The following is a 55595-nucleotide window of genomic DNA, read 5'->3' as shown; positions in this document are numbered from 1 at the left end:
ATTCGCGAGATCCTCGGCGCACTGGAAGCCGTCGGCGAAACCAAGTGTATTTGCCGTAATGAATATGCGGTTCATGAACAGGTCGGGACCTTTACCAATCAGCACCTTAACGGCCACGCTGGGCTGGTGCTCAATCCTCGCGCGCTGGATTTGCGCCTGTTTCTAAACCAGTGGGCAAGCGTATTTCACATCAGCGAAGCCACAGCGCGCGGCGAAAAACAGAGTATTCAATTCTTCGACCATCAGGGCGATGCGCTGCTGAAGGTCTACGCGACCGACAATACCGACCTTTCTGGCTGGGGCGAGGTGCTGACGCGCTTTATCATCGCCGATAATTCACCGCTGGAACTGAAAGCCGCAGAAGCCGTCACAAATGCGGACGCCGCCGATGCCGTGACGGTGGACAAAGAGTGGCGGGCCATGACCGATGTGCATCAGTTCTTTAGCCTGCTGAAACGCCACAACCTGAGCCGCCAGCAGGCATTCAGCCTGGTGGGCGATGACCTGGCCTGCAAGGTAGATAATAGTGCGCTGGCGCAGTTGCTGACGACCGCGCGTCAGGATGGCAACGAGATAATGGTTTTCGTGGGCAACCGCGGCTGTGTGCAGATTTTTACCGGCGTCATTGAAAAACTGGTTCCGATGAAGGGCTGGCTGAATATCTTCAATCCAACCTTTACCCTGCATCTGCTGGAAGAGACGGTTGCTGAAACCTGGGTCACGCGTAAACCAACGGCCGAGGGTCACGTTACCAGTCTTGAGCTCTTTGCGGCCGACGGGACACAGATTGCCCAACTGTACGGTCAGCGTACCGAAGGCGAACCCGAGCAGACGCAGTGGCGCGCGCAGATTGATGCCCTGACGCCAAAAGGGCTGGCCGCATGAGAACACTGCTTGCCCTGATTGCCGCATTGCCATTGGCTACCTTTGCTGCGCCGCAAGAAAAAATTGTGTCGTTGGGCGGTGACGTGACCGAGATAGTCTATGCCCTGGGCGCAGAATCGTCTCTGGTCGCCCGCGATAGCACTAGCCTCTGGCCACAACAGGTCTCTGCGCTGCCGGACGTAGGTTATTTACGCCAGCTCAACGCTGAAGGGATCCTGGCGATGCGTCCGACGCTGGTGCTGGCGAGTGCGCAAGCGCAGCCTTCGCTGGCGCTCAAACAGGTCGAGCAAAGCAACATCAAGGTGGTGACCGTTCCTGGCAGCCACGATCTCAGGGCGATCGACGAGAAGGTGCGCATCGTCGCGCTGGCAACCCATCGCGTGGAACAAGGTGAAACGTTGCGCACCGTCTTGCGTCAGGAAATAGCGAAGCTGCCTTCGCCGCCGCTGAACAAGCGTGTGTTGTTCATTCTTAGCCACGGCGGAATGAACGCAATGGCGGCTGGCCAGCAAACCGCGGCGGATGTCGCGATTCATGCAGCCGGATTGCAAAATGCGATGCAAGGCTTTTCGCGTTACCAGCCGCTGTCCCAGGAGGGCGTTATTGCCAGCCAGCCGGATCTGGTGGTGATTTCTCACGCTGGCGTAAAGGCGATGGGAGGAGAAGCAAACCTGTGGAAATTACCGGGGCTGGCGCAAACGCCAGCAGGTCGTCATCAGCAGGTACTCCTGATTGATGATATGGCCTTACTCGGTTTCAGTATTCGCACACCTCAGGCTATTCAGCAGTTGCGTGAGAAAGCGGAGCAACTCCCCTGATGTCCCGTCGCATCACCCTTTCGTTGTGGATGCTGGCATTGCTGCTGGCGCTGATGACGCTTCTGGCTACCGGTTTTGGCGCACTGCGTCTGCCGGTCAGCCTGCTGTGGAATCACAGCGATGGAGCACTACGGCAAATTTGGCTCACCATTCGGCTGCCGCGCGTGCTGCTGGCCCTGGTCATTGGCGGCTCGCTGGCGCTGGCGGGCTGCGTGATGCAGGGCCTTTTTCGCAATCCACTCGCCGATCCCGGTTTGCTTGGGATCAGCAGCGGGGCAGCGTGTGCCGTTGCGCTTTGGGTGGTGTTGCCGGTGTCGTTACCGGCGCTGTTGATGCTATACGCACCTATGCTGGCGGCCTTTCTCGGCGCTCTCGCCGCCACGGTGGTCATTTTTTTGCTCAGCCAGCAACGGAACGGGTCGTTGTCGCGCCTGCTTTTAGTCGGCATTGCAATTAATGCGCTATGTGGTGCGGCGGTGGGCGTTATGTCGTGGATCAGCAACGATGCCCAGCTCCGGCAGCTGTCGCTGTGGGGCATGGGCAGCCTGGGATCGGCACAGTGGTCAACGCTGCTGGCGGTCACTTCACTGATGATCCCAACGGTGTTGATTATCTGGCGTTTAGCCGCAGCGCTTAACCTGATGCAGCTAGGTGACGAAGAAGCCCATTATCTTGGCGTGGACGTTCGCGTGGTTCAACGCATTTTATTAGTGTGCAGCGCGCTGCTGGTCGCATCCGCCGTGGCCGTGAGCGGCGTCATCGGTTTTATTGGCCTGGTGGTACCGCATCTGATGCGCATGTGGCTGGGCTCGGATCATCGCGCGGCGATCCCCGGCTCGGTTCTGGCGGGCGCTTTTTTGCTGTTGATTGCCGACACAATTGCGCGGACGGTGGTCGCCCCCGCCGAAATGCCAGTGGGTCTGTTGACCAGTCTTCTTGGCGTACCGTGGTTCCTGTGGCTTATTTTCCGACAAGGTGGGCAACGTGGCTGAACAATTTTTCGCACAGGATCTGACGTATCACGCAGCTGGCAGAGCGGTAATTTGTGATGTGTCGCTGACTCTGTCAAAAGGGGAGCTGGTGGCGTTGATTGGCCCCAACGGTGCCGGTAAATCCACATTATTGCGGCTATTAACCGGCTTCCTTAAACCTGATTCTGGACGCTGTACGCTTGAGGGCAAACCTCTAGATAACTGGAACACGCAGACACTTTCGCGTCATCGCGCGGTTATGCGTCAGCAAACGCAGCTCGGTTTCGACTGGCAGGTTGAGGCCGTTATCGGCATGGGCCGTTCACCCTGGACTCAGCGGCCAGAATCATCGGTTATTTATCAGCTCATGCAGATGACGGGTTGCCTGCCGCTGGCAGGACGGCAATACGCCGCGCTTTCAGGCGGTGAACAGCAGCGCGTGCAGCTTGCCCGCGCCCTGGCGCAACTGTGGTGCGACGGCGGTCCGCGCGGCTGGCTTTTCCTGGATGAACCCACATCGGCGCTGGATCTCTACCACCAGCAGCATTTGCTACGATTGTTGAAATCCTTAACCTCGCAGGGAAATCTCCACGTTTGCGTAGTGCTGCACGATTTAAATCTGGCCGCGCTGTGGGCCGATCGAATCGTGCTGCTCCATGAAGGTTGCATTGTTTCGCAAGGTGCGCCGGAGAAAGTGTTACAGGCCGATGACCTGGCACGCTGGTACGGTGCTCAGGTTCACGTCGGCCTGCATCCTGCGCATCACACTCCGCAGGTTTTCCTTGCCCCTTAACTCGAACAACTCACCTCAAGCCGCTTACCCCAGTCCGGCGGACGGCTGACGTAGTCATCGTTGCGATCGGCAAAGGGCGTTATCAGCGCGGCATGCAGGCGATGCAGTTCAGCGTAATTGCCCTGCTCTGCCTCGCTAATCGCCCGCTGGGCCAGCCAGTTACGCAGCACCATTGCCGGATTAACCGCATTCATCTGCTCCTGGCGCGCGGCATCATCAATGCCTTCTTTCTGCAAACGTTCACGATAGGTCGCAAACCAGTTATCAAAGGCCTGTCTGTCGATAAACTCATCGCGCAGCGGCGAAGACGACATGTGTTGTTCAGTTTGGCCCAGCATACGGAAGGTGCGGGTATAGTCGCTACCCTCACCAGCCATCAGCGAGAATAGCCCATTCAGAATATCGTTATCGCCCTTCTCCTGCGTCACCAGACCAAGCTTACGACGCATCAGCTTGCCGTACGCTTGCAGCAGAACATCCTGATATAAATCTAACGCATCATTGAGCGCTTCTACGTCGATAAACGGCGATAAAGACTGTGCCAGACGCTGAAGATTCCACAGCCCCACGGCAGGCTGATTTTCGAAGCTATAACGCCCCTGGTAGTCCGAGTGGTTACAGATGTAACCCGGCTGAAAATCATCCAGAAAACCGTAAGGACCGTAATCCATGGTCAGCCCGAGAATGGACATGTTGTCAGTATTCATCACGCCATGAGCAAAGCCGACCGTTTGCCAACTGGCGATTAAGGACGCAGTACGCGTGACAACGTCACGGAACCAGAGGATGTACTTATCGGCATCGTCTTTCCACTGCGCCCAGTGGTGATTGATCACAAAGTCCGCCAGCTGGCGCACCTTATCCGGTTCGCGACGATAGTAGAAATGTTCAAAATGGCCAAAGCGTACGTGGCTTTGCGCAATGCGCATGAGCATTGCCCCCTGCTCCAGGGTTTCGCGCGCCACCTGCGTATCGCTGGTCACAATGGATAATGCGCGCGTGGTGGGGATCCCCAGCGCATGCATCGCTTCGGATGCCAGCGCTTCACGGATTGTCGAGCGTAAGACGGCGCGACCGTCACCCATACGCGAGTAGGGTGTCAGACCCGCGCCTTTCAGATGCCAGTCGACGGTTTGCCCGTTCGCGAGACGTTGTTCGCCCAGCAGGATCCCTCGACCATCGCCAAGTTGCCCGGCCCACGAGCCGAACTGATGCCCGCTGTAAACCTGTGCCAGCGGCTGCATACAGGGTAATAAGGCTTCGCCGCCCCATACGCCAGCGCCGCTGGACGGCTGGAACAATGTCGAAGGCACGCCTAGCTCATCCGCCAGGCCATTGTTTTGCCAGATTAAACGGGCATTGATTAGCGGTGTTGGGTTGAGCTCAGTATAAAAACCGGGTAGTTCATCATGCCAGTGGGCAGTAAAAGACAGGGTCATAAGTCCTCCTGTCTATAGTGTAGAGGGTTTACCCGTCGTTAAACACGGGTGAATACAAGGGTTATCCCTGAACCAGAGAAGTGACGCGTTCAGCCGTGACGGCGGACCACAGATTCCCCTGCATGGCACCAAAGTTGAAGAGTGAAACACGCTGTAAGATGTCTTCATCATCCACCCCGGCCACCATCACTGACAGGCAGTAAGGCGAGATTTGCGAAAGGATGGCGCGCATAAAGGGTTCAAATGAAAATTCGGTGACGCGCTGATGGATAAAGCCTTTGTCCATCATGACACGTTTGAACAGCCCATCGAAAATGGCTTTATTGGATGCCCCACCCGCACCGTAGTTGGCCAATACCATCGGGAACTGGATGGTCATCCTCGCCAACAACGGATCGTCTTTACCGTTATTTAAACCGGGAAAATTCTCATTAACAGTAAACTCAAGAAATGGATACCGATCTAATATTGAAACAACGTTCCCATCGGTTAATAGGAACTCTACTATTACCGGGGAAATATTTATCCAGGCGATAAGCTGATGCTGAATGAAGAAAAGTTTGCAGGCATCCAGCAATACCAGTTTTTCCTGGAACAGGGTTAACTCATCTTGCGTGGAAAGATGCGGAGTGACCAGTTCCGTGGGAATGCGGACGTCCGCGCCCACACTAACAAAGTTAGCTAAAATTTCTAAACCTTTTAACTCCCCAACACTATTTCTGGTAGGGAGTAATAACAGTTCAGATTGATAAGGATTATTCAGGCTGACAATCATAGCGCCCGCCCCACATTAATGATGATGTTTTGCATCCTGGAGCAATTGCTAAAACAATTCAACTTTATTGATTTTAATAAGATTAATTTCATTCTTTCCTTTTTAATTTTCAGATTTATCCATCAATCTAAAATAATCTTATCCTGGTTATTCAATAATAGCCAGTTTTAGCGAAAACAGGCACTTACATTACAAATTTATATACGGCGAGCCTGCCAGAAATTTTTTCGCCAGTAGACGTTATCCAGCGATGAACGCATCACGCCACGACTCGTAGAAGCGTGAATAAACTGATTATCGGTGTCATAAATGCCGACATGCAGACCGCTTTCACCCGATCCTGTTTTGAAAAACACTAAATCGCCGGGGAGTAAATCGTCTTTATCTATTTCGGTACCGAGTTCTGCCTGCTTACGTGTTTCACGCGGAAGTTGCAGATCGAACTTGTCGCGGAACGTCATCAGCACAAAGCCGGAACAATCCACACCGCCACGGCTCATACCACCATAGCGATACGGCGTACCGCGCCAGTTCCGCAACTGATCGTTGAGGTTAGCAATAACGGTAATTGAATCAGATAGCCGTGAGTTTGGCGGCGGCGCTCGATGGCTGCTGCATCCTGCAAGAGTAAGCATGCCCACCAGTATTAACCAGAATCGCATTTCAGACGAATCCTCTGCTTTTTATATCCTTTCCGTAATTTAGCCTGTGATTACGCAAGCTTGCAAGAAACGGTTATTCCTGAGCAGTAGAAATCAACATTCTATGACCTTCGATGTCCAGTCGGCGAAAGGCCATTCCATAGGCGCAGGCGAGATTGGGTGGCGTCAGCACGTCATCGCGCGGACCGCTCGCGAGTAGTTTCCCCCGCGCTAAAAGCCAGACTCGATGAGCATGACGAAGCGTGTGGTTTAAATCATGGCTACTCATCACCACGGCAATGCCTTTGCGGGAGAGGTCGCTCAGAATTTTATCCAGAGCGGCTTGCTGGGCAACATCCAGGCCGCTGGTTGGCTCGTCCAGCAGCAACAGACGTCCATGAGGATTACCGACAGGATGAATTTGTAAAATGACCGCGGCGAGCCGCACGCGCTGCCACTCGCCACCAGAGAGCTGGTTCGCACCGCGCGCCAGTTTATCGTCCAGACCTAGCGCGCCAGTGACATCCTCAAGCAAAGAAGACTGCCCTTTATCATGCTGATGCAACGTCAGATAATGCCAGACCGGCATGGCAAACGGCGGGACTTGCTGCTGAACCAGATAACTGCGCCGGTGTGCAAGCGATACAGAAGGCCACTCATAAAGCGAGCGCCCCTCCAGCAGGATTTCACCCTCGCCTGTCGTCAACCCCGCCATACGGGCCAACAACGTGCTTTTACCCGCACCGTTAGGCCCTACCAGATGAAGAATCTCACCTGTGTTCACCTGCGCAGAAATGGCTTCCAGTCGGCCTTTATCAGCAACCGCTGTCAGTTGCATCAGCATGGTCATTACTTCGCCAGCGCCAGCTTAATGGCTTCCATGACGATCGGGTCTTCTGGAGTCATGTCTGGAGAAAAGCGTTGTACGACCTGACCATCACGACCAATCAGGAATTTTTCGAAATTCCACAGGATATCGTCTGGATAGAGCGGCGCGCGACCTTTGCTGGCCAAGCGTTCATAAAAACCACTGCTCTCAGGGGCAACCGCAGTGGGTGCAGCAGCGATCAGTTTTTTATAAAGCGGGTGACGGTTCTCGCCGTTCACATCAATTTTACTGAACAGGGGGAATGTCACACCATAGGTGGTGCTACAGAAGGTTTTAATCTCCTCTTCGCTACCCGGCTCCTGACCCAGGAACTGATTGCACGGGAATCCCAGCACAACCAGTCCATCATTCTCCCAGGCCTTCTGAATGTTTTCCAACTGCTCATATTGTGACGTCAGCCCGCACTTGGATGCCACGTTAACCACCAGCAGGACCTTACCTTCGTAGCCTTCCAGCGTAGTTTGCTTACCGTCGATGGTTGTCACTTCAGTTTTCAGGATTTCGGATTGCATAGCTTCCCCTTAGTTTGTCTTACGGTTGAGCGGATCTTAATGTCCGGCCTTTAATAGTAGCCAGATAAAGACTGGCGCGCCGAGCGTTGCGGTAACTACGCCGATAGGCAGTTCAGCGGCGGTGAGCGCCAGGCGAGCAATAATATCGGCAATGAGCAAGGTCGCTGCTCCGGCAATTGCCGATGCAGGTAATAATGTACGATGGTCAGTTATGCCGCACAGTCGCAACATATGCGGAATCACAAGCCCGATAAAACCGATTGCACCCGCCAGCGCGACGCTCACGCCCACCATCCAGCCAATCGCCATCACCAGGACGTTGCGCCAAAAGGCGATGGATAAGCCCAACTGGCGAGCGGAAGTTTCGCCTAAGGCCAGCATGTTTAATGGTTTAGCCTGTAGGCAAGCCCATAGGATCGTCGGAATGAGCAACACCATCAACCAGCCTTGTCGCCAGTCGACGCCACCAAAACCGCCCATCATCCAGTACATCAACTGGCGCAGATCGAAAGACGTTGAGAAGTAAACTGCCCACGTCATGAGCGCGCTACAGATAATCCCCAACGCGACGCCAGCCAGCAGCAACCGGCTGGTCGATAAATGTCGGCGGGCAAAACGAAGCAATATAACGGTGATCAACAATGCGCCAGCGATGGCACTGATGCTAACACCTAAAACCGACAGTTCGCCCTGCCCCAACATCACTGCCGCGATAAGACCCACGCCTGCGCCGTTAGAGACGCCGAGAAGCCCAGGCTCGGCGAGTGGGTTTTCAAACAACGCCTGCATCATGGTGCCGCACAGAGCCAATGCAGCTCCGACCAGCACCACGGCCATCGTGCGCGGCAGTCGAATTTGCCACACGAACAGTTTGCCTTGTTCACTCAACCAATTTTCGGGACCAATCCACCGATCGCCCGCGCAAAGGCTCACCGCAACGGCGGCGAAAAGTGACAACAGGAGTAACAGCATCCAGCGCAGCTCGGAACGATGTTGATGACGGGAAAAATCAGGCATGGTCTTCGTTTTCGGATGAGAGATGTAGTTGATTTTACGGTGGGTATGCCAGAGCGCAAAGAAAAAAGGCCGCGATTGCGGCCTTTTTAGTTAGTTCAGATTACTCTGGTTTGGGCGTTGCGTTTTCGACACGGCTTTTTAACTTCTGACCGGGTCTGAAGGTCACCACGCGGCGTGCTGTAATGGGAATATCTTCCCCCGTCTTCGGGTTACGGCCCGGACGTTGGTTTTTGTCACGCAAATCAAAATTACCAAAACCGGAGAGTTTTACCTGTTCACCGTTTTCCAGAGCACGACGGATCTCTTCGAAAAACAGCTCTACCAGCTCTTTGGCATCCCGTTTGCTAAGCCCAAGCTTATCAAACAGATATTCTGACATTTCAGCTTTTGTAAGCGCCATAGGTTCAATCCCTCAATGATGCCTGGAATCGCTCTTTTAATGCCTCTACACATTTGGCGACGGTAGCGGCAATCTCCTCTTCTTCGAGTGTACGGCTGGTATCCTGAAGGATAAGGCTAATAGCGAGGCTCTTAGAACCTTCTGCTACGCCCTTGCCGCGGTACACGTCAAATAAGTTTACGCCAACTACCTGATTTACGCCAACTTTCTTACATTCGGCCAAAATATCCCCTGCTGGCACGTTTTCTGCCACCACAACAGCGATATCGCGACGGTTCGCCGGGAAGCGAGAAACGTCCTGAGCCTGAGGCACCACGCGGTCTGCGACCCCGTTCCACTCCAGCTCAAACACCATGGTGCGGCCATTGAGGTCGAATTTGCGTTCCAGTTCTGGATGAACAACGCCAATGAAACCAACGCGTTTACCGTGTAAATAAATGGCAGCACTTTGGCCCGGATGCAAGGCAGGAATCGCTTCGGCACGAAATTCGATTTCAGATAATTTACCGGTCAGATCGAGAATTGACTCCAGATCGCCTTTCATATCGTAGAAATCAACGCTGTTTTTCGTTAGATCCCAATGTTCTTCATGACGGTTGCCACAAATAGCACCTGCCAGCATCACATCCTGACGAATACCCAGATTGGCCTGAGTATCCGGTACAAAACGCAGACCGGATTCAAAAATACGCACACGGCTCTGCTGGCGATTCTGGTTATAAACGATGGTGCCAAGCAGACCGGTCCACAGTGAAAGACGCATTGCTGACATTTCGCTGGAGATTGGATTTGGTAAAATCAGTGCTTCGTCGCCTGGATGGATCAACTGTTGCAGTTTCGGATCGACGAAACTATAGGTGATCACTTCCTGGTAGCCTTTATCATTGAGCAAGGTTTTAACACGCTTTAAAGACAAGTCTGATTCACGGTGCGTACCCATGACCAGGCCTGCTTGTACCGGCTCGTCAGGAATGTTGTTGTAACCGTAGACACGGGCAACCTCTTCCACCAGATCTTCTTCGATTTCCATATCGAAACGCCAGCCTGGCGCAACGGCCTGCCACTCATCCTGACCTTCGGTCACATCGCAACCCAGGCGACGCAGAATGTCGCTTACCTGCGCATCTGCAATGTGATGGCCAATCAGACGATCCAGTTTGCTGCGACGCAACGTAATCGTGGCACGCTTAGGCAGCGTCGCTTCATTTGTCACGTCGATAACCGGACCCGCTTCACCACCACAAATATCGATGAGTAAACGTGTCGCACGTTCCATGGCTTTGTACTGCAATTCAGGATCAACGCCGCGCTCATAGCGGTGGGAGGCATCGGTGTGCAGGCCATGACGGCGCGCGCGACCGGTGATTGACAGTGGGCTGAAGAACGCACATTCCAGCAGAACGTTCTGCGTTTCATCATTCACACCGGAATGTTCGCCACCGAAGATACCGCCCATCGCCAGGGCTTTGTTGTGATCGGCGATCACCAGCGTATCTGCGTTCAGCTTGGCTTCACTGCCGTCCAGCAGAACCAGGGTTTCACCCTCTTTTGCCATGCGGACGACGATCCCTCCTTCGATGCGATCTTTATCGAAAGCATGCATTGGTTGGCCCAGTTCCAGCAGAACGAAATTGGTGACGTCAACCACGGCATCAATAGAGCGGATCCCACAACGACGTAATTTCTCTTTCATCCACAGTGGCGTTGGTGCTTTAACATTAATGCCTTTCACTACGCGACCAAGGTAGCGCGGGCAAGCATCAGCAGCGTCGACCTGAATCGGCAAGGTGTCGTTAATGGTCGCTTCAACCGGGACGATTTCTGGCGCATTCAGTTCAGTCTGGTTCAGCACGGCAACGTCACGTGCAACACCGATGATACCTAAACAGTCGGCACGGTTCGGCGTCACGCTGATTTCGATGGTATTGTCATCGAGCTTCAGGTATTCACGGATATCGGTACCGATCGGCGCATCAGTTGGCAGTTCAATGATGCCAGCATGATCGTCAGAAATACCCAGCTCAGAAAACGAGCACAGCATACCTTCAGACGGCTCACCGCGCAGTTTCGCGGCTTTGATTTTGAAATCGCCAGGCAAAACGGCACCCACCGTTGCCACAGCCACTTTCAGCCCCTGACGACAGTTTGGCGCGCCACAAACAATATCAAGCAGGCGGTCACCGCCGACGTTGACCTTTGTGACACGCAGTTTGTCTGCGTTCGGATGCTGACCACACTCAACCACTTCACCAACGACGACGCCATTGAAGGCGCCTGAGACAGGCTCAACGCCATCAACTTCCAGACCCGCCATCGTGATTTGGTTAGAAAGCGCTTCACTGTCGAGAGTCGTGTTAACCCATTCGCGTAACCACAGTTCACTGAATTTCATTATTCTTTCCTGCCCTTATTTAAACTGTTTGAGGAAACGCAGATCGTTTTCGAAGAAGGCGCGCAAATCGGTTACGCCATAACGCAGCATGGTCAGACGCTCCATCCCCATACCAAAAGCGAAGCCGGAGTAAACTTCTGGATCGATACCGACATTACGCAGAACGTTTGGATGCACCATGCCGCAGCCGAGTACTTCCAGCCATTTACCGTTTTTACCCATTACGTCTACTTCAGCAGAAGGCTCGGTGAACGGGAAATAGGAAGGACGGAAACGAACCTGCAGATCTTCTTCAAAGAAGTTATTCAGGAAGTCGTGCAGCGTGCCTTTCAGGTTGGTAAAGCTAATATTTTTATCGACGATCAGACCTTCCATCTGATGGAACATCGGGGTGTGAGTTTGGTCATAGTCGTTACGATAAACACGGCCCGGCGCAATGATGCGGATCGGCGGCTCTTGCTCTTTCATGGTACGAATCTGCACGCCGGAGGTCTGAGTACGCAGCAGACGGGTGGCATCAAACCAGAAGGTGTCGTGATCGGCGCGTGCCGGGTGATGACCTGGGATATTCAGCGCATCAAAGTTATGATAATCATCTTCGATTTCCGGGCCTGTCGCCACGGTAAAGCCAAGCTCACCGAAGAAGCTTTCAATACGGTCAATAGTACGAGTGACCGGATGCAGCCCACCGTTCTCGATACGACGGCCCGGCAGGGACACATCGATGGTTTCCTGAGCAAGACGGGCGTTCAGCGCGGCATTTTCTAAATCGTTTTTGCGGGCGTTAAGCGCTTGCTGAACCTGCTCTTTTGCTTCGTTAATGACCGCGCCAGCGGCTGGACGCTCTTCCGGCGGCAGCTCCCGCAGGGTGGTCATTTGAAGGGTCAAATGCCCTTTTTTGCCCAGATATTCGACGCGAACATTGTCTAATGCGGCAACATCTGACGCCTGGTTAATGGCGGCCGTTGCATTGGCAACCAGCTCTGCGAGATGTGACATGGTTTTCCTCGTTATGTGGCGATATTCATAAGCGGTAGAAACAAAAAAAGCCTCCATCAGGAGGCTTTCTGGCGCTGTTTTTCGTTTCATCTTTCACGCGCTAGCCTCCTGAACTCAGGTGCTAAAGTAAAAGAAGAAGCGGAAAATAGCAGCATTCATGCTTGCGTTACCTTGTGTGGTCGATACCGTAAGAGCTTATTGGAAAGGCTCAACGGGAAAAAGTCAATATTTTGATAATCTTGAAACAAAAGAGGGAGCTAAGCCCCCTCTTTCAACTGGCTTATGCCAGTGCTGCTTTCGCTTTTTCGACAAGAGCGGTGAACGCTAATTTGTCGAATACTGCGATGTCAGCCAGAATCTTACGGTCAATTTCAACAGAGGCTTTTTTCAGGCCGTTGATGAATTTGCTGTAAGAAATACCGTTCTGACGTGCTGCTGCGTTGATACGCGCAATCCACAGTTGACGGAACTGACGCTTACGTTGACGACGGTCACGATAAGCATACTGACCAGCTTTGATAACAGCCTGGAAGGCAACGCGGTATACGCGTGAACGCGCACCGTAGTAGCCTTTGGCTTGTTTCAAAATTTTCTTGTGACGTGCACGGGCAACTACACCACGTTTTACGCGAGCCATATGTGCTCTCCTGTATCGATTCTAATTAAAAAGTTAAAAAAACGTTAACGACTTATGCGTACGGAAGGCACGCGATAACCAGACCCAAATCGCCTTTAGAAACCATGGCTTTTGGACGCAGGTGACGTTTACGCTTGGTAGCTTTTTTAGTCAGAATGTGACGCAGGTTAGCACGCTTGTGTTTAAAGCCACCTTTACCGGTTTTTTTAAAACGCTTAGCAGCACCGCGTACGGTCTTAATTTTTGGCATTTTAATAACTTCCACTTCGCATTGTTAATAAACGAAACGTAGGCGAACAAAACCTGTGAAGCCCGAAGGCTCCACAGCTCTTGCTACTTGAAGGCCTTACTGTTTCTTCTTAGGAGCGAGCACCATGATCATCTGGCGGCCTTCGATCTTCGATGGGAAGGATTCGACCACTGCCAGTTCACTCAGATCGTCACGGACGCGATTAAGCACTTCCATACCAATCTGCTGGTGAGCCATCTCACGACCGCGGAAACGCAGTGTGATCTTAGCTTTATCACCCTCTTCCAGAAAGCGTACCAGGCTGCGGAGTTTTACCTGGTAATCGCCATCGTCGGTGCCAGGTCGGAATTTGATTTCCTTAACCTGAATAACTTTTTGCTTTTTCTTCTGTTCCTTAGAAGACTTGCTCTTTTCATAGAGGAATTTGCCGTAATCCATGATACGACAAACTGGCGGCTCGGCGTTAGGGCTGATTTCGACTAAGTCTACTCCGGATTCTTCTGCTTTTTCCAGAGCTTCTCTCAGACTCACAATACCAAGCTGCTCGCCTTCCAGACCTGTTAAGCGAACTTCTTGCGCGCGAATTTCGCTATTAATACGATTCGGGCGCGCCGTTTGAACTCGTTTTCCGCCTTTAATACCTTATACCTCCAGTTGTTGAAGACTGCGGCTGCGAATTTCTAGTCGCAGCTTCTCAATCACTTCATTTACGTCCAGGCTGCCCAAGTCTTTACCACGGCGGGTGCGAACGGCAACTTTGCCAGATTCCACCTCTTTATCACCGCAGACCAACATGTAAGGGACACGACGTAATGTGTGCTCACGGATTTTAAAGCCAATCTTCTCATTTCTCAAGTCCGCTTTTACGCGAATTCCCGCATTTTGTAATTTCTGCGTCAATTCTTTAACGTAATCGGCCTGAGAATCGGTAATATTCATGACCACAACCTGCACTGGCGCGAGCCAGGTTGGGAAGAAGCCAGCGAACTCTTCAGTCAAAATACCGATGAAGCGTTCGATTGAACCCAAAATTGCACGGTGAATCATCACCGGCACCTGACGCTCGTTGTCTTCGCCAACATAAGAGGCGCTTAAACGCTGCGGCAGAGAGAAGTCCAGCTGTACCGTTCCGCACTGCCATGCGCGATCGAGGCAGTCATACAGAGTAAATTCAATTTTCGGACCGTAGAACGCGCCTTCACCCAGTTGATATTCAAACGGGATGTTGTTCTCTTCCAGCGCGACTGCCAGATCCGCTTCAGCACGATCCCAGGTCTCGTCGCTACCGATACGTTTTTCGGGACGCGTTGAGAGTTTGACGACGATTTTCTCGAAGCCAAAAGTGCTGTACATATCATAGACCATACGAATACAGGCGTTAACTTCTTCACGCACCTGCTCTTCAGTACAGAAAATATGGGCATCATCCTGAGTAAAGCCACGTACACGCATCAGACCATGCAGCGCGCCTGACGGCTCGTTACGATGGCAGCTACCAAATTCAGCCATACGCAATGGCAGATCGCGGTACGATTTCAGACCCTGATTAAAGATCTGAACATGACCCGGGCAGTTCATTGGCTTGATGCAGTATTCACGGTTTTCAGAAGACGTGGTGAACATCGCATCTTTGTAGTTGTCCCAGTGGCCGGTTTTTTCCCACAGCACACGGTCCATCATGAACGGGCCTTTCACTTCCTGATACTGGTACTCTTTAAGCTTAGAGCGTACAAAAGTTTCCAGTTCACGGAAGATAGTCCAGCCATCGTTATGCCAGAACACCATACCCGGTGCTTCTTCCTGCATATGATACAGGTCAAGCTGTTTACCGATTTTACGGTGGTCACGCTTCGCGGCCTCTTCCAGACGAACCAGATAGGCGCTCAGGGCTTTTTTATCTGCCCACGCGGTACCATAAATACGCTGCAACATCTTATTGTTGCTGTCGCCACGCCAGTAGGCGCCTGCGATCTTCATCAGTTTGAAGTGATGGCAGAAACGCATATTCGGCACGTGCGGTCCACGACACATATCGACGTATTCTTCATGATGATACAAGCCGGGCTTGTCATCATGCGCGATATTCTCATCAAGAATAGACACTTTATAGTTCTCGCCACGTTTCACGAAGGTTTCACGCGCTTCGTGCCAACTGACTTTTTTCTTGATGACGTCGTAGTTCGTTTCGGCGAGCTCGTGCATACGTTTTTCGAGCGCGTCGATGTCTTCCTGGGTCAGCGTATGGTCAAGGTCAACGTCATAGTAGAAACCGTTGTCGATAACCGGGCCAATCGCCATTTTGGTGTGAGGCCAAAGCTGCTTGATAGCATGACCCAACAGGTGCGCACAGGAGTGACGAATAATCTCAAGACCGTCTTCATCTTTTGCGGTGATGATGGACAATTTTGCATCGTTTTCGATCACATCGGAGGCATCAACCAGTTCACCATTTACACGGCCAGCGATGGTGGCTTTTGCCAGGCCTGGACCAATGTCCAGCGCAACATCCATCGGGCTAACGGCGTGGTCGTAATGGCGTTGACTGCCATCAGGAAGAGTAATTACAGGCATTTTATATCCTTATTTGCAGTGATGCCCCACACATAAGAGCATATACAAAGAAAATAATTGTTTTTTAACAGTAGATTACGAAACCATCTGACCAACAATCGTCAAATTGGCTCGCCATCGTCCACGGAATCGAAATCAGACAAAATCCAATTTACGATCGGCTTGGTGATGGTAACACTAATAAAAGGGTGAATGCATCCCCGGCAGCCAGATTGAGTCTCTACAACTTTTGTATGAGTTAACGGAGTTTCGCGTTCCGACGCTCGCAATCGCACTTTGCTGAGCTATCCTTGAACAGGTCCTTACACGTCACAGGGGCAATATATGAACGTATCCAGTAGAACTGTCGTTGTATTGAATTTACTTTCTGCCGCCGGCCTGGTGATGATTCTGGCCGATAAATTCCATTGGTTCTAAACACAATGGGTTACACCGCATAACCGCATTTGGTAGACTCTGACTATCAACTGACGAGGGACAGGGTTATGCCGTCAAAACGCTTTGCTAAAAAACACTGGAAGATGGTGGTGCTGTTAATTTCCATCTGCGGCGCGATGCTGCTATTACGTTGGGCTGCAATGATCTGGGGCTAGGTCGCAATTAGCCATCACAAACCGCCGATATACGATATAGCGTTCATGCGTTAAATTTGAATACATTTACACTGATTTAAAAAAGAAAAACCGGAACGACAGTATCCGGTTTTTTTTATAGGCAATTATAAGCACAATAATTAACGTTGACCAACGTGATCAGGACCATTCACCCGCAACCAGTTTATGCACATCAAATGCATCATTCATTGATTGTCCGGTAGATTGAGAGCCTGGTGCGATGTTAGAGCCGGCTTCAACATCAGAGGCATGAGTGATGCCGATGGCATCGGGGGTATTACTGGCAGGTGGCGTCACTGAATCAGCAGCAAAAACACCAAATGACAGTGCTGAAAGCACCATTGCTGCTGCAGCAGTTTTAATTTTTTTCATAATTATTCTTCTCTGTCTTAATTAATGCAGAACGACTTAAGGCAATTATCTGCCTGTGCGTTAAGTGTAGATCTGGATCACACTTCTGCATAGTCAATTTATTTATCAATTTGTGTCAAATAAACTGATTATTTAAATGAATGTGCAATTATGAAGAAAGTATGGAGACAGTTGTTGAATATATATTTTAAAACGCTGTTTAATATTAAATAGCACGAGTTGCTAAGATTTTAAAAATGGGTCGGTAATTCCCGACCCGCTTTTATTACATCTTATAACCTAAGGAAATCGTGGTTCTGCGGTCGGTATTTTCCGGGGCAGATGCCGGTGGTGACGAGTTCCAGGTCACGTTGTAAGCGACTTTCAGACCAAAGTGTTCGTTGATCGCGACGTTCAGCGCAGTCTCAGAGTTCAGCGTTGTATCATCAGCACCAAATACGGAAACGCCTTGGGTGAATTTTGCAGTATCGGTAAATTGCCAAGCGTAGGTGCCTGAAGCATAACCCAACGGTTGCGTTTTTGTATCGCCATCAGTGTATTCATCGTAACGAACACCTGGACCAAATTCGAAACGGAAGCTGTGCACTGGCCCATTCAGGAACTGGCGACCATAACCCGTAGTGAATACGTCACGCTGGCGATAGCCATTGTAGCGGTCAGTTAACCAGCTTGCCTGACCGAAAAGGTAATCATAATCGGTCATGTTGTAACGGCTACGTCCGCCCACTGCATACTTCTCAGAAGAACGCTCGTCGTTAGATGACGTATTGCTCGCATTACCCCACAGTGACCAGGCCGTCGTGTTGCCGTACCAGGTCATGGTGGTATCTGCGGTCAAAGAGGAGCTTTTGGTATTACCAGATTGCGCCAGGTAACCCGCGTTAAGATTACCTTCAAACGGTTTTTGTGCAGTGGAGGGGTCATCCATGACAGTAAAAACGGTGTCATCAGCGGCTGCATACATCGAGGCAAACACGCCTCCCGCCAGCATCATTGCGGCGGGTACTGTCTTCAAGAGCTTCATTTATAAAGGAGTCCGTACAACAAAAAAAGAGACCATCACGGTCTCGGAAACTTTCTTGAGGATCAATGACAAGGCATCCTTAGAAAGGTAACAAATTATAAAAAGGCTCATATAACATAGCAATGATTTCTTATTTCATTTTTTGAATAAGAACGATCTTAAACCGTCTTTTATTACATATTAAAAAAACACGACTTATGTAAATATTCACATGAAAAATCATACTGTTATTTACTTTCCCTTCCGGTAGATTGGTGCCAGGCTTAAGGCAATCCATGCTAAAAGGAGGTAATGATGGTTTCTATTTACACACTTACGCTCTCCCCTTCCCTGGACAGCGCCACTCAAACCGCACAGATTTACCCCGAGGGCAAACTCCGTTGCACCTCGCCAGTTTTCGAACCCGGCGGCGGCGGTATCAACGTCGCTCGCGCAATTACGTTTCTTGGTGGTAAAGCTACAGCGATCTTTCCTGCCGGTGGTGCCACGGGTGAGCACCTTGTTTCACTGCTGACAGACGAACGTATCGCAGTGGATACCGTTATCGCGAAGGACTGGACCCGGCAAAACTTGCATGTCCACGTCGATTCCAGCGGTGAGCAATATCGTTTTGTTATGCCAGGTGCCACGCTGAATGATGATGAATTCCGCCAGCTTGAAGAAAAAGTTATGGCCATTGAAAGCGGTTCGATACTGGTCATTAGCGGCAGTCTCCCACCGGGAGTGAAAACGGAGAAATTAACCGGGCTGATTCGCGCCGCACAGCAAAAAGGGCTGAGATGTATTGTTGATAGCTCAGGCGAGGCGCTGGTTGCCGCCCTCGAGTCGGGCAATCTGGAACTTATCAAACCGAACCAAAAAGAGCTCAGCGCGTTGGTGAACCGTGAATTAAGCCAGCCGGATGATGTCCGCTCAGCCGCGCAGGAACTGGTACGCAGCGGAAAAGTCCGCCGCGTAGTCGTTTCTCTGGGGCCGCAAGGTGCATTAGCAGTCGATGAGACAGGCTCGGTTCAGGTTGTTCCACCACCGATGAAAAGTCAAAGTACGGTAGGTGCCGGTGACAGCATGGTCGGAGCCATGACGTTAAAGCTGGCCGAAGGCGCAACGCTTCTGGAAATGACACGTTACGGCGTCGCCGCCGGTAGCGCTGCCACCATTAATAAAGGTACGCGGTTGTGCTCTCATGCCGACACGCAGAAAATCATCGCTTATCTCTCCCAGCCGTGACCGTCATTTCCCCCTCAGCGTGAGGGGGAAATGCTCATTAAGTCGCCAAACTGGCGCAATCGACTATGCTAAGAAAACTTTCATGATAACAACGAGGTGAATTATGAGCAGTGGTGACATCACCCGCTATGTGGTAATCGTCAAATTTCATGAAGACTCGCTCACCGAACTTAACGAGGTGACGAACCATCTCACTCGCGGCGGCTTTCTACTCACGCTGAGTGACGAAGAAGGCAACGTACACGATCTTGGCACCAATACCTTTGGGTTGATTAGTGCCCTGAGTCCAGATGATGTCAAAACGCTTGCCAGCGGGCTGGTAGAGAGTGCGACAGGTAAAAATGCGGATATTCACGTGAGTACCTGGGAAGAGTGGCAAAAAAGAGAACAATAAGTGCCCTGTAGGGATCCAATCGGCTCAGGTGTGCGTTAGCTCGTATTATTGAACGACGGTTATGCGTTAACTTCATGATCTGGCAGACAACATGGGAGAGTCATCATGTGGCAGGCTATCAGTCATCTTTTACGTGAGCAACTGGGCGAAGGCGAAATTGAACTTCGTAACGAACTGCCAGGCGGAGAGATCCACGCCGCATGGCATGTACGCTACGCGGGTCGTGACTTCTTCGTAAAATGTGATGAGCGGGAGCTGCTTCCCATCTTCACTGCCGAAGCCGATCAGCTGGAATTACTGTCGCGCAGCAAGACGGTCTCGGTACCGCAAGTTTGGGCGCTGGGCAGCGATCGTGACTACAGTTTTCTGGTGATGGATTATCTCCCTGCCCGTCCACTGGACGCCCATAACGCCTTCATCCTGGGCCAACAAATTGCACGCCTCCACCAGTGGAGCGATCAGCCGCAATTTGGTCTCGACTTTGATAACGACCTCTCTACGACGCCGCAGCCTAATGCCTGGCAGCGCCGCTGGTCTACCTTCTTTGCCGAGCAACGCATCGGATGGCAGTTAGAACTGGCGGCTGAAAAAGGTCTGGAATTTGGCAATATAGATGCGATTGTTGAGCATGTTCAGCAGCGTCTGTCTTCGCATCAGCCGCAACCCTCCCTGCTGCATGGAGACCTGTGGTCGGGCAACTGCGCTTTAGGGCCGAACGGACCCTATATTTTTGATCCTGCCTGCTACTGGGGAGACCGGGAATGCGATCTTGCCATGTTGCCGCTCCATCCCGAACAACCGCCGCAGATCTATGATGGCTATCAGTCGGTTTCGCCGCTGCCATCTGGTTTTCTGGAGCGACAGCCTGTCTACCAATTGTATACGCTGTTTAACCGGGCGATTCTCTTTGGAGGGGAACATCTGGTCAACGCGCAACGCGCGCTGGAAAGGGTTTTAGCGGCATAACGGTCGATACGGGTGACTCCACGTCACCCGTTTTAATCTTAGATAAAACCCAGTAACGAGAAGAAGAAGTAACCGCCTACGATAATAATGACCGGCAGGACATACAGCGGGAATATTTGCAGGAAAATGGTGTGATGCGGCACCACAATCCGCGATTCGATCTGTTCGCGCGACAAGCCCTCTGGGCCCTTCGCTTTCTCAAGAATCAGCTGATCTTCTACCCCTTCGCGCAGGAAGCGGGTCTGGCGACTCATGCGTGCCCCGGATGCTTGTAGCGCCAGAGCAATAAAAATAAATGCGTAGATAACCCAAAAAACAATGTTCTGTTTTTGATGAAAATCGGGCGTGGGTGAGTTAAACCAGAATACATTAAGAAATGGCGTATTAAAGCGCATCATCTCAATCATAACATGAGCGAAATCGAGCATAACCGCATTAATCCCTGCCTGTTTTTCACTGTGATCGTACATAAATTTAAGTACAGAAATCAGAGTAGAAATCACAGCCGGAATAAAAATCACCCAACCGGCAATGCGTTTTAGCACTGCTACGCGTCCAGCTTGTTGATACGTCATCAGTTCCCCTTCATAAAGACGCTTTCTTTGTGCCTAAGTCTACCTGCTGGTCATCATTTTCGCCCGATCTTTAAAGGCGATATGCTAAATTGCTCCTCATACTGAGTCATAACTTCTACTGTATCTCAACGAAAGGAGACGTCGACATGTCGACCCCGCGCCAAATTGTTGCTGCTATTTTCGATATGGATGGATTACTGATCGATTCCGAGCCCCTCTGGGATCGTGCTGAACTGGATGTCATGGCAAGCCTTGGCGTAGACATTAGCCGTCGTGACGAACTTCCCGATACGCTGGGGCTACGGATTGATATGGTGGTTGAGCTTTGGTTCGCCCACCAACCGTGGGACGGCCCGAGCCGGCAGGAAGTCACCGACCGCATTATCAGCCGGGCAATTGCTCTCGTAGAAGAAAACCGTCCGTTAATGCCTGGCGCACGTGAAGCCATTGCCCTTTGCAAGGCTCAGGGCCTGAAAGTAGGCCTGGCGTCAGCTTCTCCGCTGCAAATGCTGGAAAAGGTACTGGCGATGTTTGAACTGCAGGATAGCTTCGACGCGCTGGCCTCAGCCGAAAAACTGCCCTACAGCAAGCCACATCCGCAGGTCTATATGGATTGTGCCGCTAAATTAGGCGTGGATACGCTGGCCTGCGTCGCGCTGGAAGATTCCGTCAACGGGATGATTGCGTCCAAGGCTGCACGAATGCGATCCATCGTCGTGCCAGAGGAAGAAGGTCAGAAAGATCCGCGCTTTGCCCTCGCGAACGTTAAGCTGGTTACGCTTGAAGATTTGACCGTCGAGCACCTTTTCGGCGCTTAACATCGGGATCGGGCAACGCCACGTTGCCCGAAAACATGACCGCCATAATATTTTTAAAACATCATTTCATTTCCATTTGTATTTCCCGCTCACGCCTTCTATCCTTACCTTCAGAATGACAATAACCCTACACTCTGAGGTATATATGATACTGGACGCCTTTAGTCTCTCGGGAAAAGTGGCCATCGTAACGGGTTGCGATACCGGTCTAGGCCAGGGGATGACGCTGGGTCTTGCCCAGGCGGGATGTGACATCGTTGGCGTGAATCGTAAGATCCCTGAAGAAACCGCCACCCGCGTCAAAGCGTTGGGTAGACGTTTCATGGCGATTCAGGCCGATCTCAGCAGGCAAGACGCCATTGATGATATCGTCGCAAAGACGGTGGCAGAGATGGGTCGCGTCGATATTCTGGTCAATAACGCGGGAACCATTCGACGGGAAGATGCCCTGTCGTTCAGTGAAAAAAACTGGGATGACGTTATCAACCTCAACCTGAAATCTGTCTTTTTCCTCTCTCAGGCCGTAGCGCGCCAGTTCATCGCACAAGGTGCAGGCGGCAAGATTATTAATATCGCCTCCATGCTCTCATTCCAGGGCGGGATTCGCGTGCCCTCTTATACTGCGTCCAAAAGCGGTGTGCTTGGAATAACGCGCCTGCTGGCAAACGAGTGGGCAACGCACGGGATTAACGTCAACGCGATAGCGCCTGGCTATATGGCGACCAATAATACGCAGCAATTGCGAGATGACGAGCAGCGCAGTAAAGAGATATTGGATCGCATTCCAGCCGCGCGCTGGGGAACGCCGGAAGACCTCCAGGGCCCGGTTGTTTTTCTGGCTTCGTCGGCTTCTGATTACGTGAATGGTTATACATTAGCCGTCGATGGCGGCTGGCTGGCGAGATAACGCCACTTTGTGACAAAGAGTTACACCGTAACCTCTTCCGCCTACTGTATAAAAAACCTATACTGTATGAATTGACAGTTTCGTGGGTTTTATCATGACGGCGGAAGGCCACCTCCTTTTTTCTATTGCCTGCGCAGTGTTTGCTAAAAACGCTGAGCTTACCCCTGTTCTGGCACAGGGCGACTGGTGGCATATTGTTCCTTCTGCGGTTCTGACCTGCTTACTTCCGGATATCGATCACCCTAAGTCGTTTCTCGGACAGCGGCTGAAATGGATAGCAAAGCCCATCGCCCGAGCCTTTGGTCATCGCGGATTCACTCACAGCCTGCTGGCGGTGTTTGCGCTGCTCACCCTCTTCTACTTGAAAGTACCGGAAAGCTGGATTGTTCCTGCCGATGCGATACAAGGAATGGTGCTTGGCTACCTGAGCCACATCCTGGCGGATATGCTTACGCCTGCTGGCGTCCCGCTGCTCTGGCCCTGCCGTTGGCGTTTTCGCTTTCCGATCCTGGCTCCGCAAAAAGGCAACCAGCTAGAGCGCGTATTGTGTATGGCGCTTTTTGCTTACGCCGTCTGGATGCCGCAAACGTTGCCCGAAAATGGTGCAGTCCGCTGGTCATCACAGATGATCAATTCGCTGCAAATGCAGTTCGATCGTTTTATTAATCACCAGATTGAACATTAAACCTACAAAACAATCACATTCGTCATAATCAATTCCATTTGGATATAAGCGCGACATCACACTTCTGCTAACCTTGCGCCAACATGATCGGAATATACCGATCGGATAATAAATCGGGAGAACGGGGATGAACTTTCCACTAATCGCGAACATCGTGGTGTTCGTTGTCTTGCTATTGCTGCTGGCGCAGACGCGTCACAAGCAGTGGAGTCTGGCAAAAAAAGTACTGGTTGGCCTGGTGATGGGCGTCGTCTTTGGTCTGGCATTACAGGCTATTTACGGTTCTGATAATCCCGTCCTGAAAGATTCCATTCAGTGGTTCAACGTGGTCGGTAACGGCTATGTACAATTGCTGCAAATGATCGTTATGCCGCTGGTCTTTGCCTCTATTTTGAGTGCAGTTGCCCGTCTGCATAATGCGTCGCAGCTCGGTAAAATCAGCTTCCTGACCATTGGAACCCTGCTGTTCACCACGCTGATTTCTGCGCTGGTCGGTGTGCTGGTCACCAACCTGTTTGGCCTGACTGCTGAAGGGCTGGTCCAGGGCACCGCTGAAACCGCGCGTCTGACGGCGATTGAAACCAACTATGCAAGCAAAGTCGCCGATCTGAGCGTACCGCAGCTACTGCTCTCCTTCGTACCGAAGAACCCGTTTGCCGACCTGACCGGTGCAAACCCTACGTCTATTATTAGCGTGGTCATTTTTGCTGCATTCCTGGGTGTCGCCGCGCTGAAACTGCTGAAGGATGATGCGCCTAAAGGCCAGCGTGTCCTGACCGCTATCGACACGCTGCAAAGCTGGGTAATGAAGCTGGTTCGTCTGGTCATGCAATTGACGCCGTACGGTGTACTGGCGCTGATGACTAAAGTGGTGGCCGGTTCTAACCTGCAAGACATCATTAAGCTGGGCAGCTTCGTCATTGCGTCTTATTTGGGTCTGGGCATTATGTTCGTGGTACACGGCATTCTGTTGGGCGTGAATGGCGTTAGCCCACTGAAATACTTCCGTAAGGTCTGGCCGGTTCTGACGTTCGCGTTCACCAGCCGCTCCAGTGCCGCATCGATCCCTCTGAATGTCGAAGCGCAAACGCGTCGTCTGGGTGTACCAGAATCTATCGCCAGCTTCTCTGCTTCTTTTGGCGCCACGATTGGTCAGAACGGTTGCGCGGGTCTTTATCCGGCGATGCTGGCCGTGATGGTCGCCCCGACCGTTGGGATTAATCCACTGGATCCGGTATGGATTGCTACCCTGGTCGGTATTGTTACCGTTAGCTCCGCAGGCGTTGCGGGTGTCGGCGGCGGTGCAACCTTTGCCGCACTGATCGTCTTGCCTGCGATGGGTCTGCCGGTGACTCTGGTTGCGCTGCTGATCTCCGTTGAGCCGCTCATCGACATGGGTCGTACCGCGCTTAACGTCAGTGGTTCTATGACTGCCGGTACGCTGACCAGCCAGTGGCTGAAGCAGACCGACAAAACGATTCTCGACAGCGACGAAAACGCCGAGCTGGCGCATCGTTAATTGCTGCAAAAACAAAAAAACCGCTTTCGAGCGGTTTTTTTATGTCTGCTATTCCTGAATATCGTCATCCTGACGGATTTGCATCGCCCAACGCTGCGCCGCTTCCGCGACGGTAAATGTAGGCGAGCGCTCAAAATTTTCGCCCCGCAGGACGAACGCTACATATTTCCCGCGCAGCTGCCAGACGTCGCGAAAGCCATCCACTTTCAGGGCGTGAGCGGGCGGCGCAGGTTCGACGCGAGGCACGTAGCTAATAACAGGACGGTTTTGTTGACGATACGATTTCATAAGCGACTGGTTCACTAAAGCAAATTCTGGAAACAGGAAATTCCTATCATAGCCGATCCCGGCCCCGCACGTCGCGCTTCGCATCGCCCTCACCGTGCCTTTCGCGCACCGTCGTTGTGAAAACTCTCACTTTGCCCGCCATCAAACCACATTGTTCTATAGTTAGTAGGCTTTTACGCAACAACGACCGATTTCAGCAATGAAAACAGGAGACGAGTGCAATGTCGAAAAAAGATAAGACCCATCAACCCCATCAATCACCTATTCATGGCACCGAGGAATCTCAACCCGGCATGGACTCGCTCGCCCCGGAGGATGGTTCCCATCGCCCCGCGCCAGAACCTACCGCGCCTGGTGAACAACCGACGGCACCGGGAAGTCTAAAATCACCGGACACCGGCAATGACAAACTCAAGTCATTAGAGAATCACCGCAAAGGCAGCGAAGGTTTTGCCCTCACCACCAACCAGGGCGTGCGCATTGCCGACGACCAAAATTCGCTTCGTGCGGGTAATCGCGGCCCGACGCTGCTCGAAGATTTTATCCTGCGGGAAAAAATCACCCATTTTGACCACGAGCGCATACCGGAACGTATCGTTCATGCTCGCGGCTCCGCTGCCCACGGTTATTTCCAGCCTTATAAGAGCCTGAGCGACGTCACGAAAGCGGTTTTCCTCTCCGACCCGGATAAGATAACGCCGGTCTTCGTGCGTTTTTCTACCGTCCAGGGGGGAGCAGGATCGGCGGATACGGTGCGTGATATTCGCGGTTTCGCGACAAAGTTTTATACCGATGAAGGGATCTTCGACCTCGTAGGCAACAACACGCCGGTTTTCTTCATTCAGGATGCGCATAAGTTCCCGGATTTTGTCCACGCCGTTAAACCGGAACCGCACTGGGCCATTCCGCAGGGCCAAAGCGCACATGACACCTTCTGGGACTATGTTTCGCTACAGCCTGAAACGCTGCATAACGTGATGTGGGCCATGTCCGATCGCGGGATCCCGCGCAGCTATCGCACGATGGAAGGATTTGGCATTCATACCTTCCGCCTGATCAACGCCGAAGGCAAAGCCACGTTTGTCCGTTTCCACTGGAAACCCGTTGCCGGGAAAGCCTCGCTGGTATGGGATGAGGCGCAAAAATTGACCGGCCGCGATCCTGACTTCCACCGTCGCGAACTGTGGGAATCCATCGAGGCGGGTGATTACCCGGAATATGAACTCGGATTCCAGTTAATTCCTGAAGAGGACGAATTCAAATTCGATTTCGACCTGCTTGATCCCACCAAACTCATCCCTGAAGAGCTGGTTCCAGTGCAACTGGTGGGCAAAATGGTGCTCAACCGCAACCCGGATAACTTCTTTGCTGAAAACGAACAGGTGGCGTTCCATCCCGGACATATTGTGCCGGGGCTTGATTTCACTAACGATCCGCTGTTACAGGGACGCCTGTTCTCCTATACCGACACGCAAATTAGCCGTCTCGGCGGGCCAAACTTCCACGAAATCCCGATCAATCGCCCGACCTGCCCTTACCATAATTTCCAGCGTGACGGCATGCATCGTCAGGATATCGACACCAACCCAGCGAACTACGAGCCTAACTCTATCAACGATAACTGGCCGCGCGAAACGCCGCCAGGACCCAAACGCGGCGGTTTTGAGTCCTATCAGGAGCGGGTTGAAGGCACAAAAATTCGCGAGCGCAGCCCGTCGTTTGGCGAATATTACGCCCACCCTCGCCTGTTCTGGCAAAGCCAGACGCCGGTTGAGCAGCAGCACATTATTGGCGCGTTCAGTTTTGAGCTAGGCAAAGTGGTACGGACCTATATCCGTGAACGCGTTGTTGATCAGCTGGTGCATATCGATATCAAACTCGCGCAAAGCGTGGCGGATAATCTGGGGATTGCCCTGACGGACGAGCAACGTCATACCGCACCGCCGAAAGAGGTCAACGGCCTTAAAAAAGATCCTTCGCTCAGCCTGTATGCCGTACCGGGCGGATCGATTAAAGGTCGCGTGGTGGCCGTATTGCTCAACGACACCACCAAATCCAGCGACCTGTTGGCTATCCTTCAGGCGCTTAAAGCCAAAGGCGTCCATGCAAAACTGCTGTATTCACGCATGGGTGAAGTGAAAGCTGACGATGGAACCGTTGTGCCGATTGCGGGGACTTTTGCCGGTGCGCCGTCGCTCACCGTAGATGCGGTGCTGGTCCCTTGCGGAGATATAAAAAGCCTGCTCGGGAACGGCGATGCTGCCTATTACCTGCTCGAAGCCTATAAGCACCTGAAACCTATCGCGCTTGCGGGCGATGCACGCCAGTTTAAAACGCTGTTGAAGGTGGCCGATCAAGGCGAGGAAGGTATCATAGAGGGCGATAGCGCAGACGGGTCGTTTATGGACGAACTGTTCGATCTGCTTGCCGCACACCGCGTATGGTCGCGCAGCAGTAAGATCGCTGCAATCCCGGCCTAAACATAACCCGGGAGGCGATTTCGCCTCCCGGGTTATTCACTTTCACAAATCTCTGAAGGTCCCCAAACGATACCCTCGCTCGGCAATCGCGTACTTTAGCGATGCTGACGTCAGCACGTCCAGTTCTGCCAGACGCGGCCAGCAATAGGCGCTTTTACGCACCGTATTGTCGACAAACGCCGGATGAGCCATCACTTCAAACGATCTTTCACCGCGCGCCGTAGAGGCATCCAGCACCTGCAAAAACAGCGCTTCACCGATCTCGTCACCGTAAAAATCACTGCTGTAGCCGTCAGTGGTAGGCGCGTCGCTAAGCGTCAGTTCATGCAACGCCAGCGCCTGGCGGTCAACGCGCATCGCCACCCCTTTGCGGGCCGCAAACGCGGCGACCAAAGGGAAAATTGCCGGGATCATATGCACATGGTGATGGCTGTCGATATGCGTAGGCTCACGCCCAAAGAGATCGACAAAACGGTTAAACTGGCAATCCAGTTCGCGCGCAATCTCCTCAAGCGGCAGAGCACCACGCTCAGCCATCTCCCAAATCCATTTACCAAACAGGCCATCACGCGTCAGACCTGGCATTAACGTGAGCGGCATGCCCAGCGTTAACACAAAGTGCATGCCGACACCCAACTCCGGCAGTGTGCGGCTCAGCGCCGCGGCATGTTCAATCGCTTCGCCATTCACCAGCGCGGTGGTCGATGTCACCACTCCGTGGCGACAAGCTTCGACAATGCCGTAGTTTTGCCCTTTTGACAGGCCAAAATCGTCGGCATTTACGATCAGCAGATTTTCCATCTCGTTCCCTCTTAGCGATGTTCGCGTTTGAGCTTCTCGGTTGTCGCCGCAAAGTTAGGCAGCCATTTTTCATGCGCCAGAATCATCTCTCGCGCCAGCAATTCTGCATCGCGGTCGGAATGGACCAGTGGGCTCAGATTAAGCGCCAGCAGGACATCATTAAACTCACCGCTCAGCGCCGCGTGGCTTGCCGCGACTTCAAAACCTTTAATAGTGTGAATAAGACCCATCACTTTTTCATCAAAATGCGTGATGCGAGGATGCGGCTTCGCCCCATCGCGGCCCAGGATACAGGTCATCTCCACCGCCCAGTCCGCTGGGATGTTATCAATATGACCGTAGTGCGGCACGTTCACATAATGTTCGGCCTGTTTGTCGTTGTAAATGGCGTTGATCACTTCACAGGCAGCATCCGAGTAGTACGCCCCGCCGCGCTGCTCAAGCTCTTTCGGTTTGACGTTCAGGTCAGGGTTTTTATACAAATCGAACAGCTGCTTTTCCACCTTTTGCACAACTTGCGCGCGCGCGCCGCCCTTGTAGTATTCGCCCATTTCGATAGCCAACATCTCTTTCTGCTTGAAGTAGTAAAGCAGGTAAGAACACGGCAGCAAATTGAGCGAACGAATCAGGCCTTCGCTGAACGGCAGGTCAAAGATATTTTTCACCGAGCCTGCGGTGAGTCGGCCAGAGGCCACACCATCCAGCAGCTCGGCAAAGCGCGATTCGCCATTAACCAGGACGTCTTTGATAAAGACCATGTGATTCAGGCCAAACAGATCGATAGCGAGATCGTCGCTGTCGGACAGTGCGAGTACGTCGCTGATAAACATCTTCATGCCAATCGGGATATTACAAACGCCGATAAAGCGTTTAAAACCCGTGTGGCGATACACGGCTTCCGTGACCATCCCGGCCGGGTTGGTAAAGTTGATGACCCAGGCGTTCGGGCAAATTTCTTCGACATCTTTGATAATGTCAAAAATCACCGGAATGGTACGCAAACCTTTAAACAGGCCGCCTGCACCGTTGGTTTCCTGGCCCAGATAGCCGTGGCTCAGCGGGATACGCTCATCCAGCTCACGGGCTTTTAGCTGCCCGACGCGCAGCTGGGTTGTCACAAAGTCAGCATCTTTCAGTGCCTGACGGCGATCCAGAGTTTTGTAGACGGTTAGCGGAACGCCCGCTTTTTTAACCATTCGCTGGCAGAGATCGAAAATAATATCGAGTTTCTCTTGGCCCTCTTCAACGTCTACCAGCCATAATTCGCTGACCGGCAGTTCGTGATAACGTTTAAGAAACCCTTCCAGAAGTTCCGGGGTATAACTGCTGCCACCACCAATGGTCACGATTTTTAATTTCTGTTGCATAGTATCTCCCTTAGCGTATCAGGTTAACCGCCTGCAAAGTATAGCGTTCCGTTCCCGCTATTTTGGGCAAGCGCTTATGTCAATATTCATAGGCGGATAACACCGCCTGAATTTAATTTATTACGGTCAGATTTTTTCGATAACTGTTCGGAGTGAATGAGGTAAACCTTTTAAAGGTTTTAATAAACAGGCTCGGACTGCTGTAACCCGACTCGTAGGCAATATCGGTTATCGAATAATTTGTAATTTCCAGCTGTTTTTTAGCAAAGTTAATGCGAATGCCATTAATAATTTGCACCGGGGTTTTCTGATAATACCGCTGGGTGGCGCGCGTGAGATATTCCTGTGATTTACCCGACAGGGCGATCATATTTTCCAGCGCATTATCGCCAAACTGTATTTTTTCATGCATCAATTCAACGGTGCCACGAAGCCATTGCGGAATATCGTCGATAACCTGCTGTTCATCACGATGATGGCGCAGGCGGTTCATCACATAGAACGTCACCGTTTCAATAAACTCGTCAAATTCGCTGTCACGAAAGTTAAGTGAGGCAATAACCGTTTCAATCCACGTGAGGAATTCAGTCTTGATGCGATAAACCTGCGAGGCCACAAAGCAGAACGGCACCAGCGGCAGGTAATGTTTTTCGAAGAAACGTCGGCTTACGCCCACGTTGAGAATGCGCGTAGCGCCAAATTCGTAAAAACTCTGGTGGTAGGAACCCATCGGGAGGAACACAAAGTCACCGCGCTCCAGTAAGACCCGTTTGCCGTTGATTTCCTGGTAGTAGCGTCCGGTCAACACAATCGTGAATTCGTAGTAGTCATGCTGATGCAAGCCACTCGCGCTTTCCGTCTTGTTGTAGATAACCACATGAAAATTCTTGCCGTTAAACAACTGCTGCTCAAGTGCGGTTTTGATTTCCATCGTGTTGACCTCCTGTAACCTGACCTAGGGCATCTTCTCGTGAAGCTCAATCAACTCTGCTACCAGCTCGCGTGCCAGCATGGAGGTCATCAGATGATCCTGCGCATGCACCAGTACCAGGCTAACCTTCATCTTACCCTCACCCTGATCGCTTTCGATAAGTTTTGTCTGCACCAGATGAGCCTCATTCAGCGCCGTGCGGGATTGCGCCATCATGGTTTTTGCCGCCTCAAAATCGCCCTGCTTCGCCTGTTTGAGCGCAGCATACGCCAGACTGCGTGCCTGTCCGGAATTAATAATGAGCCCCATCACCACTTCTTCTAGATCGTTCTCGGCGGCCTCTTCTGCCACGATGGTATCCAAATCAAACATCTTGTCTCTCCTTTTGAGTGGCGCGGGTTTCCCCGCGCCGAGCAATCTTAGAATTTCAGGGCGAGCGCGATCTCTTCTTCGCTCTCTTCTTCATCAATGACGGTTTGCGCTTTGTTGGCGAGAGCCACAAATGGCATGTAGAGCAGTGTTGCAACACCCAGGTTGAATATCGCCAGCAAGAATGCCGCGACGCTACCGTTGGTGTTAAAGAACGCCCCCAGGCCTGCCGGCATGGTCCACGGCGCGATGTTGGTCACCGGCGGAATGATACCCAGATAGTAGGCCGTCAGGGTTATCCCAGCCAGCAGCGGTTGAATCACAATGAAAGGAATAAACAGCACCGGGTTCATGATGATTGGCAAACCAAACAAGATTGGCTCATTAATCTGGAAGATGCCTGACGGCAGCGCCAGCTTAGCCACCTGACGATGGTCTGCGCGACGAGAGGTAATAAAGATGGCAATAATCAGACCCAGCGTCGCCCCGGTACCGCCCAGGAAGATGTAAGAGTCGAGCATCGGTTTTGCCCACACGTGGAAGGTTTTACCCGCCGCCAGCGCCGCGTCAACGGAGCCGTACTGCTGATACAGCTGGACGTTTTCCAGCGCCCATGGGGTCATAATACCGCTGTCCAGGGCCGCCAGGGCCAGAGAGCCATGTACGCCGAAGAACCACAGCAGCGAGGTGAAAATGACGTATGCCCAACCAACCACGCCGCCCATCGACGCCAGCGGCGTAGAAATGGAATCCATGATGATCTGGTGGAAGTTCGTGCCCCAATTCGACAGTGCCCAGGCAATCGTCCCCATAATAGAGAGAATAATAAAGCCAGGAATCAGTGCAGAAAACGAACGTGAGACCGATTCTGGAACGCTATCCGGTAAACGAATAACCCAGTTACGGCGAACAATAAAGGTGAACATCTCAGCAACCACCAACCCGATAACAATACCGGATATAATGTTTGCCCCACCTAACCAGTTTGCCCCTACGGCATAGGCTTCACCCACGCTATAAGGTGTGACGGTCATAAACGCCGCCACCGATAATAATCCGGCGGCCAGTGGATCCACTTTCCGTTCTTCAGCCAGCGCCATTCCGATGAAGAAAGGCGCCATCAGCGACATAATACCCAACGTACCGTTGTATACGTTGCCGCCGATGGCTTTAAAGCCATTGAGGGTTTCAATGGTAGAAGCATCTAAACGAATTCCTAATGAATAGAAAAAGGAACCATCCCCAAAGCTCAGAAAAACGTTGTTGATTAAAACGAACATTGCCCCAGCCAACGTTAACGGCATAACCTTAATAAAACCGTTTTTGATGGCATTAACATGCGGCTGCTTTCCTATTTTAACAGCAAAAGGAAGGAGTACCTTTTCAAGTGAATTGATGACTCTACTCATAGGAAATTACCCTTAAATGCCGCAATAAAATATTGCGGCGTAAGTGTGTGAAATAACTCTTTGACGGGAAAAATAAAATAATTAATTAGCGGCGGCTTTTTTAATTGATGCGACCGCAGCTTTAAGCACACCTAAACCATCGATTTTGCCGTACAGCGCAGAGTCGATCACTTCAACCGGTTTGTTCGGTAATAAACGTTGAATTTCTGGCAGCATATAAGCAATTTGCGGCCCGAGTAATACGACGTCTGCATTGGGGCCTTTTTCGCCCGCCAGTGTTTCAGGAAACGCTTCGATCACCACAGGAACTTCATACTTCTCGGCTTGAGCACGCATTTTTGAGACGAGTAACGACGTTGACATGCCAGCAGAGCAAAACAGATAGATATGTTTCTTTTCCATAGCAACTTCCCTCTTGTATGACCACCCACTATCACCAGCTTGACGCCTGCGGGTGCTACATTTGTTTGTCATTGCAATCGAGTATACGGCATGGGGCGGGGAGGTGATAATTCGCCGTTAATCGAAATAGTCTCTCCTTGACCTGTCGTTTTGACTGCCTTCACATTTTATGTAAATAATTCGCGCAAATAAATAAGATTCGTCAATACATAAAAAAACCGGCCACAAGGCCGGTTCGTTTACTCATCAGGCAAAAGGATTATTGTGCTTTCGGTGCCTGCGGATCGGTATCGTACTCAGCACAGCTCTGATAGCCAGAGTTAACGACGTGTCCCGTATCGTCGAGCGCCACGAAGTAAGTCTCTGCTTTACCATCACGTTGACCCAGGATGTAGGTCTGGCAGGTACCGCGTGCGTGAATCATGGTGACTTCTGAAGAAGGTTTACCCGCGACCTGCGCAACCTGCGCACGGCTCATGCCTTTCTTCACGTCTTTAACTACCGGCTGCGAAAATTGATCTTTAGTACGATCGTAAGCTGTACAACCCGCCAGCATAGTTAATACCGCCGCTGCACTTAGTAATCCCGCTACTTTCTTGTTCATATTCCGTCCTCTTGTTTTTCAGCGTGTTATCTAAGCATGGGACAAAATGTTCTTTTCATCAACTTTGAGTGCGAAGCGGCAGGATTTTCGGAAAATTCTAATAAAACAACGTTAAGGCGCTCCATCACCCTAATTTGCCCCGCTCGAAACGGTGATCCTTGTCGTTTTACGCCCAAAAGGGTAGTTTTAACCCATCACTCATTCTTCTCGTTTTTGCATATGGAGGGCGTAATGGCTCTGCAACAAGAGATTATTCAAACCCTGGGCGTCAAGCCTGCGATTGATGAAAACAATGAAATTCGCCGCAGCATCGATTTTTTAAAAGACTACCTTAAAACTTATCCTTTTCTGAAGTCGCTGGTATTAGGCATCAGCGGCGGCCAGGACTCTACGCTGACGGGTAAACTGTGTCAGCAGGCTATTACTGAGCTGCGCCAGGAAACGGGCGACGATTCGCTACAGTTTATTGCCGTGCGTCTTCCTTTTGGTGTACAGGCTGACGAACAGGATTGCCAGGACGCCATTGCGTTTATCCAACCCGATCGCGTTCTCACCGTTAACATTAAAGGTGCCGTGCTCGCCAGTGAGCAGGCCCTGCGTGAAGCGGGCATTGAGCTGAGTGATTTTGTCCGTGGCAATGAAAAAGCCCGCGAACGCATGAAAGCCCAATACAGCATTGCGGGTATGACTAAAGGCGTCGTGGTCGGCACTGACCACGCGGCTGAAGCGGTTACGGGCTTCTTCACCAAATACGGCGACGGTGGTACGGACATCAACCCTATCTATCGCCTGAACAAACGTCAGGGGAAAAAGCTGCTGGCTGCACTCGGTTGCCCGGAACATCTTTATCAGAAAGCGCCAACCGCAGATTTAGAAGACGATCGCCCTTCTCTGCCGGACGAAGCAGCCCTCGGTGTAACCTACGACAACATTGATGATTACCTCGAAGGCAAAAAGCTTGATGACAGTATCGCCCGCACTATTGAAGGCTGGTATCTGAAAACTGAACACAAGCGTCGCCCACCGATCACCATCTTTGATGATTTCTGGAAACGATAAGAGTGTCTAAAAGGGCGAAGCACCCCGCTTCGCCTCTTTTTTAACCACCCCACACCTGCTACACTGTATACCTAAACAGTATCTGGAGTTTTTTGTGAGCAGGCGTCAATCTGCCCCGCGTCTGGAATTTGAAGCGGCGGCCATCTACGAATATCCCGAACATTTGCGTCCCTGGCTTGAAGCACTGCCAAAGCAGCCCGGTGTCTATTTCTTTCATGGTGAAAGCGACGCGATGCCGCTCTATATCGGCAAAAGCGTGAACATTCGCAGTCGCGTTTTATCTCATCTGCGCACGCCCGACGAAGCGGCGATGCTGCGCCAGTCGCGCCGTATTACCTGGATGCAAACCGCAGGTGAGCTGGGCGCATTGCTGCTGGAAGCGCGGTTGATAAAAGAACAACAGCCGCTGTTTAATAAACGCTTACGCCGTAATCGACAACTGTGCTCACTGCAAATATCTGACGGCAAACCGCAGGTCGTTTATGCCCGCGAGGTGGATTTCTCACAGGCTTCGGGTCTGCACGGGCTTTTTGCAAACCGCCGGGCGGCACTGCAAACGTTGCAGACTCTCGCCGATGAACAGCGCCTTTGCTACGGTCTTTTGGGGCTGGAGTCGCTGACGCATGGACGCGGCTGCTTCCGCTCAGCGCTCAAGCGTTGCGCCGGTGCCTGCTGCGGCAAGGAGAGCGTGGAGGATCACCAGAAACGTCTGGTAGAGGGGCTTGCGGCCATCAGCGTCACCTGCTGGCCGTGGGACGGCGCCATCGCGCTAAAAGAGTCCAGTAGCGAACTGACGCACTATCACATTATTCACAACTGGCTGTGGCTGGGTGCCGTCGAAACGATAAGTGACGCGTCCGAACTGATGCGAACACCCGCCGGTTTCGATCATGACGGTTACAAAATCCTCTGCAAACCGCTCCTCACCGGCAAGTATGAAATCATCGTGCTTAGTGCCCGGGAAGCCAGGTAATTTCGCTGAACAGCAGCGTGCCTTCGGATTCCAGTAAGCGTAACGTGTGAATACCATCCTGCCAGCTGGCACCCTGGTCGGCTGTCAGCAGCTTTTCCCCTAATTGCCAGGCGCCGCTCAGCACAAACACCACCCCGCCGCGCGAGGCGAACGTAGTAAAGGTGCGATCGGCAACGCGCACTTTCGCCCGACAGTGCTCTCGTCTGGTCAAGATATTGAAGTCCATCGACATCCGTCCATCGGTCAATTTAGCCTTCACAGGATGATCGCCCGCAAAGCTAAACGGCTGATGCCGCTTTAGCGTGTGGCAGAACGTTTGACCTGCGTCCAGCGTCACTTCGCCGCCTTCAATAAGGGTGATAACCCGATCGACCCCAGGAAAAAGAGAAAATTCGCCGTTGCTGGCGATAGAAGCAATACTGGCACGCCAGTGAAAATCACGCGTTGCAGAGGGAAAACAACAAATTTCTCGCGTCTCGCCTGCGCCATTGCGCCAAAGATTCACCGGCATTTTGCGGATATCAAAAAAGTCCATCACCACTCCTGAAAGGCACAGCTCGCGCCAGGGCGGCATGATAAATAATGCCGCTGTCTTGATTGTTATCGTTGGGTAACCACAGACGTATTATCGGCAGCAAGCGAGGGGGCCTTAGCATGACGTTGAAAAAAACACTAACGCCATGACTCCCTTCAGAATTTACTTAACCGACCACAGGAGCATACCGTGCTGGTAGCGGGTGACAAGAGGGCTTGAAAGAAAAAACCGCCGGACCTGTCCACAGCGATTGCGCTTTCGTGAACAGGCTTCCGGCGGTCTTGATAGAGTGTGCTGGTTACTCAGCAGCAGGAGCCATTTTACCTTCCGGCGCTGGACGTTCTGTCAGACGCTTCTCAAAATTGGCATTAAACTGTTTTTTCTGTTCCGGCGTCAGAATGTTGTAGATTTTATTCTGCGATTCCATACGGGCCAGCATGCCCGCTTTGTGCTGCTCGGCCATTTTGTCGATCTGCGCTTCAGCTTTGGCTTTATCGAAGCTGTCGCTGGCGATGAGGTCGTGCATGGCGCGGCGTTCTTCCAGCGGCGGACGCTTCATCTGGTCACGCTGGCTTTTCATGATGTCACGAACCTGCTGCTTCTGAGCATCCGTCAGGTTCAGGTCTTTAAACATCATGTCATGATGCGGACCCGGCTTGCCTTTATGATGCATCATCATTTTGCCTTCGGTCGGCGCGGCGGTGGTCGTGGCGGTATCCGCTGCAAACGCCATGCTGGTAGCGCCCAAAGCCAGGGTAGAAGCAACAAACAGTGCAGTTAATTTACGCATAATATTTTGTCCTTACTTTTCAGTTATTCTTCGGCGCTATGCCGTGTTGACGAGATTAACTTTACGGGGTTTATCGTCAATTAGTCAGAGCAACGGTAAAACAATGAAAGTGTAAAAAACAATTTATCGCCAAATATGGAGAAATTAAGGATAAAGCGTGGAGAGTTGAAACTAAAATAGACAAGACGATGATTTTATAGAGATTATGAAGAAGTATAAACTGACGCGGATTAATAATAAAGCAATTAACCAGGAATAATCCGTAAAGAATTGGCGATCGCCATCATGGTTAAGAAAATAATATTGTCTCCTCCCTCTCTAAAAGAGAGAGAGGAGCCCTGTCAGGTTAATTTTTCAAGCATTAACCCTGCGCGCAGGCCAAAGGCGACCAACGGATTGGGGAACAACACATACTCGGTCGTTTTCTGTACCACGTACCGCTCGTCGCCATCTTCGGCCAGCAGGACGCCCTGCCTGAACGGCGTGAAGTTAAGCGTATGGGCGGCCATATGCAGCTTAAACGCCTCGCTACGGCGAGTGATTTGCTGCACCACGCGATAGCGCTCTACCGGCTGATGATGGGGCTCAGGTGCCACGCCTGAGAGCAGCGCGCGCAAGGCGAGATGCGTGGGCGAAAAGCGTGACAAATCGTTTTGCCCGAACGGGAGTGCTTTACCCAGCTCCAGCGTACAAGCAAGCGCCGCAAAATGTTCGCAGGTAAAATGGGTAAACGTCCCGCCTGGCGACTGATGAAAGACCAGCGCCTCAAGCCCCACATCGCCCAGCCACGTCAGGAACGACTCATCCCACGGCTGGTTGCGCTGCGGCATGACGCCAAAGCGAACATGGTATGAAGCGCGAATGGCGGTATGCAGATCAAGATGCCATCGGTCCGGGCCTGCTTTGGCATAAAAAGCCCCGACCTCCTGTTCCAGTTCCTGAACTCGCGCGGTCTCTTCACTCTGAGGAAACTGAGAGACGCGTCCGCCAAACATCCGGTTGATATCGCTTTGCATATAGCGCTTGTTTTGCGAAAGCGCCGGAGGATTACCCAGAATCACCAGCACCCGACAGCGCAAGGTGATACTTCCCTCAAACAGCGCATGTAACAGCAAATCGACAATCTCAACCGGTGCGGTTTCATTCCCGTGGATACCAGAGGAAAGCACCAGCGAACGATCGCTCTTTTCAAACGGCGTCAGCTCCAGGATGCCCCGCCCTAACCAACGCCAGTGAAACGTTGCGCCTTCGCCCTCTTGCTGCGCGGGGCGTTCACCTGCCAGCGTCAGTGCCAGAAAATTCTCCATACTTTCTCCCTAGCGCTGGAACGGGTAAACCGATCCCAGTTGCAGAATCGTGGTTAAATCATCCAGCGCCTCGCGACCTTCCCGCAGCAGTTGGGGATCAACCAGGTCGGCCTGCGTCAGGCGATCGCGGTAGTAGCGATCAACCCAATCGTTGAGCGTAGAAAACAGGGCATCGTTCATCATGACGGCAGGATTGACCGCCCGCATTTCGTCCTGCGTTAGCACCACACGCAGACGTAAACAGGCCGGGCCGCCGCCATTGGCCATGCTTTCGCGCAGATCAAACACGCGAAGCTCGGCGATCGGGTTATCGCCATTGACCAGTTCAGTGAGATAGCGCCACACGCCCTCGTGGTTGCGGGACTCTTGCGGTAGCACCAGCAGCATGGTGCCGTCATCACGGCTGAGCAGTTGACTGTTAAAGAGGTAGGTTTCCACCGCATCCTGCACGCTGACCGCGTCGGTGGGTACCTGAACAGGCATGAAGCCCGGAACACGTTCCTGCAAGGTTGCGAGCAGCTTATCCTGATGCGCAAACGCCTGTTGATGGCAAAACAGCACCTGGCGATTGGATACCGCAATCACATCATTATGGAACACGCCCTGATCGATAACCTGCGGGTTTTGCTGAGCAAAGATAATCTGCCCCGGATTAACCTGGTTAAGACGCGCAACGGCCTGACTGGCTGCCAGCGTCTGGCGCGCCGGGTAGCGCACCGGTGCGCCGTGTCCGCTTTCATCACGACCGTAGATAAAAAGCTGCGTAGCCGGTTCGCCGTAATCGCCACCCAGACGGTTATGGTTGGCGGCACCTTCATCGCCAAACATGGCAACCTGCGGCAGCGCATCATGCACGCTGAAATGGGCCTCGTTGTTGAAAATGGCACGCAATACACGTTCAGTGGTCACGGCTTCTGTTGCGCGATGGAATTTATTGTTTAGGTTTGCCACCGTCAGATGCACTTTGCCATCCAGCGTGTCTGCCGACGGTGCCACCGTCGCGGCATTCGCCACCCACATTGAAGAAGCAGAGCTGGCAGCAGAGAGGAGATGTGGCACCTGGGTTCCAGCTTTTTCGACGACCTGCTCATCGCTACCGCTAAACCCCAACTGGCGCAGCACCGCCACGTTCGGGCGCTCCTGCGGTGGAATGACCGCCTGCGGAAATCCCGCATCGGCCAGCGCCTTCATTTTCTGAAGCCCCTGCTTAGCCGCCAGCCTGGGATTCGAGACCTGAAAACGGTGCTTCGTCGAGGCCTCGTTGCCAAACGACAGTCCGGCGTAATGGTGGGTTAACCCCACCAGCCCGTCAAAGTTGACTTCACGCGCTTTCATGACGATTCCCCTGAGTGAAATCCAGCCCCGGATTGAGCGTTTCAGGCAGCGTGAGTGAGGATGTCTCAAGGCTCGCCATCGGCCATGCGCAGTAATCTGCCGCATACCACGCGCTGGCCCGATGATTCCCCGACGCGCCCACACCGCCAAAAGGTGCCGTGCTTGCCGCGCCGGTCAGCGGTTTGTTCCAGTTGACGATACCGGCCCTGGCTTCGAGGAGCAGTTGTTCAAATTTCTCGCGGTTGGGTGAAATTAACCCGCTCGACAGGCCGAAGCGCGTGTTATTCGCCATCGCGATCGCACCGTCGAAATCATCATAACGCCAGACACACAGCAGTGGCCCAAAGGTCTCTTCGTCCGGAACGTGATTCGCATTGCTCATATCAATAATACCCGGCGTCAGGAGCGACGTACCGGGCTGAATCAGTCGCGGCTCCAGCAGGCTTTTGGCCCCGCGCGCGACATGTTCCTGCCAGGCATTGATCACGTTGTTCGCCGCCTGTTCAGAAATTAGCCCACCCATGAACGGCTGCGGATTGGCATCCCACTCGGCCGGGACCAGGCGCGAGCTGACTTCCACCAGTCGAGCTAAAAACGCATCGCCCTGCGCGCCGCGCTTTACCAGTAAACGACGCGCGCAGGTGCAGCGCTGCCCGGCTGTCACAAAGGCCGATTGAATAGTCAAATGGACCGATGCGTCAATATCGTCTGGATCTTCAACGATCAGCGGGTTGTTGCCGCCCATCTCCAGCGCGAGGATTTTTTCCGGCTGCCCTGCCAACTGGCGATGCAGTTGATAACCCGTGCCCGCACTGCCGGTAAACAGCAGGCCATCGAGATCGGTCAACGCGCTCAGCGCCTGACCCGTTTCTCGCCCGCCCTGCACCAGGTTAAGGACGCCCGCTGGTAATCCCGCCTGTTCCCACAGTTTGACCACCGCCTCACCGCTCCACGGCGTAAGTTCACTTGGCTTGAAAACAACGGTATTCCCCGCCAGCAGCGCGGGCACGATGTGTCCGTTTGGCAAATGACCCGGGAAGTTATACGGGCCGAATACTGCCAATACGCCGTGAGGGCGATGACGTAAGGTCGCGGCACCATCGGCCATATCGGTGTGCTGCTCGCCGGTACGGGTGTGATACGCCTTCACCGAAATGCCGACTTTGTTAATCATCGCGGTGATTTCGGTTGTAGCCTCCCAGCGTGGTTTGCCGGTTTCCCGGGCAATGATCGTCGTCAATTCGGTTTTGTTGGTTTCGAGCAGTGCAGCGAATTTCTCAACGATTGCCTGACGCGCGGAAAACGGCAGTTTTGCCCAGGCCGGAAACGCCTGTCTTGCCGCTTTGCTGGCCTGCTCAACCTGGGCTGCGCTCGCGTCAAACCCTTGCCATAACGTCTCTTTTCCAACCGGATTGCATTTAACGCGTCGCTCACCTTCGCCAGTTACCCAGTCGCCATTAATCCATAAACTCATGCTGTTTTCTCCTCGGGGCAAAGTCGCACCAGGCGAACCGTATCGCCTGCGCTGCATTTCAGGGCATCCAGTTGGGCTGCGGTCAGCACCAGACGTTCGCCATTCGGGTTTGCGTTAATGAGCATCGCGCGGAAATGATTGTACTCTTCATTAGCAACCAGACAGGCAGGCCATTCACCCGGTGCTGGCTGCCCTTCAACGACCGTCACCAGCCGACTTTTGCGGATCGCCCGCACGCGGTCTACGTCACACTCAAGCGTCGGGCCACCGTCAAAAATATCGACGTAGTTACGATAGCGGAACCCTTCTTTCTCCAGCACTGCGCGCGCCGGGGCCGTCTGCGGATGCACTTCTCCGATCACCGCCTGCGCCTCTGGACTCAGAAAATGGGTATAGATAGGGTGTTTAGGCATCAGCTCAGCGATAAAAGACTTTTGCCCGGTACCGCACAGGTAGTCTGCGCGGCTGAACTCCATCGAGAAGAAACGCTCACCGAGGCTTTCCCAGAACGGGGAATACCCCGTCTCGTCGATCACCCCACGCATCTCTGCCACCACTTTCTCGTTAAAGCGATCGCGGAAGGCGGCCATAAACATAAAGCGCGATTTGGAGAGCAGATAGCCGTTGCCCTCTTTGCGCCAGTCGGGATCGAGGAACAACGTGCAGAGCTCGCTGCTGCCGGTATGATCGTTACTCAGGATGAGGGTTGGCAGCGCGTTATAAACGTTCAGCTCTTTCGAGGCGTGAACCAGCGTGCCGACGCGATAATTGTACCAGGGGTCGTTCAGGCCCACCGCCACTTCGATGGCGCAGATCCCCACCACGGTTCCCGTTTCACACTCTTCCAGAACAAAGACGTATCCTTGTTCGCTTTTCGGCAACGTCCCTTGCCAGGTTTGCAGGGCGCGCTCAATACGCGCCGACAGCGTTTTTTCATCGGCCGGAAGCGAGGTCAGCCCACCTCCGGTTTTACCTGCAAGCTGCATGAGCCCGGCGATATCGCCACGCTCAACGGGACGGATGACCATCATGATGACACCCCGGACTTCACGTTTTCACAGGCCAGCACAAAGCGGTCCAGGCCGGTGGAGACCTCTTCAGCGCTCACGATCAGCGCCGGAGCGAATCGCACCACGTTGGCACCCGCAATCAGTACCATCACGCCTGCTTTTGCAGCTTCCTGTGAGATAAGTTTAGCTTTTCCGGCAAATTCAGCGGTGAGTTCACAGCCAATTAATAGCCCCAGGCCACGAATTTCCTTGAACATACCGGTTTTAGCGTTGATGGCATTCAGACGTTCAACGAACCAGTCGTGGCGCTGCTTCACGCCGTTCAGAACCTCCGGCGTGTTAATAATATCCAGCACTTGCCCCGCCACCGCCGAGGCCAACGGATTGCCGCCGTAAGTGGTGCCATGCGTCCCCACGGTCATCACGCTGGCGCATTTATCCGTGGTCAAGATGGCCCCCACAGGGAAACCGCCGCCCAGCGCTTTCGCGGTAGACAATACGTCTGGCGTCACGCCGTAATACATGTAGGCATACAGCTCACCAGTGCGGCCCACGCCGGTTTGAACTTCGTCAAAAATCAGCAGCGCATTATGGCGATCGCACAGTTCGCGCAGCCCCTGCAGGAAGGTTTTATCCGCAGGAACCACGCCGCCCTCACCCTGCATCGGTTCAACGATAACCGCGCAGGTGGTGTCATCAATCAGCTCGCTGGCAGATTGCAGATCGTTGTAAACCGCGTGACGAATATCCGGCGGCAATGGCGCGAAATCTTGAGAATACGCCGGCTGGCCGCCCGCGCTCACGGTAAACAGGGTGCGTCCGTGGAAGGCATTTTTGAACGCCACAATACCGCTTTTCTGGGGGCCAAAATGGTCGTGAGCATACTTACGCGCCAGCTTTAGCGCGGCTTCGTTGGCTTCTGCACCAGAGTTACAGAAGAACACCTTCTCGGCGAAAGTCGCGTCGATGAGCTTTTTAGCCAGACGTAAAACCGGCTCATTCGTGAAGCCATTACCGGTATGCCAGAACTTCGCGGCCTGGTCGTTCAACGCCTGACGTAACGCGGGATGCGCGTGACCCAGCGCATTCACCGCAATACCTCCTGCAAAATCGATATACTCTTTGCCCTGCTGATCCCACAGGCGCGAGCCTTCACCACGTACCGGAATAAAAGCCGCCGGAGCGTAAACCGGCATCATCCAATCATCAAAATTTTCACGCGTCATTGACAGAGACATAGCGACCTCATCCGGTAAATAAATAGTTATTCAAATGTTAAATAATTGAGTGTTTGCACTGTGAATGTAGATTGCAGAGTTCGTGCCAGCCAGCGATAAAAATGCATAAACGGGTTGAGGTGACGGAATATCAACAGCTTAGGATATGGAGTTATTCACTGTTACTGCATATTAAGTGAATATTTTCACGGTAAGCGGCAGTTTGCCGCAGGAAAAATAGAAATATTATGCACAAGCCAAATATAATTCTGGATTTGTGATCGCTCGCGAAATTTACCCTCCCTTCACGCCCCTTTTAAGGGCATTGCGCTCGAGAATGGTGCAAATATTGCACCGTTAACCTTATCTGTTGCAGTTATTGGTCATCCCAGATAACAGATGACGCAAATTCTGCTACCATCCATGCACTATTTACCTGGAATTGGCAGCGACTATGAAATTTGTCTCTTTTAATATCAACGGCCTGCGCGCCCGCCCTCATCAACTTGAAGCCATCGTTGAGCAACATCAGCCAGATGTTATCGGTCTTCAGGAGACAAAAGTTCACGACGATATGTTCCCACTCGAAGACGTGGCGAAGCTGGGCTATAACGTCTTTTATCACGGGCAAAAAGGTCACTACGGCGTCGCGCTGCTGACCAAAGAAACCCCCATTTCCGTACGCCGTGGCTTCCCGGGTGACGACGGCGAAGCACAGCGTCGCATTATCATGGCGGAACTCCCGTCCCCACTGGGTAATATCACCGTGATTAACGGCTACTTCCCGCAGGGCGAAAGCCGCGACCACCCAACGAAATTCCCCGCTAAGGCGAAGTTTTACCAGGATTTGCAGGACTACCTGACCACCGAGCTGAAAAAAGAGAACCCGGTGCTTATCATGGGTGATGTGAACATCAGCCCAACCGATCTGGATATCGGCATTGGTGAGGACAGCCGCAAACGCTGGCTGCGTACCGGCAAATGCTCCTTCCTGCCGGAAGAGCGCGAGTGGATGCAGCGCCTCCAGGATTGGGGTCTTGTGGATACCTTCCGCGCCGCCCATCCTGACACTCAGGATCGCTTCTCGTGGTTTGATTACCGCTCAAAAGGCTTCGACGATAACCGCGGCCTGCGTATCGATTTGCTGCTGGCAAGCGCCCCGCTGGCGGAACGCTGCATTGAAACCGGTATTGACTACGATATCCGCAGCATGGAAAAACCGTCTGACCACGCGCCGGTTTGGGCAAAATTCAAACTGTAAGCCTCCGTGAAATATCAAAAAATCCTTTTCCTGTGCGCCCTGTTGGGCGCATTTGCTTTTCTCATCGCGCTCATGCCGTCCGGGCTGTTTTCCCTTGATTCAGTCAAAACGCATCGGCTGGCGCTGATGGCCTACGTTGAACATTCTCCCGCGCAAAGCGCTGCGCTTTATTTCGGGGTCTACGTGGCGGTTTCAGCGTTATCCATTCCGGGAGCGGCTATTCTGACGCTGCTTGGTGGCGCGCTATTTGGCCTGTGGCAAGGAACGTTACTGGTCTCGTTTGCCTCAACGCTAGGGGCGACGCTGGCAATGCTAACCAGCCGATATTTGCTGCGCGACGGGGTGCAACGGCGTTTTACCGTTCAGATGAAAACCGTCAACGACGGCGTAAATCGTGACGGGGCATTTTATCTTTTCGCCTTACGCCTGATGCCGCTGTTCCCCTTCTTTTTAGTCAACTTGCTGTCCGGATTAACGTCCCTGAGCCTTCGCCGTTACTGGTGGGTGAGCCAGGTGGCGATGCTGCCCGCCACGGTGATTTTCCTCAATGCCGGACGCGAGATGGGTAAACTCAACTCGCTGCGCGATATTCTGTCGCCGGGGATGCTTATCGCCTTTACACTGCTAGGGATATTGCCGCTGACCGCCCGCTGGCTGTTATCTCGCTACTTTCACACCTCGCATTAACAGGGAGGCATTATGCGCCACGCGCGTTTTTGCATATTTCTGACCGGGCTGCTGCTGACCGCGCCCGCGCTGGCTGCCAGTGACTGGCAAACGATTAAAAGCGAAGCTAAAGGTCAGACCGTCTGGTTTAACGCCTGGGGTGGCGACCCGGCAGTCAATCGCTATCTCGACGGGGTGAGTCGGGAGGTGAAAAGCCATTACGATATTACCCTCAACGTCGTCCATCTGGCAGATGCGGCTGACGCGGTAAAAAGGATCCAGACCGAAGCCGCCGCAGGGCGTAGCACTAAAGGTTCTGTTGATTTGCTGTGGGTGAATGGCGAAAACTTTCGCACCCTGAAAGAGGCCAATCTACTGCAAACCGGCTGGGCGCACATGCTGCCGAACTGGCGCTATGTCGATATCCGCAAACCCGTGAGCGAAGATTTTGCCCTCCCGACCGACGGGGCAGAATCACCCTGGGGCGGCGCGCAGCTTACCTTTATCGGGCGCAAGGCGAGTATGCCCGTGCCATTCTCCGATCCCGCGACCTTGCTCGACTACGCGCAACACCATCCTGGCAAAATCACCTATCCGCGCCCGCCAGACTTTACCGGCACGGCGTTTCTGGAACAGCTCCTGCTCACGCTAACCGCAAACCCGGAGCAACTTAAAAACCCACCGGACAGCAAAACCTTTGCCAGCGTCACCGCGCCGCTGTGGAATTACCTCGACACGCTTCATCCACTGCTGTGGCGTAACGGGAAAGATTTCCCGCCCTCGCCCGCGCGAATGGACACCTTGCTCGCCGCCGACAGCCTGAATATGTCACTGACCTTTAATCCGGCACATGCGCAACAAAAAGTCGCCAGCGGTGAACTTCCTGTCGACAGCTATAGCTTTGGCTTTGCCAACGGGACAATCGGTAATGTCCATTTCGTTGCCATTCCGGCTAACAGTAGCGCCAGCGCAGGGGCAAAGGTCGTCGCGAATTTCCTGTTATCGCCGCAGGCCCAAATCAGTAAGGCAGACCCGAAAATCTGGGGCGACCCCAGCGTGCTGGACCCGGATAAACTCCCGGCAGACGACGCTGCCCGTCTTCGCCGGTTTATCCCTGAAGGCCTGCCAAATATGTTGCCAGAACCACACGCGGCCTGGGTCAATGCGCTGGAGCAAGAATGGCTGCGTCGCTACGGCACCCACTAAGCTGGCTGGTGGGAATGGCGATGGCCGCCATTTATCTGCCACTCATTCCCGCGGGAATCATGCTGATCGTCCCGGCGTTTTCAGCGGCGGATTGGCTATCCCTCTTAAACGATCCCCAACTTACGCAGGCGCTGATCGCCACGCTGGTGTCGACGGTTATCGCAACCGTCGGGTCGCTTGCTATTGCCCTGTGCGTTGTGGCGGCACTCTGGCCCGGCAAACGCTGGCGTCAATTGAGCGCTCGCCTGCCGTGGCTGCTGGCCATCCCTCACGTGGCGTTCGCCACCAGCGTGCTGTTAACGTTTGCAGAAGGCGGCGCTTTTTATCGTCTGTGTAGCGCGTGTTCCCCCCTGCTCGATCGCTACGGTATCGGGCTTGGGCTGACGCTCGCCGTGAAAGAGAGCGCTTTTGTGCTGTGGGCCATCTATGCCGTATTACCGGAAAGCGGGTTGGCGCAAAAGATGGTAGTCCTGAGAACGCTGGGTTATTCGCGCCTTCAGGGAATGTGCTGGCTGGTGTTACCCGCTATCGCCCCGGTACTCGGGGCAGTGATGCTCGCCGTTGTAGCCTGGTCATTGTCGGTGGTAGACGTTGCGATCATTCTGGGGCCGGGGAATCCGCCTACGCTCGCCGTGTTAGCCTGGCAGTGGCTGAGCCAGGGCGATGCGGAACAGCAACTGAAAGGAACGCTGTTGTGCCTGATGTTATTGCTGCTATTGGCACTGTTTGCCGGGATCGGGTTTGGCCTGTGGAAAATCTGGCGGCAAACCCTTCCCTCGGTTTCAGGCATTCGGCACCCCACAAGGCCGCCCGTCGTTGGGGTCGCATTAGGCTGGTTATTGCCGTTCGCGGGGCTGATGTGCGCAGCAATCTTGCTGGTGCTGGCACAAACGCGGAAGTTCGATTTCACTTCGTTTAACGCCAGCCTGTCCCTGGGGCTGCTCTCAAGCCTGATTGCCCTGATGATTATCCTTATCTGGCTGGAATGGGGTCCGGCGCGCGGTGCGCGGTGGGTATGGCTGCCGCTGGCGCTCCCGGCTCTGCCGCTGGTTGCGGGACAATATACTCTGGCGCTACATCTGGGTTTTGACGGTAGCTATCTCGCCGTGCTGTGGGGACATTTACTATGGGTGCTGCCCTGGATGCTGCTGGTCCTCCAGCCGGCCTGGCGTCGGCTCGATCCGCGTCTGATACTCACGGCGAAAACCCTTGGTCTGCGTCAAAGCAAAATATTCTGGTTAATTAAATGCCCGCTGCTGTTGCGTCCGATCCTGATGGCCTTTGCCACGGGATTTTCAGTCAGTATGGCGCAATACCTGCCCACACAGTGGTTGGGTGCCGGGCGATACCCTACGCTCACCACTGAAGCCGTGGCACTCAGCAGCGGTGGCAGCCCGGCTATACTGGCGAATACCGCGCTGGAATTGCTCGCGCTGACAGCGGCGCTATTTGGCCTCGCAGCCGTATTATCCCGACTGGCAGGTCATTTCCGAAAAGGATTACGTTAATGTTAAGCGTCCGCCATCTTTCCCTGTCTCCTCTTTTACGCGAGGTGAATTTCAGCGTACCGCCAGGAGAAATCGTCACCTTGATGGGGCCGTCCGGCAGCGGGAAATCGACGCTATTTGCGTGGATGGTTGGGGCGCTTTCGACTGATTTTCGCGCTCATGGTGAACTGTGGCTTAACGATCGTCGCTGTGATGCGTTACCCGTAGAGCAACGCGGTATTGGCATTTTGTTTCAGGATGCGCTGCTATTCGATCACTTCAGCGTCGGGCAAAACCTGCTGCTGGCCCTTCCCGCGCATATCAAGGGCAAGGAACGTCGTGGGCAGGTTGAAGCCGCGCTTAGCTCAGCGGGGTTAACCGGTTTCTTCGCCAGCGATCCGGCCACGCTTTCCGGCGGTGAACGCGCACGCATCAGCCTGCTGCGTGCGCTGCTGGCGCAACCTCAGGCGTTGCTGTTAGACGAGCCGTTCAATCGCCTGGATAAACCGCTGCGGGCACGTTTTCGGGACTGGGTGTTCACGCAAGTTCGCGAACGACACATTCCCGTGGTGCTGGTCACACACGATGAAGATGACATTCCAGCCAACGGACGTGTGATTCACCTGTCCGACTGGCATTAATTCATGTGCCAACGCAAAGAATTCTGCTTAGGGGAAGACGAAAATGGCGCACCTTTTTCTTAACGTCAGATTTTTCGATGAAACGTGTTTCTCACCTGACTGCGCTGGCCCTTGCGATGGGTCTCGCCTCCTTCACCTCTTTTGCAGCCGATATGCCGCAATCCCTTACGCTTGAACAGCTGCAACAACAGCACGGCGCGGCGATCGACACGCGCGCCAGCGCGTTCTATAACGGCTGGCCACAAACGCTGAGCGGCACCTCCGGGCATGAACCCGCCGCACTCAATCTGTCCGCCAGTTGGCTGAGCGAGATGAGCGATGCTCAGCTTTCCGCCTGGGCACATCAGCACAACCTTACCCCGACATCCACCATCGCGCTGTACGGCAACGATGCTGAAAACCAGGCGGTAAAAGCACGACTGACCAAAGCTGGCTATCAGCACGTATCTGCGTTGGGCGGTGCACTGCAACATGCCGATCGCCTGCAACGCCTGCCCCATTTTGAACAGCTGGTCTACCCACAGTGGATCCATCAGCTTTCGCAGGGTAAACCGGTTGTTGCCGCCCCAGCGGGCGAGTATAAGCTCATTGAAGCCGCCTGGGGCGCGCCGAAATTCTACCTGTTGAACCATATTCCGGGTGCCGGATATATCGACACCAATGAGGTTGAAAGCGAACCGCTTTGGAACAAAGTCTCTGACGATAAGCTCAAAGCGATGCTGGCAAAACACGGTATTCGTCACGATACCACCGTGATCCTGTACGGTCGCGATGTCTACGCCGCCGCGCGCGTGGCACAAATAATGCTCTACGCGGGCGTGAAGGACGTGCGCATCCTGGACGGTGGCTGGAAAGCGTGGTCCGCTGCCGGTTTACCGGTCGAGCGTGGCATGCCCGCCGAGGTGAAACCGGCGAACGATTTTGGTGCTCCCCTTCCTGGCCAACCGCAGCTGATGGTCGATATGGAACAGGCGCGCGGCATGCTTCATCGTAAAGATGCCTCTCTGGTCAGCATTCGTTCATGGCCGGAGTTTATCGGTGAAACCAGCGGCTATAGCTATATCAAACCCAAAGGCGAAATCGCGGGGGCTCGCTGGGGCCACGCGGGCAGCGACGCCACCCATATGGAAGATTTCCATAATCCGGACGGCACCATGCGCAGCGCTGAGGATATCGCGGCGATGTGGAAGCAATGGAATATTCTGCCCAATCAGCACGTCGCTTTTTACTGCGGCACCGGCTGGCGCGCGTCAGAAACCTTTATGTACGCTCGCGCCATGGGCTGGCAAAATGTCGCCGTTTACGACGGTGGCTGGTACGAATGGAGCAGCCATCCGCAAAATCCGATCACCACCGGTCCGATTGTGCCCATCAAAACGCTTTAATGTTTAAGCGCCTTTAAGGTTTGATATCCGCTCCAGATGCGCGTTGTGGTGGTAAGCCAACACAACGCGCCAAAGATCCAGGCGAAAACCGCAAAGTACGAGGGGAACAGACAGGATAAAACAAACAGCAGGATCGTCTCAGTCCCTTCCGTGATGCCATCCAAATAGTAAAACGACTTGTGCGCATAGCCCGGATTATCGATATCGTGTTTTGCCCCAAGCGCAGCAAACGCCAGGAAACTGCTCCCCGTACCGATAAACGCAAACAGCAACCACACGGCCGCGAGCGCGTTTTCCACCGGAGCAGCGAGAGCAAAGCCAAACGGCACCAGCGCATAGAACAGAAAATCGAGAGAAATATCCAGGAACCCACCCGCGTCGGACAACCCTCGTCGGCGTGCTAACGCCCCGTCCAGCCCGTCGAAGAGGCGATTGGTAACGATTGCCACCAGCGCCGCCGAATACCAGCCCAGCGCCAGAAAAGGCAGCGCCAGCACGCCAACGGCAAACCCTGCCAGGGTTAATCCATCAGGCGTGATCGAGGGTTTATCGAGCGCGCAGGCCAGACGATTGAGTGCCGGTTTGATGCGCGGATGCAGATGACGGTCAAGCATGTGGTTTTCCTTTCAACGCGTCGCAAAGCCCCTGTGCGGGGATATCCAGCGCGGCATTAAAGCGGGCAGATAAGTTCTGAAAGGCAATCAGCGCCGTCATTTCGGTAATCGTCTCATCGCAGTAATACTGTTTTAGGTCGGTTTTAACGGCCTCACTCACCTGCGGCGGCGTCGCCGTGGTGGCTTCGGCGTAAGCCAGTGCAGCGCGTTCTTCTGCGCTAAACAACGTGGATTCCTGCCACTGGCTGACGGCCTGCACTTTATCCAGCGCACCGCAGCGCTCGGCCAGGCGCAGGCTGTTGGCGTCAATACAAAACGCGCAGTGGCACAGTTGGGACACGCGCGTCATCAGGAGCGAACGCAGCACCGGGCTAAGTCGCGCTTGTCGACGTTCAAGAAAACCGACAAATAGCGCCACCAGCCAGAAAAGGCGCGGCATGCGCCCCCACCAACGTATTGGATTAAGCACCGCACCAAAATGTTTTTTCTGCATCGCGGCGATGGGTTTGACACTGACGGGAAGGGATTCGACGGGCTGCACCCAGGCGGATGTTTCTTTCACCTGATTCTCCTGATGGCTGGACTCTTTGAAAGCGCACGATAATATGTCGTTTTTCGCTATCAATTATTGACGACCATGCTGAAAACTATCGATGTTGTTGCCGCTATTATTGAGCAGGACGGCAAAATTCTGCTGGCGCAGCGGCCAAAACATGCCGATCAGCCAGGAATGTGGGAGTTTGCCGGTGGCAAAGTGGAGGCCGGAGAAACGCAGCCCGAAGCGCTGGTACGCGAATTGCGCGAAGAATTAGGCATTGAGGCGCAGCCTGAGCGTTATATTGCCAGCCACCAGCGGGAAGTGTCGCAACGCCTGATCAATTTGCATGCCTGGTATGTGCCCACCTTTAGCGGCACGCTTACCGCGCTGCATCACAGTGAACTGGTATGGTGTACGCCGCAAGAGGCCTTTGCCTACCCTTTGGCCCCTGCGGATATTCCTCTGCTGGACGCTTTTATTCTTTTACGCGCCGCCAGACCAGCGGGTTAGTGCTGATGGTGCGCTCGTCGCGCTGACACTGCAATAACACGCCATCGGCTTTCACCACCGCCCCTTCTGAATAATTTTGATCCTGATAAATACAGCATTGATTGCACGGCTGCGCGCGTTGGCCGCTAGAGCTGAACACCTCTGGGGGAATATTCACATCCACATCCGGGCGGATCCGGTCCGCCTGAGCGCCAGTGGACAAAAATGCAAATAGCGCGGCGATAAGATAACGATGCATAGACGACTCTTCCTGTTATGTCCTGATAATGACTATAACGGTAAATCGGGGCTAAACCTTTAATTTCTCCCGTCATCGTTTTTAGTTATGACTCGCCGCCGATAATGAATTTCCCTTTCAGCGTGAATTTCTACTTGCCTCACAAAGCGGTACGGGTGGTATAGTCGAAAAAGACTGCAAATCGCTTACACAACACACATAAAATATTATAAGAGGTTCTTATATCTATGGATCAGGCACGCTCTCTGGAATCATTTCTGTCCCACGTTCAACAACGCGACCCGCATCAGAGCGAGTTTGCGCAGGCCGTCCGCGAAGTCATGACCACGCTGTGGCCATTTCTTGAAGAAAACCCGCGTTATCGTCAAATGTCCTTGCTGGAACGTCTGGTTGAACCCGAGCGTGTCATTCAGTTCCGTGTCGTCTGGGTAGACGATCGTAATCAGGTGCAGGTAAACCGCGCGTGGCGCGTACAGTTTAGTTCTGCCATCGGCCCCTTTAAGGGCGGCATGCGTTTCCACCCTTCCGTAAACTTATCGATCCTGAAATTCCTCGGCTTTGAGCAGACGTTTAAAAACGCACTGACCACGCTGCCCATGGGCGGCGGCAAAGGCGGGAGTGATTTTGACCCGAAAGGCAAAAGCGAAGGTGAAGTGATGCGCTTCTGTCAGGCGCTGATGACGGAACTGTATCGCCATCTCGGGCCTGACACCGACGTGCCTGCGGGCGATATCGGCGTGGGCGGCAGTGAAGTCGGCTTTATGGCGGGGATGATGAAGAAACTCTCCAACAACAGCGCCTGCGTGTTCACTGGCAAAGGTCTCTCTTTCGGCGGCAGCTTGATTCGCCCGGAAGCGACCGGCTATGGTCTGGTGTACTTCACCGCGGCGATGCTCAAACGGCATGGTCTGGGCTTTGAAGGCATGCGCGTGGCGGTTTCCGGCTCCGGCAACGTGGCGCAATACGCGATTGAAAAAGCGATGGAGCTTGGCGCGCGCGTCGTCACAGCGTCCGACTCCAGCGGTACGGTGGTGGATGAAGCCGGTTTCACGACCGAAAAACTGGCGCGTCTGTGCGAAATCAAAGCCAGCCGAGACGGTCGCGTGGCGGATTATGCTCGCGAGTTTGGCCTGTGCTATCTGGAAGGCAAGCAGCCGTGGTCCGTACCGGTGGATATCGCTCTGCCTTGCGCGACGCAAAACGAGCTGGATGTGGAAGCCGCACAGGTGCTCATTGCCAACGGGGTTAAGGCCGTCGCCGAAGGCGCGAATATGCCAACGACTATCGAAGCCACCGATCTGTTCCTTGAGGCTGGCGTACTGTTTGCACCGGGTAAAGCAGCGAACGCTGGCGGCGTGGCAACATCCGGGCTGGAGATGGCGCAAAACGCCGCGCGTCTGGGCTGGAAAGCCGAGAAGGTGGATGCGCGTCTGCATCACATCATGCTGGATATTCACCATTCATGCGTTGAGTATGGCGGAGAAGCGAAGCAAACCAACTACGTGCGTGGGGCGAACATCGCCGGGTTTGTGAAGGTGGCCGATGCGATGATCGGGCAAGGTGTGATTTAAGGTTACCATCGTGCGGTCGGATGCCCTCTTCCACAGGAAGAGGGCGAAATTGGGCGTGTCAGGCCGCACTTTTCTTCTTTTTAAACGGTTTTTTCTTGTCGCCACCGCCCGGTGCCACCATCCCTCGGAACTGCTTCACTGGCGTGCTGCGCGCCTGGTTAATCAGGTCGAATAGCGTCCCGACCAGCGGGTGCATAAAGTCCTGATAGCGGCACTGTTTCTCACTGATTTGCGTCAAAACCGACTCCCAGTGCGCCGTCATGTCCGGTCGTGTCGCCATCTCCGGCAGGGAGTGAATCAATGCCCTTCCAGGATCCGTTGAGTGAATGTAGCGGCCTTTTTTAATCAAGAATCCACGCTTGAACAGCAGTTCGATAATCCCCGCGCGCGTTGCTTCTGTGCCCAGTCCGTCGGTCGCACGGAGGATCTTTTTCAGATCTTTATCCTGCACAAAACGGGCGATCCCGGTCATGGCAGATAGCAGCGTCGCATCGGTAAAGTGGCGCGGCGGCTGAGTTTGTCGCTCAACCACTTCCCCTTTTTCGCACAGCAACTCATCATCTTTCGCGACCACCGGCAGCGGCGTGCCGTCGTTCTCTTCGTCGCGTTCCTTGTTACCGAGCAGCGTGCGCCAACCGGCTTCCGCGAGGAACCGGGCTTTGGCGACAAACTTCGCTTTGGCAATTTCCAGCTCAATAACGCATTTGCGGAACATGGCATCGGGGCAGAACTGCATCAGATACTGGCGAGCGACCAGGTTGTACACCTTCGATTCGTTCTCTGTCAGATTGACCGAACTATTACGCGCCGTGGGGATAATCGCGTGGTGGGCATCGACCTTTTTATCGTCCCAGCAGCGGTTGCGAATATCCGGATTGACTACCGGCTGCGGCAAGAGATCGGAGGTATGTACCGCGATAGCATTGAGCACCGCATGGCGGCCAGCAAAATGCTCTTCCGGCAGATAGCGGCTGTCGGAACGCGGATAGGTAATGAGCTTGTGGGTTTCGTAGAGTTTCTGGCAAATATCAAGCACGTTCTGGGCGCTCATGCCATAGCGTCTACCCGCCTCAATCTGCAACGCGGAGAGCGAAAACGGCAGAGGCGCGGGTTCTGATTCCCGTTTATCGTTATAGCTGGTGACGATAGCAGGCTGTCCGCCAATGCGGTTGACCACATGGTCAGCCAGCGGGCGATGCAGCAGACGCCCTTCCTCGTCCTGATAAGGTTCGCAGGCTTCACTCGGCTGCCAGACGGCGACAAATCGCTCGTCTTTCGGCGTCACGATATGTGCCTTCACCTCAAAGAAATCCTTGGCAACGAAGTTTTCAATGTCTTCATCGCGACGCACCACCATCCCCAGCACCGGGGTTTGCACACGCCCGACGGACAATACGCCCTGGTATCCGGCGTTGCGCCCCAGAATGGTATAGGCGCGGGTCATGTTGATGCCGTAAAGCCAGTCGGCGCGAGCACGGGCCAGCGCGGAGACGCACAGCGGAATAAAGTCATTGTTAGAGCGCAGTCGGGAAATCGCCCGCTCGACTGCCTGCGGGTTGAGGTCGTTTATCAAACAACGCTGGACCTGCTTGCGCTTTTCCGCCGCCAGCTCCAGATAATCGAGAACCTCATCAACCAGCAGTTGCCCTTCACGATCCGGGTCACCGGCGTGAACAATCTCTTGCGCCTCATGCAGAAAACGTTTGATGACGTTGAGCTGTTTGGTGACCGAAGGCCGCGGCTGTAAACGCCACTTTTCCGGCACTATAGGCAAGTCGTTAAGGTTCCAGCGCGCGTAGCGGCTGTCGTAGACGTCCGGCTGCGCCTGTTCGAGCAGGTGGCCGATACACCAGGTGACGACCTGCCCGTTTCCGCACTCGATAAAGCCGTCACCTTTGCGATGCGGCTTGGGTAGCACATCGGCAATGGCTCGGGCCAGACTCGGTTTTTCCGCAATATACAACCGCATCGAATTAACGAATCTCAACCATAGGACGACCGCCGCGCGCGGTGACAAGCTCACCAATCGCCGTCAGC

Annotated in this window: 60 protein-coding genes, 1 pseudogene and 1 other annotated feature (2 of these 62 cut by a window edge); of the genes and pseudogenes, 24 read left to right on the top strand and 37 right to left on the bottom strand. The window is 53.4% G+C overall.

All coding sequences use genetic code 11. The features are described from left to right. The 4 genes in view from chuS to AC6EMZ_RS05015 are tightly spaced (each overlapping or abutting the next) and all read left to right on the top strand, a layout consistent with a single transcriptional unit that may run on beyond the window. Positions 1 to 885, top strand: the 3' portion of a protein-coding gene (gene chuS, locus AC6EMZ_RS05030) for a hematinate-forming heme oxygenase ChuS (RefSeq protein ID WP_498401300.1). Its footprint begins 144 nt before the window's first position; only the last 885 of its 1029 coding nucleotides appear in the window; its start codon lies beyond the left edge, outside the window; it ends in the stop codon at positions 883 to 885. After that, positions 882 to 1703 carry a heme/hemin ABC transporter substrate-binding protein gene (locus tag AC6EMZ_RS05025; RefSeq protein WP_498401299.1) on the top strand — a complete coding sequence of 274 codons (822 nt, stop codon included), beginning with the start codon at positions 882 to 884 and terminating at the stop codon, positions 1701 to 1703. Before chuS ends, AC6EMZ_RS05025 begins: the two co-directional genes overlap by 4 nt. Beyond that, complete coding sequence (locus AC6EMZ_RS05020; protein WP_498401298.1) at positions 1703 to 2695, top strand: FecCD family ABC transporter permease; 993 nt, start codon at positions 1703 to 1705, stop codon at positions 2693 to 2695. Before AC6EMZ_RS05025 ends, AC6EMZ_RS05020 begins: the two co-directional genes overlap by 1 nt. Beyond that, positions 2688 to 3467, top strand: a complete 780-nt coding sequence (locus tag AC6EMZ_RS05015) for a heme ABC transporter ATP-binding protein (protein ID WP_498401297.1) — start codon at positions 2688 to 2690, stop codon at positions 3465 to 3467. Before AC6EMZ_RS05020 ends, AC6EMZ_RS05015 begins: the two co-directional genes overlap by 8 nt. Here the strand turns inward: AC6EMZ_RS05015 and selO are convergent. The 14 genes from selO to thrS all read right to left on the bottom strand — a co-directional run bounded on the left by selO (position 3464) and on the right by thrS (position 15989). Then, a complete protein-coding gene (selO, locus tag AC6EMZ_RS05010) occupies positions 3464 to 4906 on the bottom strand; it encodes a protein adenylyltransferase SelO (RefSeq protein ID WP_498401296.1) in 1443 nt (480 codons plus the stop codon). The genes AC6EMZ_RS05015 and selO overlap by 4 nt on opposite strands. A 61-nt stretch (positions 4907 to 4967) precedes the next feature. After that, complete coding sequence (locus tag AC6EMZ_RS05005) at positions 4968 to 5681, bottom strand: EAL domain-containing protein (RefSeq protein WP_498401295.1); 714 nt, start codon at positions 5679 to 5681, stop codon at positions 4968 to 4970. 197 nt (positions 5682 to 5878) lie between these two features. Further along, a complete protein-coding gene (locus tag AC6EMZ_RS05000) occupies positions 5879 to 6343 on the bottom strand; it encodes a C40 family peptidase (RefSeq protein WP_498401294.1) in 465 nt (154 codons plus the stop codon). 73 nt (positions 6344 to 6416) lie between these two features. Beyond that, positions 6417 to 7172, bottom strand: coding sequence for a vitamin B12 ABC transporter ATP-binding protein BtuD (gene btuD / locus AC6EMZ_RS04995; protein ID WP_498401293.1), 756 nt, complete (start codon positions 7170 to 7172; stop codon positions 6417 to 6419). Next, the gene (locus AC6EMZ_RS04990; protein WP_498401292.1) at positions 7172 to 7723 is read right to left on the bottom strand and encodes a glutathione peroxidase; all 552 of its coding nucleotides are present in this window, start codon (positions 7721 to 7723) and stop codon (positions 7172 to 7174) included. Before AC6EMZ_RS04990 ends, btuD begins: the two co-directional genes overlap by 1 nt. Before the next feature lie 36 nt (positions 7724 to 7759). Further along, positions 7760 to 8740: a vitamin B12 ABC transporter permease BtuC gene (btuC, locus tag AC6EMZ_RS04985; RefSeq protein WP_498401291.1), complete on the bottom strand. Its 981-nt coding sequence runs from the start codon at positions 8738 to 8740 to the stop codon at positions 7760 to 7762. Positions 8741 to 8840: 100 nt separating this feature from the next. Further along, on the bottom strand, positions 8841 to 9140 hold the full coding sequence (gene ihfA, locus AC6EMZ_RS04980; RefSeq protein WP_498401290.1) for an integration host factor subunit alpha: 300 nt from the start codon (positions 9138 to 9140) through the stop codon (positions 8841 to 8843). Between the two features lie 4 nt (positions 9141 to 9144). Beyond that, complete coding sequence (pheT, locus tag AC6EMZ_RS04975) at positions 9145 to 11532, bottom strand: phenylalanine--tRNA ligase subunit beta (RefSeq protein WP_498401289.1); 2388 nt, start codon at positions 11530 to 11532, stop codon at positions 9145 to 9147. A 15-nt stretch (positions 11533 to 11547) separates the two neighbouring features. Next, positions 11548 to 12531, bottom strand: coding sequence for a phenylalanine--tRNA ligase subunit alpha (pheS, locus tag AC6EMZ_RS04970; protein WP_498401288.1), 984 nt, complete (start codon positions 12529 to 12531; stop codon positions 11548 to 11550). A gap of 40 nt (positions 12532 to 12571) precedes the next feature. Beyond that, positions 12572 to 12695, bottom strand: a sequence feature (Phe leader region). Continuing rightward, positions 12646 to 12690, bottom strand: a complete 45-nt coding sequence (gene pheM / locus AC6EMZ_RS04965; protein ID WP_001386830.1) for a pheST operon leader peptide PheM — start codon at positions 12688 to 12690, stop codon at positions 12646 to 12648. It overlaps the preceding feature by 45 nt. Positions 12696 to 12811: 116 nt before the next feature. After that, a complete protein-coding gene (rplT, locus tag AC6EMZ_RS04960; protein WP_012017122.1) occupies positions 12812 to 13168 on the bottom strand; it encodes a 50S ribosomal protein L20 in 357 nt (118 codons plus the stop codon). Between the two features lie 52 nt (positions 13169 to 13220). Then, positions 13221 to 13418, bottom strand: a complete 198-nt coding sequence (rpmI, locus tag AC6EMZ_RS04955) for a 50S ribosomal protein L35 (RefSeq protein ID WP_012017121.1) — start codon at positions 13416 to 13418, stop codon at positions 13221 to 13223. Between the two features lie 96 nt (positions 13419 to 13514). Then, positions 13515 to 14057: a translation initiation factor IF-3 gene (infC, locus tag AC6EMZ_RS04950; protein ID WP_071818735.1), complete on the bottom strand. Its 543-nt coding sequence runs from the start codon at positions 14055 to 14057 to the stop codon at positions 13515 to 13517. Between the two features lie 3 nt (positions 14058 to 14060). Continuing rightward, a complete protein-coding gene (thrS, locus tag AC6EMZ_RS04945; protein WP_498401286.1) occupies positions 14061 to 15989 on the bottom strand; it encodes a threonine--tRNA ligase in 1929 nt (642 codons plus the stop codon). Between the two features lie 324 nt (positions 15990 to 16313). Between thrS and yncL the strand changes: the two genes are divergently transcribed. After that, the gene (yncL, locus tag AC6EMZ_RS04940; RefSeq protein WP_498401285.1) at positions 16314 to 16406 is read left to right on the top strand and encodes a stress response membrane protein YncL; all 93 of its coding nucleotides are present in this window, start codon (positions 16314 to 16316) and stop codon (positions 16404 to 16406) included. A gap of 68 nt (positions 16407 to 16474) precedes the next feature. Next, positions 16475 to 16582 carry a small membrane protein YniD gene (gene yniD / locus AC6EMZ_RS04935; RefSeq protein WP_498401284.1) on the top strand — a complete coding sequence of 36 codons (108 nt, stop codon included), beginning with the start codon at positions 16475 to 16477 and terminating at the stop codon, positions 16580 to 16582. Between the two features lie 159 nt (positions 16583 to 16741). Here the strand turns inward: yniD and AC6EMZ_RS04930 are convergent, their stop codons facing one another. Both AC6EMZ_RS04930 and AC6EMZ_RS04925 read right to left on the bottom strand, forming a co-directional pair. After that, complete coding sequence (locus tag AC6EMZ_RS04930) at positions 16742 to 16975, bottom strand: YdgH/BhsA/McbA family protein (protein ID WP_498401283.1); 234 nt, start codon at positions 16973 to 16975, stop codon at positions 16742 to 16744. A gap of 265 nt (positions 16976 to 17240) precedes the next feature. Then, on the bottom strand, positions 17241 to 17999 hold the full coding sequence (locus AC6EMZ_RS04925; RefSeq protein WP_498401282.1) for a DUF481 domain-containing protein: 759 nt from the start codon (positions 17997 to 17999) through the stop codon (positions 17241 to 17243). A 294-nt stretch (positions 18000 to 18293) separates the two neighbouring features. Between AC6EMZ_RS04925 and pfkB the strand changes: the two genes are divergently transcribed. From pfkB to AC6EMZ_RS04910, 3 genes are all read left to right on the top strand, one after another. Further along, entirely contained in the window at positions 18294 to 19226 is a 933-nt protein-coding gene (gene pfkB, locus AC6EMZ_RS04920; RefSeq protein WP_498401479.1) for a 6-phosphofructokinase II, read from the top strand. Positions 19227 to 19329: 103 nt separating this feature from the next. Further along, a complete protein-coding gene (gene ghoS, locus AC6EMZ_RS04915; protein ID WP_498401281.1) occupies positions 19330 to 19620 on the top strand; it encodes a type V toxin-antitoxin system endoribonuclease antitoxin GhoS in 291 nt (96 codons plus the stop codon). A gap of 105 nt (positions 19621 to 19725) precedes the next feature. Beyond that, positions 19726 to 20586, top strand: coding sequence for a fructosamine kinase family protein (locus AC6EMZ_RS04910; protein WP_498401280.1), 861 nt, complete (start codon positions 19726 to 19728; stop codon positions 20584 to 20586). A gap of 38 nt (positions 20587 to 20624) precedes the next feature. On the opposite strand, the gene AC6EMZ_RS04905 is transcribed toward AC6EMZ_RS04910, so the two are convergent. Then, positions 20625 to 21161 carry a YniB family protein gene (locus tag AC6EMZ_RS04905; protein ID WP_498401279.1) on the bottom strand — a complete coding sequence of 179 codons (537 nt, stop codon included), beginning with the start codon at positions 21159 to 21161 and terminating at the stop codon, positions 20625 to 20627. Positions 21162 to 21307: 146 nt separating this feature from the next. On the opposite strand from AC6EMZ_RS04905, the gene hxpB reads away from it, so the two are divergent. The 4 genes from hxpB (at position 21308) to AC6EMZ_RS04885 (ending at position 25090) form a co-directional block, all read left to right on the top strand. Beyond that, entirely contained in the window at positions 21308 to 21979 is a 672-nt protein-coding gene (hxpB, locus tag AC6EMZ_RS04900; RefSeq protein WP_498401278.1) for a hexitol phosphatase HxpB, read from the top strand. Positions 21980 to 22124: 145 nt separating this feature from the next. Further along, positions 22125 to 22886, top strand: a complete 762-nt coding sequence (gene kduD, locus AC6EMZ_RS04895) for a 2-dehydro-3-deoxy-D-gluconate 5-dehydrogenase KduD (RefSeq protein ID WP_498401277.1) — start codon at positions 22125 to 22127, stop codon at positions 22884 to 22886. A gap of 94 nt (positions 22887 to 22980) precedes the next feature. Continuing rightward, complete coding sequence (locus AC6EMZ_RS04890) at positions 22981 to 23571, top strand: metal-dependent hydrolase (RefSeq protein WP_498401276.1); 591 nt, start codon at positions 22981 to 22983, stop codon at positions 23569 to 23571. 127 nt (positions 23572 to 23698) lie between these two features. Continuing rightward, entirely contained in the window at positions 23699 to 25090 is a 1392-nt protein-coding gene (locus tag AC6EMZ_RS04885; protein ID WP_498401275.1) for an L-cystine transporter, read from the top strand. Between the two features lie 48 nt (positions 25091 to 25138). Here the strand turns inward: AC6EMZ_RS04885 and cedA are convergent, their stop codons facing one another. Next, a complete protein-coding gene (gene cedA, locus AC6EMZ_RS04880) occupies positions 25139 to 25378 on the bottom strand; it encodes a cell division activator CedA (RefSeq protein WP_498401274.1) in 240 nt (79 codons plus the stop codon). A 221-nt stretch (positions 25379 to 25599) separates the two neighbouring features. Here cedA and katE point away from each other — a divergent pair, with 221 nt between their 5' ends. After that, positions 25600 to 27858: a catalase HPII gene (katE, locus tag AC6EMZ_RS04875; RefSeq protein WP_498401273.1), complete on the top strand. Its 2259-nt coding sequence runs from the start codon at positions 25600 to 25602 to the stop codon at positions 27856 to 27858. A gap of 42 nt (positions 27859 to 27900) precedes the next feature. Here katE and chbG read toward each other — a convergent pair whose 3' ends face one another. The 7 genes and pseudogenes from chbG to osmE all read right to left on the bottom strand — a co-directional run bounded on the left by chbG (position 27901) and on the right by osmE (position 33741). After that, the gene (chbG, locus tag AC6EMZ_RS04870; RefSeq protein WP_498401272.1) at positions 27901 to 28659 is read right to left on the bottom strand and encodes a chitin disaccharide deacetylase; all 759 of its coding nucleotides are present in this window, start codon (positions 28657 to 28659) and stop codon (positions 27901 to 27903) included. An 11-nt stretch (positions 28660 to 28670) separates the two neighbouring features. Beyond that, positions 28671 to 30026 carry a 6-phospho-beta-glucosidase gene (locus AC6EMZ_RS04865; protein ID WP_498401271.1) on the bottom strand — a complete coding sequence of 452 codons (1356 nt, stop codon included), beginning with the start codon at positions 30024 to 30026 and terminating at the stop codon, positions 28671 to 28673. Between the two features lie 112 nt (positions 30027 to 30138). After that, positions 30139 to 30960: pseudogene (gene chbR / locus AC6EMZ_RS04860) on the bottom strand (transcriptional regulator ChbR); the annotation flags it as partial. Positions 30961 to 30981: 21 nt separating this feature from the next. After that, positions 30982 to 31329, bottom strand: coding sequence for a PTS N,N'-diacetylchitobiose transporter subunit IIA (gene chbA / locus AC6EMZ_RS04855; protein ID WP_498401270.1), 348 nt, complete (start codon positions 31327 to 31329; stop codon positions 30982 to 30984). Positions 31330 to 31376: 47 nt separating this feature from the next. Continuing rightward, positions 31377 to 32735 (bottom strand): PTS N,N'-diacetylchitobiose transporter subunit IIC, encoded by a 1359-nt coding sequence (gene chbC / locus AC6EMZ_RS04850; RefSeq protein WP_498401269.1) that lies wholly within the window; start codon positions 32733 to 32735, stop codon positions 31377 to 31379. Positions 32736 to 32816: 81 nt separating this feature from the next. Next, complete coding sequence (locus AC6EMZ_RS04845) at positions 32817 to 33209, bottom strand: PTS sugar transporter subunit IIB (protein ID WP_498401268.1); 393 nt, start codon at positions 33207 to 33209, stop codon at positions 32817 to 32819. A gap of 187 nt (positions 33210 to 33396) precedes the next feature. Continuing rightward, entirely contained in the window at positions 33397 to 33741 is a 345-nt protein-coding gene (osmE, locus tag AC6EMZ_RS04840; RefSeq protein WP_498401267.1) for an osmotically-inducible lipoprotein OsmE, read from the bottom strand. Between the two features lie 231 nt (positions 33742 to 33972). Between osmE and nadE the strand changes: the two genes are divergently transcribed. Both nadE and cho read left to right on the top strand, forming a co-directional pair. Further along, positions 33973 to 34800 (top strand): NAD(+) synthase, encoded by an 828-nt coding sequence (gene nadE / locus AC6EMZ_RS04835; RefSeq protein ID WP_498401266.1) that lies wholly within the window; start codon positions 33973 to 33975, stop codon positions 34798 to 34800. Between the two features lie 94 nt (positions 34801 to 34894). Beyond that, a complete protein-coding gene (cho, locus tag AC6EMZ_RS04830) occupies positions 34895 to 35773 on the top strand; it encodes an excinuclease Cho (RefSeq protein WP_498401265.1) in 879 nt (292 codons plus the stop codon). On the opposite strand, the gene ves is transcribed toward cho, so the two are convergent. The 7 genes from ves to astC form a co-directional block, all read right to left on the bottom strand. Then, entirely contained in the window at positions 35751 to 36308 is a 558-nt protein-coding gene (gene ves, locus AC6EMZ_RS04825; protein WP_498401264.1) for an environmental stress-induced protein Ves, read from the bottom strand. The two genes, cho and ves, sit on opposite strands and share 23 nt — an antisense overlap. Before the next feature lie 298 nt (positions 36309 to 36606). After that, on the bottom strand, positions 36607 to 37098 hold the full coding sequence (spy, locus tag AC6EMZ_RS04820) for an ATP-independent periplasmic protein-refolding chaperone Spy (RefSeq protein ID WP_498401263.1): 492 nt from the start codon (positions 37096 to 37098) through the stop codon (positions 36607 to 36609). 341 nt (positions 37099 to 37439) lie between these two features. After that, positions 37440 to 38405: a succinylglutamate desuccinylase gene (gene astE / locus AC6EMZ_RS04815; protein WP_498401262.1), complete on the bottom strand. Its 966-nt coding sequence runs from the start codon at positions 38403 to 38405 to the stop codon at positions 37440 to 37442. Between the two features lie 9 nt (positions 38406 to 38414). Continuing rightward, the gene (astB, locus tag AC6EMZ_RS04810; RefSeq protein ID WP_498401260.1) at positions 38415 to 39740 is read right to left on the bottom strand and encodes an N-succinylarginine dihydrolase; all 1326 of its coding nucleotides are present in this window, start codon (positions 39738 to 39740) and stop codon (positions 38415 to 38417) included. Further along, a complete protein-coding gene (gene astD, locus AC6EMZ_RS04805) occupies positions 39727 to 41214 on the bottom strand; it encodes a succinylglutamate-semialdehyde dehydrogenase (protein ID WP_498401259.1) in 1488 nt (495 codons plus the stop codon). Before astD ends, astB begins: the two co-directional genes overlap by 14 nt. Then, positions 41211 to 42245: an arginine N-succinyltransferase gene (gene astA / locus AC6EMZ_RS04800; protein WP_498401258.1), complete on the bottom strand. Its 1035-nt coding sequence runs from the start codon at positions 42243 to 42245 to the stop codon at positions 41211 to 41213. Before astA ends, astD begins: the two co-directional genes overlap by 4 nt. Then, complete coding sequence (gene astC / locus AC6EMZ_RS04795; protein ID WP_498401257.1) at positions 42242 to 43462, bottom strand: succinylornithine/acetylornithine transaminase; 1221 nt, start codon at positions 43460 to 43462, stop codon at positions 42242 to 42244. The genes astA and astC overlap by 4 nt, the downstream gene beginning before the upstream one ends. Before the next feature lie 433 nt (positions 43463 to 43895). Between astC and xthA the strand changes: the two genes are divergently transcribed. From xthA to AC6EMZ_RS04765, 6 genes are all read left to right on the top strand, one after another. Further along, positions 43896 to 44702, top strand: coding sequence for an exodeoxyribonuclease III (gene xthA / locus AC6EMZ_RS04790; protein ID WP_498401256.1), 807 nt, complete (start codon positions 43896 to 43898; stop codon positions 44700 to 44702). 6 nt (positions 44703 to 44708) lie between these two features. Beyond that, a complete protein-coding gene (locus tag AC6EMZ_RS04785; RefSeq protein WP_498401255.1) occupies positions 44709 to 45389 on the top strand; it encodes a TVP38/TMEM64 family protein in 681 nt (226 codons plus the stop codon). Between the two features lie 12 nt (positions 45390 to 45401). Beyond that, complete coding sequence (locus AC6EMZ_RS04780; RefSeq protein WP_498401254.1) at positions 45402 to 46574, top strand: ABC transporter substrate-binding protein; 1173 nt, start codon at positions 45402 to 45404, stop codon at positions 46572 to 46574. After that, entirely contained in the window at positions 46547 to 48082 is a 1536-nt protein-coding gene (locus AC6EMZ_RS04775; protein ID WP_498401253.1) for an ABC transporter permease family protein, read from the top strand. The genes AC6EMZ_RS04780 and AC6EMZ_RS04775 overlap by 28 nt, the downstream gene beginning before the upstream one ends. Further along, positions 48082 to 48702, top strand: a complete 621-nt coding sequence (locus AC6EMZ_RS04770) for an ATP-binding cassette domain-containing protein (protein ID WP_498401252.1) — start codon at positions 48082 to 48084, stop codon at positions 48700 to 48702. The genes AC6EMZ_RS04775 and AC6EMZ_RS04770 overlap by 1 nt, the downstream gene beginning before the upstream one ends. 77 nt (positions 48703 to 48779) lie before the next feature. Continuing rightward, positions 48780 to 50087 carry a sulfurtransferase gene (locus AC6EMZ_RS04765; protein WP_498401251.1) on the top strand — a complete coding sequence of 436 codons (1308 nt, stop codon included), beginning with the start codon at positions 48780 to 48782 and terminating at the stop codon, positions 50085 to 50087. On the opposite strand, the gene AC6EMZ_RS04760 is transcribed toward AC6EMZ_RS04765, so the two are convergent. Both AC6EMZ_RS04760 and AC6EMZ_RS04755 read right to left on the bottom strand, forming a co-directional pair. Then, entirely contained in the window at positions 50084 to 50701 is a 618-nt protein-coding gene (locus AC6EMZ_RS04760; RefSeq protein ID WP_498401250.1) for a CDP-alcohol phosphatidyltransferase family protein, read from the bottom strand. The two genes, AC6EMZ_RS04765 and AC6EMZ_RS04760, sit on opposite strands and share 4 nt — an antisense overlap. After that, the gene (locus AC6EMZ_RS04755; RefSeq protein ID WP_498401249.1) at positions 50694 to 51263 is read right to left on the bottom strand and encodes a carboxymuconolactone decarboxylase family protein; all 570 of its coding nucleotides are present in this window, start codon (positions 51261 to 51263) and stop codon (positions 50694 to 50696) included. Before AC6EMZ_RS04755 ends, AC6EMZ_RS04760 begins: the two co-directional genes overlap by 8 nt. A 75-nt stretch (positions 51264 to 51338) precedes the next feature. Between AC6EMZ_RS04755 and AC6EMZ_RS04750 the strand changes: the two genes are divergently transcribed. Next, positions 51339 to 51749 (top strand): pyrimidine (deoxy)nucleoside triphosphate diphosphatase, encoded by a 411-nt coding sequence (locus AC6EMZ_RS04750; RefSeq protein ID WP_498401247.1) that lies wholly within the window; start codon positions 51339 to 51341, stop codon positions 51747 to 51749. Here the strand turns inward: AC6EMZ_RS04750 and AC6EMZ_RS04745 are convergent. Further along, positions 51715 to 51987, bottom strand: a complete 273-nt coding sequence (locus AC6EMZ_RS04745) for a YnjH family protein (RefSeq protein ID WP_498401246.1) — start codon at positions 51985 to 51987, stop codon at positions 51715 to 51717. The genes AC6EMZ_RS04750 and AC6EMZ_RS04745 overlap by 35 nt on opposite strands. Before the next feature lie 227 nt (positions 51988 to 52214). Between AC6EMZ_RS04745 and gdhA the strand changes: the two genes are divergently transcribed. Next, positions 52215 to 53558, top strand: coding sequence for an NADP-specific glutamate dehydrogenase (gdhA, locus tag AC6EMZ_RS04740; protein WP_498401245.1), 1344 nt, complete (start codon positions 52215 to 52217; stop codon positions 53556 to 53558). Positions 53559 to 53616: 58 nt separating this feature from the next. Here the strand turns inward: gdhA and AC6EMZ_RS04735 are convergent, their stop codons facing one another. Together AC6EMZ_RS04735 and selD are read right to left on the bottom strand one after the other, a co-directional pair. Further along, complete coding sequence (locus tag AC6EMZ_RS04735; protein ID WP_498401243.1) at positions 53617 to 55527, bottom strand: DNA topoisomerase III; 1911 nt, start codon at positions 55525 to 55527, stop codon at positions 53617 to 53619. Positions 55528 to 55531: 4 nt separating this feature from the next. After that, on the bottom strand, positions 55532 to 55595 hold the 3' portion of the coding sequence (gene selD / locus AC6EMZ_RS04730; RefSeq protein WP_498401242.1) for a selenide, water dikinase SelD. The gene runs 980 nt beyond the window's last position; 64 of the gene's 1044 nt are visible here — the last part of the coding sequence; its start codon lies off the right edge, out of view; its stop codon occupies positions 55532 to 55534.

Source organism: Enterobacter sp. SCRI0065 (assembly GCF_059766475.1).
The sequence above is the reverse complement of the archived record's forward strand: the minus strand, read 5'-3'. Positions and strand labels throughout refer to the sequence as shown.

What these genes read in the sequence shown, in the direction of transcription:
- yniD (WP_498401284.1), top strand. Translation starts at nt 16,475, where the DNA reads ATGCCGTCAAAACGCTTTGCTAAAAAACACTGGAAGATGGTGGTGCTG.
- selO (WP_498401296.1), bottom strand. Translation starts at nt 4,906, where the DNA reads ATGACCCTGTCTTTTACTGCCCACTGGCATGATGAACTACCCGGTTTT.
- AC6EMZ_RS04865 (WP_498401271.1), bottom strand. Translation starts at nt 30,026, where the DNA reads ATGCAACAGAAATTAAAAATCGTGACCATTGGTGGTGGCAGCAGTTAT.
- pheT (WP_498401289.1), bottom strand. Translation starts at nt 11,532, where the DNA reads ATGAAATTCAGTGAACTGTGGTTACGCGAATGGGTTAACACGACTCTC.
- astC (WP_498401257.1), bottom strand. Translation starts at nt 43,462, where the DNA reads ATGTCTCTGTCAATGACGCGTGAAAATTTTGATGATTGGATGATGCCG.
- btuC (WP_498401291.1), bottom strand. Translation starts at nt 8,740, where the DNA reads ATGCCTGATTTTTCCCGTCATCAACATCGTTCCGAGCTGCGCTGGATG.
- xthA (WP_498401256.1), top strand. Translation starts at nt 43,896, where the DNA reads ATGAAATTTGTCTCTTTTAATATCAACGGCCTGCGCGCCCGCCCTCAT.
- gdhA (WP_498401245.1), top strand. Translation starts at nt 52,215, where the DNA reads ATGGATCAGGCACGCTCTCTGGAATCATTTCTGTCCCACGTTCAACAA.
- pfkB (WP_498401479.1), top strand. Translation starts at nt 18,294, where the DNA reads ATGGTTTCTATTTACACACTTACGCTCTCCCCTTCCCTGGACAGCGCC.
- btuD (WP_498401293.1), bottom strand. Translation starts at nt 7,172, where the DNA reads ATGACCATGCTGATGCAACTGACAGCGGTTGCTGATAAAGGCCGACTG.
- AC6EMZ_RS04845 (WP_498401268.1), bottom strand. Translation starts at nt 33,209, where the DNA reads ATGACAAACAAATGTAGCACCCGCAGGCGTCAAGCTGGTGATAGTGGG.
- AC6EMZ_RS04770 (WP_498401252.1), top strand. Translation starts at nt 48,082, where the DNA reads ATGTTAAGCGTCCGCCATCTTTCCCTGTCTCCTCTTTTACGCGAGGTG.
- AC6EMZ_RS04745 (WP_498401246.1), bottom strand. Translation starts at nt 51,987, where the DNA reads ATGCATCGTTATCTTATCGCCGCGCTATTTGCATTTTTGTCCACTGGC.
- ihfA (WP_498401290.1), bottom strand. Translation starts at nt 9,140, where the DNA reads ATGGCGCTTACAAAAGCTGAAATGTCAGAATATCTGTTTGATAAGCTT.
- thrS (WP_498401286.1), bottom strand. Translation starts at nt 15,989, where the DNA reads ATGCCTGTAATTACTCTTCCTGATGGCAGTCAACGCCATTACGACCAC.
- AC6EMZ_RS05025 (WP_498401299.1), top strand. Translation starts at nt 882, where the DNA reads ATGAGAACACTGCTTGCCCTGATTGCCGCATTGCCATTGGCTACCTTT.
- ghoS (WP_498401281.1), top strand. Translation starts at nt 19,330, where the DNA reads ATGAGCAGTGGTGACATCACCCGCTATGTGGTAATCGTCAAATTTCAT.
- yncL (WP_498401285.1), top strand. Translation starts at nt 16,314, where the DNA reads ATGAACGTATCCAGTAGAACTGTCGTTGTATTGAATTTACTTTCTGCC.
- AC6EMZ_RS04750 (WP_498401247.1), top strand. Translation starts at nt 51,339, where the DNA reads ATGCTGAAAACTATCGATGTTGTTGCCGCTATTATTGAGCAGGACGGC.
- pheS (WP_498401288.1), bottom strand. Translation starts at nt 12,531, where the DNA reads ATGTCACATCTCGCAGAGCTGGTTGCCAATGCAACGGCCGCCATTAAC.
- AC6EMZ_RS04905 (WP_498401279.1), bottom strand. Translation starts at nt 21,161, where the DNA reads ATGACGTATCAACAAGCTGGACGCGTAGCAGTGCTAAAACGCATTGCC.
- AC6EMZ_RS04760 (WP_498401250.1), bottom strand. Translation starts at nt 50,701, where the DNA reads ATGCTTGACCGTCATCTGCATCCGCGCATCAAACCGGCACTCAATCGT.
- AC6EMZ_RS04930 (WP_498401283.1), bottom strand. Translation starts at nt 16,975, where the DNA reads ATGAAAAAAATTAAAACTGCTGCAGCAGCAATGGTGCTTTCAGCACTG.
- AC6EMZ_RS05005 (WP_498401295.1), bottom strand. Translation starts at nt 5,681, where the DNA reads ATGATTGTCAGCCTGAATAATCCTTATCAATCTGAACTGTTATTACTC.
- AC6EMZ_RS04780 (WP_498401254.1), top strand. Translation starts at nt 45,402, where the DNA reads ATGCGCCACGCGCGTTTTTGCATATTTCTGACCGGGCTGCTGCTGACC.
- AC6EMZ_RS04735 (WP_498401243.1), bottom strand. Translation starts at nt 55,527, where the DNA reads ATGCGGTTGTATATTGCGGAAAAACCGAGTCTGGCCCGAGCCATTGCC.
- nadE (WP_498401266.1), top strand. Translation starts at nt 33,973, where the DNA reads ATGGCTCTGCAACAAGAGATTATTCAAACCCTGGGCGTCAAGCCTGCG.
- AC6EMZ_RS04890 (WP_498401276.1), top strand. Translation starts at nt 22,981, where the DNA reads ATGACGGCGGAAGGCCACCTCCTTTTTTCTATTGCCTGCGCAGTGTTT.
- AC6EMZ_RS04775 (WP_498401253.1), top strand. Translation starts at nt 46,547, where the DNA reads ATGGCTGCGTCGCTACGGCACCCACTAAGCTGGCTGGTGGGAATGGCG.
- AC6EMZ_RS05020 (WP_498401298.1), top strand. Translation starts at nt 1,703, where the DNA reads ATGTCCCGTCGCATCACCCTTTCGTTGTGGATGCTGGCATTGCTGCTG.
- spy (WP_498401263.1), bottom strand. Translation starts at nt 37,098, where the DNA reads ATGCGTAAATTAACTGCACTGTTTGTTGCTTCTACCCTGGCTTTGGGC.
- AC6EMZ_RS04885 (WP_498401275.1), top strand. Translation starts at nt 23,699, where the DNA reads ATGAACTTTCCACTAATCGCGAACATCGTGGTGTTCGTTGTCTTGCTA.
- astA (WP_498401258.1), bottom strand. Translation starts at nt 42,245, where the DNA reads ATGATGGTCATCCGTCCCGTTGAGCGTGGCGATATCGCCGGGCTCATG.
- chbG (WP_498401272.1), bottom strand. Translation starts at nt 28,659, where the DNA reads ATGGAAAATCTGCTGATCGTAAATGCCGACGATTTTGGCCTGTCAAAA.
- AC6EMZ_RS04910 (WP_498401280.1), top strand. Translation starts at nt 19,726, where the DNA reads ATGTGGCAGGCTATCAGTCATCTTTTACGTGAGCAACTGGGCGAAGGC.
- cedA (WP_498401274.1), bottom strand. Translation starts at nt 25,378, where the DNA reads ATGAAATCGTATCGTCAACAAAACCGTCCTGTTATTAGCTACGTGCCT.
- osmE (WP_498401267.1), bottom strand. Translation starts at nt 33,741, where the DNA reads ATGAACAAGAAAGTAGCGGGATTACTAAGTGCAGCGGCGGTATTAACT.
- chbA (WP_498401270.1), bottom strand. Translation starts at nt 31,329, where the DNA reads ATGTTTGATTTGGATACCATCGTGGCAGAAGAGGCCGCCGAGAACGAT.
- kduD (WP_498401277.1), top strand. Translation starts at nt 22,125, where the DNA reads ATGATACTGGACGCCTTTAGTCTCTCGGGAAAAGTGGCCATCGTAACG.
- AC6EMZ_RS05000 (WP_498401294.1), bottom strand. Translation starts at nt 6,343, where the DNA reads ATGCGATTCTGGTTAATACTGGTGGGCATGCTTACTCTTGCAGGATGC.
- astE (WP_498401262.1), bottom strand. Translation starts at nt 38,405, where the DNA reads ATGGAGAATTTTCTGGCACTGACGCTGGCAGGTGAACGCCCCGCGCAG.
- katE (WP_498401273.1), top strand. Translation starts at nt 25,600, where the DNA reads ATGTCGAAAAAAGATAAGACCCATCAACCCCATCAATCACCTATTCAT.
- AC6EMZ_RS04925 (WP_498401282.1), bottom strand. Translation starts at nt 17,999, where the DNA reads ATGAAGCTCTTGAAGACAGTACCCGCCGCAATGATGCTGGCGGGAGGC.
- AC6EMZ_RS04990 (WP_498401292.1), bottom strand. Translation starts at nt 7,723, where the DNA reads ATGCAATCCGAAATCCTGAAAACTGAAGTGACAACCATCGACGGTAAG.
- astB (WP_498401260.1), bottom strand. Translation starts at nt 39,740, where the DNA reads ATGAAAGCGCGTGAAGTCAACTTTGACGGGCTGGTGGGGTTAACCCAC.
- astD (WP_498401259.1), bottom strand. Translation starts at nt 41,214, where the DNA reads ATGAGTTTATGGATTAATGGCGACTGGGTAACTGGCGAAGGTGAGCGA.
- ves (WP_498401264.1), bottom strand. Translation starts at nt 36,308, where the DNA reads ATGGACTTTTTTGATATCCGCAAAATGCCGGTGAATCTTTGGCGCAAT.
- hxpB (WP_498401278.1), top strand. Translation starts at nt 21,308, where the DNA reads ATGTCGACCCCGCGCCAAATTGTTGCTGCTATTTTCGATATGGATGGA.
- AC6EMZ_RS04765 (WP_498401251.1), top strand. Translation starts at nt 48,780, where the DNA reads ATGAAACGTGTTTCTCACCTGACTGCGCTGGCCCTTGCGATGGGTCTC.
- rpmI (WP_012017121.1), bottom strand. Translation starts at nt 13,418, where the DNA reads ATGCCAAAAATTAAGACCGTACGCGGTGCTGCTAAGCGTTTTAAAAAA.
- chbC (WP_498401269.1), bottom strand. Translation starts at nt 32,735, where the DNA reads ATGAGTAGAGTCATCAATTCACTTGAAAAGGTACTCCTTCCTTTTGCT.
- rplT (WP_012017122.1), bottom strand. Translation starts at nt 13,168, where the DNA reads ATGGCTCGCGTAAAACGTGGTGTAGTTGCCCGTGCACGTCACAAGAAA.